The organism is Arthrobacter sp. FW306-1B-F12A, assembly GCF_058781865.1.
In genome coordinates this window covers 57,672-115,342 of the sequence record NZ_JBYSXD010000006.1, presented here as the reverse complement: position 1 = coordinate 115,342, position 57,671 = coordinate 57,672, and the positions used below count along the sequence as shown (strand labels likewise).

Annotated in this window: 48 protein-coding genes (2 of these 48 cut by a window edge); 37 read left to right on the top strand and 11 right to left on the bottom strand. The window is 64.3% G+C overall.

Annotated features, from left to right (window positions below):
* Both AC3WJU_RS05245 and AC3WJU_RS05240 read right to left on the bottom strand, forming a co-directional pair.
* Positions 1-871, bottom strand: the 5' portion of a protein-coding gene (locus AC3WJU_RS05245) for an aldehyde dehydrogenase family protein (protein ID WP_492259321.1). The gene continues 551 nt to the left of window position 1, outside the view; the window shows 871 of its 1,422 coding nt (coding positions 1-871); it begins with the start codon at positions 869-871; the stop codon falls past the left edge of the window.
* Entirely contained in the window at positions 864-1,916 is a 1,053-nt protein-coding gene (locus tag AC3WJU_RS05240; RefSeq protein ID WP_059388374.1) for a homoserine dehydrogenase, read from the bottom strand. Before AC3WJU_RS05240 ends, AC3WJU_RS05245 begins: the two co-directional genes overlap by 8 nt.
* Before the next feature lie 317 nt (positions 1,917-2,233).
* Between AC3WJU_RS05240 and AC3WJU_RS05235 the strand changes: the two genes are divergently transcribed.
* The 3 genes from AC3WJU_RS05235 (at position 2,234) to AC3WJU_RS05225 (ending at position 5,021) form a co-directional block, all read left to right on the top strand.
* Complete coding sequence (locus AC3WJU_RS05235) at positions 2,234-3,685, top strand: amino acid permease (RefSeq protein ID WP_492259320.1); 1,452 nt, start codon at positions 2,234-2,236, stop codon at positions 3,683-3,685.
* Between the two features lie 96 nt (positions 3,686-3,781).
* The gene (locus tag AC3WJU_RS05230) at positions 3,782-4,183 is read left to right on the top strand and encodes an alanine racemase C-terminal domain-containing protein (protein ID WP_492259319.1); all 402 of its coding nucleotides are present in this window, start codon (positions 3,782-3,784) and stop codon (positions 4,181-4,183) included.
* Positions 4,184-4,220: 37 nt separating this feature from the next.
* Complete coding sequence (locus tag AC3WJU_RS05225; protein WP_492259318.1) at positions 4,221-5,021, top strand: IclR family transcriptional regulator; 801 nt, start codon at positions 4,221-4,223, stop codon at positions 5,019-5,021.
* Here AC3WJU_RS05225 and AC3WJU_RS05220 read toward each other — a convergent pair.
* From AC3WJU_RS05220 to AC3WJU_RS05210, 3 genes are read right to left on the bottom strand one after another with little or no spacing between them, the layout of a single operon-like run.
* Positions 5,018-5,794, bottom strand: coding sequence for an IclR family transcriptional regulator (locus tag AC3WJU_RS05220; RefSeq protein WP_059388378.1), 777 nt, complete (start codon positions 5,792-5,794; stop codon positions 5,018-5,020). The two genes, AC3WJU_RS05225 and AC3WJU_RS05220, sit on opposite strands and share 4 nt — an antisense overlap.
* Positions 5,795-5,826: 32 nt before the next feature.
* Positions 5,827-6,579 carry a cyclase family protein gene (locus AC3WJU_RS05215; RefSeq protein ID WP_332602606.1) on the bottom strand — a complete coding sequence of 251 codons (753 nt, stop codon included), beginning with the start codon at positions 6,577-6,579 and terminating at the stop codon, positions 5,827-5,829.
* Positions 6,576-7,013 (bottom strand): YqfO family protein, encoded by a 438-nt coding sequence (locus AC3WJU_RS05210; RefSeq protein ID WP_306972647.1) that lies wholly within the window; start codon positions 7,011-7,013, stop codon positions 6,576-6,578. Before AC3WJU_RS05210 ends, AC3WJU_RS05215 begins: the two co-directional genes overlap by 4 nt.
* Before the next feature lie 192 nt (positions 7,014-7,205).
* Between AC3WJU_RS05210 and mmuM the strand changes: the two genes are divergently transcribed.
* Positions 7,206-8,156: a homocysteine S-methyltransferase gene (gene mmuM / locus AC3WJU_RS05205; RefSeq protein ID WP_492259317.1), complete on the top strand. Its 951-nt coding sequence runs from the start codon at positions 7,206-7,208 to the stop codon at positions 8,154-8,156.
* 138 nt (positions 8,157-8,294) lie between these two features.
* Here the strand turns inward: mmuM and AC3WJU_RS05200 are convergent, their stop codons facing one another.
* Positions 8,295-8,996, bottom strand: a complete 702-nt coding sequence (locus AC3WJU_RS05200; RefSeq protein WP_059388380.1) for a FadR/GntR family transcriptional regulator — start codon at positions 8,994-8,996, stop codon at positions 8,295-8,297.
* 28 nt (positions 8,997-9,024) lie between these two features.
* Positions 9,025-9,843: an alpha/beta fold hydrolase gene (locus AC3WJU_RS05195; RefSeq protein ID WP_492259316.1), complete on the bottom strand. Its 819-nt coding sequence runs from the start codon at positions 9,841-9,843 to the stop codon at positions 9,025-9,027.
* A 119-nt stretch (positions 9,844-9,962) separates the two neighbouring features.
* Between AC3WJU_RS05195 and AC3WJU_RS05190 the strand changes: the two genes are divergently transcribed.
* The 5 genes from AC3WJU_RS05190 to AC3WJU_RS05170 all read left to right on the top strand — a co-directional run bounded on the left by AC3WJU_RS05190 (position 9,963) and on the right by AC3WJU_RS05170 (position 15,306).
* Positions 9,963-11,450, top strand: coding sequence for a four-carbon acid sugar kinase family protein (locus tag AC3WJU_RS05190; RefSeq protein WP_492259315.1), 1,488 nt, complete (start codon positions 9,963-9,965; stop codon positions 11,448-11,450).
* 45 nt (positions 11,451-11,495) lie between these two features.
* Entirely contained in the window at positions 11,496-12,395 is a 900-nt protein-coding gene (locus AC3WJU_RS05185) for an NAD(P)-dependent oxidoreductase (RefSeq protein WP_492259314.1), read from the top strand.
* Positions 12,396-12,506: 111 nt separating this feature from the next.
* On the top strand, positions 12,507-13,973 hold the full coding sequence (locus AC3WJU_RS05180) for a GntP family transporter (protein WP_492259313.1): 1,467 nt from the start codon (positions 12,507-12,509) through the stop codon (positions 13,971-13,973).
* Entirely contained in the window at positions 13,973-14,848 is an 876-nt protein-coding gene (locus tag AC3WJU_RS05175) for a class II fructose-bisphosphate aldolase (RefSeq protein ID WP_492259312.1), read from the top strand. The genes AC3WJU_RS05180 and AC3WJU_RS05175 overlap by 1 nt, the downstream gene beginning before the upstream one ends.
* A gap of 65 nt (positions 14,849-14,913) precedes the next feature.
* The gene (locus AC3WJU_RS05170) at positions 14,914-15,306 is read left to right on the top strand and encodes a DUF1304 domain-containing protein (protein WP_492259311.1); all 393 of its coding nucleotides are present in this window, start codon (positions 14,914-14,916) and stop codon (positions 15,304-15,306) included.
* 136 nt (positions 15,307-15,442) lie between these two features.
* Here AC3WJU_RS05170 and AC3WJU_RS05165 read toward each other — a convergent pair whose 3' ends face one another.
* The gene (locus tag AC3WJU_RS05165; protein ID WP_492259310.1) at positions 15,443-18,325 is read right to left on the bottom strand and encodes an aminotransferase class I/II-fold pyridoxal phosphate-dependent enzyme; all 2,883 of its coding nucleotides are present in this window, start codon (positions 18,323-18,325) and stop codon (positions 15,443-15,445) included.
* A 205-nt stretch (positions 18,326-18,530) separates the two neighbouring features.
* Complete coding sequence (locus tag AC3WJU_RS05160) at positions 18,531-19,532, bottom strand: Lrp/AsnC family transcriptional regulator (protein WP_441433736.1); 1,002 nt, start codon at positions 19,530-19,532, stop codon at positions 18,531-18,533.
* 147 nt (positions 19,533-19,679) lie between these two features.
* Between AC3WJU_RS05160 and AC3WJU_RS05155 the strand changes: the two genes are divergently transcribed.
* The 14 genes from AC3WJU_RS05155 to AC3WJU_RS05090 all read left to right on the top strand — a co-directional run bounded on the left by AC3WJU_RS05155 (position 19,680) and on the right by AC3WJU_RS05090 (position 40,292).
* On the top strand, positions 19,680-21,110 hold the full coding sequence (locus AC3WJU_RS05155) for an MFS transporter (RefSeq protein WP_492259309.1): 1,431 nt from the start codon (positions 19,680-19,682) through the stop codon (positions 21,108-21,110).
* A complete protein-coding gene (locus AC3WJU_RS05150; RefSeq protein ID WP_492259308.1) occupies positions 21,107-22,321 on the top strand; it encodes an amidohydrolase in 1,215 nt (404 codons plus the stop codon). Before AC3WJU_RS05155 ends, AC3WJU_RS05150 begins: the two co-directional genes overlap by 4 nt.
* A 240-nt stretch (positions 22,322-22,561) precedes the next feature.
* Positions 22,562-23,908 carry an acyltransferase family protein gene (locus tag AC3WJU_RS05145; RefSeq protein WP_492259307.1) on the top strand — a complete coding sequence of 449 codons (1,347 nt, stop codon included), beginning with the start codon at positions 22,562-22,564 and terminating at the stop codon, positions 23,906-23,908.
* Complete coding sequence (locus AC3WJU_RS05140; RefSeq protein ID WP_059388386.1) at positions 23,905-24,261, top strand: GNAT family N-acetyltransferase; 357 nt, start codon at positions 23,905-23,907, stop codon at positions 24,259-24,261. The genes AC3WJU_RS05145 and AC3WJU_RS05140 overlap by 4 nt, the downstream gene beginning before the upstream one ends.
* A 100-nt stretch (positions 24,262-24,361) precedes the next feature.
* Positions 24,362-26,947, top strand: a complete 2,586-nt coding sequence (locus tag AC3WJU_RS05135) for a SpaH/EbpB family LPXTG-anchored major pilin (RefSeq protein WP_492259306.1) — start codon at positions 24,362-24,364, stop codon at positions 26,945-26,947.
* 232 nt (positions 26,948-27,179) lie between these two features.
* Positions 27,180-30,575, top strand: coding sequence for a DUF7927 domain-containing protein (locus AC3WJU_RS05130; protein ID WP_492259305.1), 3,396 nt, complete (start codon positions 27,180-27,182; stop codon positions 30,573-30,575).
* Positions 30,576-30,618: 43 nt separating this feature from the next.
* Positions 30,619-32,088, top strand: a complete 1,470-nt coding sequence (locus tag AC3WJU_RS05125) for a SpaH/EbpB family LPXTG-anchored major pilin (protein WP_492259304.1) — start codon at positions 30,619-30,621, stop codon at positions 32,086-32,088.
* Positions 32,089-32,320: 232 nt separating this feature from the next.
* Positions 32,321-33,142: a class C sortase gene (locus AC3WJU_RS05120; RefSeq protein WP_492259303.1), complete on the top strand. Its 822-nt coding sequence runs from the start codon at positions 32,321-32,323 to the stop codon at positions 33,140-33,142.
* A gap of 62 nt (positions 33,143-33,204) precedes the next feature.
* Positions 33,205-33,414, top strand: coding sequence for a YegP family protein (locus AC3WJU_RS05115; protein WP_492259302.1), 210 nt, complete (start codon positions 33,205-33,207; stop codon positions 33,412-33,414).
* A 677-nt stretch (positions 33,415-34,091) separates the two neighbouring features.
* On the top strand, positions 34,092-35,678 hold the full coding sequence (locus AC3WJU_RS05110) for a pyridoxal phosphate-dependent decarboxylase family protein (RefSeq protein WP_492259301.1): 1,587 nt from the start codon (positions 34,092-34,094) through the stop codon (positions 35,676-35,678).
* A complete protein-coding gene (locus tag AC3WJU_RS05105) occupies positions 35,675-37,015 on the top strand; it encodes a lysine N(6)-hydroxylase/L-ornithine N(5)-oxygenase family protein (RefSeq protein ID WP_492259300.1) in 1,341 nt (446 codons plus the stop codon). The genes AC3WJU_RS05110 and AC3WJU_RS05105 overlap by 4 nt, the downstream gene beginning before the upstream one ends.
* Positions 37,012-37,602 carry a GNAT family N-acetyltransferase gene (locus tag AC3WJU_RS05100; RefSeq protein ID WP_492259299.1) on the top strand — a complete coding sequence of 197 codons (591 nt, stop codon included), beginning with the start codon at positions 37,012-37,014 and terminating at the stop codon, positions 37,600-37,602. Before AC3WJU_RS05105 ends, AC3WJU_RS05100 begins: the two co-directional genes overlap by 4 nt.
* On the top strand, positions 37,599-39,455 hold the full coding sequence (locus AC3WJU_RS05095; protein ID WP_492259298.1) for an IucA/IucC family protein: 1,857 nt from the start codon (positions 37,599-37,601) through the stop codon (positions 39,453-39,455). The genes AC3WJU_RS05100 and AC3WJU_RS05095 overlap by 4 nt, the downstream gene beginning before the upstream one ends.
* 42 nt (positions 39,456-39,497) lie before the next feature.
* Positions 39,498-40,292 carry an SDR family NAD(P)-dependent oxidoreductase gene (locus AC3WJU_RS05090; RefSeq protein ID WP_492259297.1) on the top strand — a complete coding sequence of 265 codons (795 nt, stop codon included), beginning with the start codon at positions 39,498-39,500 and terminating at the stop codon, positions 40,290-40,292.
* On the opposite strand, the gene AC3WJU_RS05085 is transcribed toward AC3WJU_RS05090, so the two are convergent.
* Both AC3WJU_RS05085 and AC3WJU_RS05080 read right to left on the bottom strand, forming a co-directional pair.
* A complete protein-coding gene (locus AC3WJU_RS05085) occupies positions 40,240-41,334 on the bottom strand; it encodes an FUSC family protein (protein ID WP_492259296.1) in 1,095 nt (364 codons plus the stop codon). The genes AC3WJU_RS05090 and AC3WJU_RS05085 overlap by 53 nt on opposite strands.
* A gap of 181 nt (positions 41,335-41,515) precedes the next feature.
* Positions 41,516-42,373, bottom strand: coding sequence for a sugar phosphate isomerase/epimerase family protein (locus tag AC3WJU_RS05080; protein WP_492259295.1), 858 nt, complete (start codon positions 42,371-42,373; stop codon positions 41,516-41,518).
* Positions 42,374-42,632: 259 nt separating this feature from the next.
* Here AC3WJU_RS05080 and AC3WJU_RS05075 point away from each other — a divergent pair, with 259 nt between their 5' ends.
* From AC3WJU_RS05075 to AC3WJU_RS05010, 14 genes are all read left to right on the top strand, one after another.
* Complete coding sequence (locus tag AC3WJU_RS05075) at positions 42,633-43,628, top strand: substrate-binding domain-containing protein (RefSeq protein WP_284754399.1); 996 nt, start codon at positions 42,633-42,635, stop codon at positions 43,626-43,628.
* 70 nt (positions 43,629-43,698) lie between these two features.
* Complete coding sequence (locus AC3WJU_RS05070) at positions 43,699-44,748, top strand: ABC transporter permease (protein ID WP_306972641.1); 1,050 nt, start codon at positions 43,699-43,701, stop codon at positions 44,746-44,748.
* A 15-nt stretch (positions 44,749-44,763) separates the two neighbouring features.
* The gene (locus tag AC3WJU_RS05065; RefSeq protein WP_492259294.1) at positions 44,764-45,690 is read left to right on the top strand and encodes an ATP-binding cassette domain-containing protein; all 927 of its coding nucleotides are present in this window, start codon (positions 44,764-44,766) and stop codon (positions 45,688-45,690) included.
* 31 nt (positions 45,691-45,721) lie between these two features.
* Entirely contained in the window at positions 45,722-47,152 is a 1,431-nt protein-coding gene (locus AC3WJU_RS05060; RefSeq protein WP_307053848.1) for an aldehyde dehydrogenase family protein, read from the top strand.
* Between the two features lie 22 nt (positions 47,153-47,174).
* Complete coding sequence (gene iolD, locus AC3WJU_RS05055; protein ID WP_307053849.1) at positions 47,175-49,127, top strand: 3D-(3,5/4)-trihydroxycyclohexane-1,2-dione acylhydrolase (decyclizing); 1,953 nt, start codon at positions 47,175-47,177, stop codon at positions 49,125-49,127.
* Positions 49,124-49,921 carry an HpcH/HpaI aldolase family protein gene (locus AC3WJU_RS05050; RefSeq protein WP_476910762.1) on the top strand — a complete coding sequence of 266 codons (798 nt, stop codon included), beginning with the start codon at positions 49,124-49,126 and terminating at the stop codon, positions 49,919-49,921. The genes iolD and AC3WJU_RS05050 overlap by 4 nt, the downstream gene beginning before the upstream one ends.
* A gap of 29 nt (positions 49,922-49,950) precedes the next feature.
* On the top strand, positions 49,951-51,162 hold the full coding sequence (locus AC3WJU_RS05045; RefSeq protein ID WP_441437970.1) for a Gfo/Idh/MocA family protein: 1,212 nt from the start codon (positions 49,951-49,953) through the stop codon (positions 51,160-51,162).
* A gap of 2 nt (positions 51,163-51,164) precedes the next feature.
* Entirely contained in the window at positions 51,165-52,181 is a 1,017-nt protein-coding gene (locus AC3WJU_RS05040; RefSeq protein WP_306964426.1) for a LacI family DNA-binding transcriptional regulator, read from the top strand.
* Positions 52,182-52,256: 75 nt separating this feature from the next.
* A complete protein-coding gene (locus AC3WJU_RS05035; protein WP_492259293.1) occupies positions 52,257-53,189 on the top strand; it encodes a hydroxyacid dehydrogenase in 933 nt (310 codons plus the stop codon).
* 95 nt (positions 53,190-53,284) lie between these two features.
* The gene (iolG, locus tag AC3WJU_RS05030; protein ID WP_492259292.1) at positions 53,285-54,298 is read left to right on the top strand and encodes an inositol 2-dehydrogenase; all 1,014 of its coding nucleotides are present in this window, start codon (positions 53,285-53,287) and stop codon (positions 54,296-54,298) included.
* 2 nt (positions 54,299-54,300) lie between these two features.
* The gene (locus tag AC3WJU_RS05025; protein WP_345447990.1) at positions 54,301-55,080 is read left to right on the top strand and encodes an SDR family oxidoreductase; all 780 of its coding nucleotides are present in this window, start codon (positions 54,301-54,303) and stop codon (positions 55,078-55,080) included.
* Positions 55,077-55,964, top strand: coding sequence for a sugar phosphate isomerase/epimerase family protein (locus tag AC3WJU_RS05020; RefSeq protein ID WP_476910765.1), 888 nt, complete (start codon positions 55,077-55,079; stop codon positions 55,962-55,964). Before AC3WJU_RS05025 ends, AC3WJU_RS05020 begins: the two co-directional genes overlap by 4 nt.
* Positions 55,961-56,986, top strand: coding sequence for a Gfo/Idh/MocA family protein (locus AC3WJU_RS05015; RefSeq protein WP_306964437.1), 1,026 nt, complete (start codon positions 55,961-55,963; stop codon positions 56,984-56,986). Before AC3WJU_RS05020 ends, AC3WJU_RS05015 begins: the two co-directional genes overlap by 4 nt.
* Positions 56,986-57,671: the 5' portion of a CoA-acylating methylmalonate-semialdehyde dehydrogenase gene (locus AC3WJU_RS05010; protein ID WP_492259291.1), read on the top strand. The gene runs 808 nt beyond the window's last position; 686 of the gene's 1,494 nt are visible here — the first part of the coding sequence; it begins with the start codon at positions 56,986-56,988; the stop codon falls past the right edge of the window. Before AC3WJU_RS05015 ends, AC3WJU_RS05010 begins: the two co-directional genes overlap by 1 nt.

The window sequence follows — 57,671 nt, the reverse complement described above, 5'->3', positions numbered from 1 at the left end:
ACGGTGTGGCTACAAGGATTCGCTGCACCCCCACGCAGTTCTGGCCAGCGGCCCAGAACGCTCCGGAGACGCAAGATTCCACGGCGTCGTCAATGTCAGCATCGCTCAGGACGATGACAGGTGCGTTTCCGCCCAGGTCCATGGAAAGCTTCTTCAGGCCGGCGGCGCGGGCAATGCTTTCCCCAGTGGAGAACCCGCCGGTAAAGGACACCATTCTCACATCCCGGGACCGGATGATGGTTTCGGCTACCTCCCGATCCCCGTGAACAACAGTCAGGACTTCAGGCGAAAGCCCAGCATCCACGAGGGCGTCCGCGAGGAGTTGGGCCGACAGGGGAGTCAGGGCGGAGGGCTTGAGGACCACTGCGTTGCCTCCGGCAATGGCCGGACCGATCTTGTGCGCCACGAGATTGAGGGGGTCGTTGAAGGGCGTGATCGCTGCAATGATGCCAAGCGGTTCGCGCGAGTACCATCCGGTCCGGTCTTCCGAGCCCTCGTATGAGTCAAAGGGAATGACCTCTCCGGCGTTCCGGCGCGCTTCGGCCGCGGACAGGCGAAGGGTATTGACGGCTCGCAATACTTCCTTTCGGGCCTGGCGGATGGTCTTGCCTGACTCGGCAACAATGGTCCGGGCGAACTCTTCGCTTCGCCGTTCGATGTCGGTGGCAGCAGTGTCGAGGATTTTCCCCCGGGTGTTGCGGGACAGCGCCCGTGCTTTTCGCGCGCCGGCCCGGGCCACTTCGAGCACGGCGTCGGCGGCACAAGCGTCGGTCAGGGGGACCGTGCCGACGATCCTGCCATCGTAGGGGCTCGTCACTTCACGGAATCGTGGCAGCGCCATTTCCGTGGCGCAGAGTGTGGACTCAGACATGTGCGGCCGCCCCTGTCTTTGCTGAGTGGATGGCGATGATGTCTGAGAGCAAGGCGTAGGCGGTCTCCACGCGACCTGCTCCAGGTCCCGATACGGTAACCGGGCCAAGTAGATCGGTATCGAAGGAGACGGCGTTCGTAGCGCCCGAAACGCCGGCAAGTCCGTGGTCAAGGGGCACCGCGACCGGGGCTACACCTGCGGTGACGGTCCCGTCAGGATTCCGCCGTGCCGAACCGACGAGCTTCCAGCGGCGTCCGTTCCGGGATGCCGTTCGGACATCTTCCGCCGTGACCGTCGAGATCCCTTGCCGCCGGACGTCCTTGAGTTCGATGCCGGCGTCAAGCAGTTCGTTGGCGAGGATGAGGACCTTGAGCTGGACATCGTAGCCCTCGATGTCTGCTGCTGGGTTCGCCTCGGCGTAACCGAGTTCCTGTGCCTCGCTGACGGCAGCTTCGAAGTCCAGGCCGGCTTCCATCCGACCGAGCACGTAATTGCTGGTTCCGTTGAGAATGCCTTCGAAACCATTCAACCGGAGTCCTGAAAACATCTTCTTCGCCAAACGGATCACCGGCGTGCCACTCATGACGGCTCCTTCGTATTCGAAATAGACGCCATTTTGCGCGGCCAGGGAATTCAGTTCGGCCCCACGGAGGGCAACCGGTCCTTTGTTCGTGGTGCAGACGCTCTTGCCCGATTCGAGGGCCCACCGCACATGGGAGACCGCAGGTTCGCCGTCGTCGGGGTTTGTGAAGGTGGCTTCGCAGATGATGTCTGCTGTGCACGAGCGGATGACCGACTCATTGTTGGTGTCCGCGGATCCCCCGTGTTCGGCGAAGGTTTCGCTCCCGCCGCCAAGGCCCAGGGCCATGGAGAGGTCGATACCATCAGGCTGGACCAGGGATCCGAGGCGAAGGTCGGTGATTGCCACGACCCGGAGGCCAAAGCCCAGCCCGGAACGAAGTGCCTCATTGCGTGTTGCGATCAGTTCGGCCAGGGTCCTGTTGACGCCGCCAAAGCCGATCAGGGCAATGTCATAGGTGGTCATGCTGCTCCTTCAGTCAGTTACATCGGTCCTCCAATATTGACCGGATTCCATGTCAGCCAGGGCATGTGATTCCGGCCGAAGAATAGGGCGAATCGACCATCCGCATGGCGATTCGACATCAGCGCCCGCAAGTAACATGCGTGCAACATGTGCATGCCCAAATGTTTTTAATGACCAATTCGACTACGCTGTGTTATCTTCATCACCATCCCCTTGCGCAACTCCGGCAATCCGGATCACCCCTCGACCCCCGAGGTATCACGCGCATTCTTCGCACCGATTCGACCACCAACCTGACCACCGACCCCGGAGGCACCATGGAATCCTCATTACCCGTCGCGCTAGAACCACAGCTCTCATCCCCTCCGTCGTCTGAATCCGGGCTACGCCGGTCCATGGGGCCCAGGCACCTCGTCATGATCGCCATGGGCGGGGTGATCGGCTCCGGACTTTTCTTGAGTTCCGGCTACACGATCTCCCAGGCCGGACCGCTCGGCGCGGTCATCGCCTACCTGATTGGCTCCTTCGTGGTCTACCTGGTAATGGCATGCCTTGGCGAACTTGCCATCGCGTACCCAGTCTCGGGAGCCTTCCACATCTACGCATCGCGGTCGATCGGACCAGCCACGGGATTCACCACGGCGTGGCTCTACTGGCTTTGCTGGGCCGTGGCCATCGGCTCGGAATTCACAGCGGCCGGCCTCCTCATGCAGCGATGGTTTCCAAACATCGACGTGTGGGTCTGGTGTGTCATCTTTGCCGCCGTTCTTTTCGGCCTCAACGCCGTCTCTTCGCGGTTCTTCGGAGAGTCGGAGTTCTGGTTCGCGATCATCAAGGTCGGAGCCATCATCGTCCTGATCGTGCTCGGGGGTGCCGCACTATTTGGTTTCCACCCATTGAGCGAGACCGGCAACCATCCCTTCCTCCTCGAGAACTTCAACACCACCGGGGGTCTCTTCCCCAACGGATTCACTGGCGTTCTGGTCACCGCGCTTGCAGTGTTCTATGCCTTCTCCGGTTCCGAGCTCATCGGCGTAGCGGCAGGCGAAACCGCGGATCCTGCCAAGAGCATTCCGAAGGCCATGCGCAGTACCGTCGTCCGCTTGCTGATCTTCTTCGTCGGGGCCATCGCGGTCATCGCCGCCACCATCCCGTTTGATCAGGTCGGCCTGGACCAGAGCCCGTTCGTGACGGTCTTTTCCTCCATCGGCATCCCGTTTGCCGCCGACGCCATGAATTTCGTCATCATCACCGCGCTCCTTTCCGCCGGCAACAGCGGTCTCTTCTCGTGCGCCCGCATGCTGTACTCTCTCTCGGACGAAGGACATGCCCCTCGCGTGTTGCGAAAGCTGACCCGCCGCGGCATCCCTATGGTTGCGCTCTCCGTGAGCATGGTGGGTGGCCTGGCATCGCTCATCAGCAGCGTGGTTGCGCCCGAGACGGTGTACTTGGCCCTTGTGTCCGTCGCAGGGTTCGCCGTCGTCGGCGTGTGGATGTCCATCGCCGCATCGCATTTCTTCCACAGGCGGACTTTCGTCAAGAATGGCGGCGACGTCGCCGCCCTTCCCTATAAGGCCCCGCTGTTTCCCCTAGTTCCGATCCTGGCGTTCTCGCTCTGCTTTATTTCGTTGATCGGTATCGCGTTTGACCCGAACCAGGTAGCCGCCCTCTACTTCGGGGTCCCCTTCGTAGGAGCCTGCTACGCCTTGTTCTATCTCAAGTACGGACGCAAGGCGCGCACGGCCGCGCCGTCTTTGCTGGATCGCTGACCATCGTTCACCCAGCTCTCGGCCGGGGACTGCTGTCCCTGGCCGAGGGCTGTCCGACGGATCGTCAGCCATCCGAGGCTTCAGCTGGCCGGGATCATGACCCACTCCCCCAAAGATGACAACCGCCATATCGATAGCTATCCTGCCCGCACCAAAGTCGGGTATGGCCTCGCCCACACGCTGGACCGGGACTCAAAGTTGGCAGCGGTGACCGCAGGATACGGCGACGGCTACCGCCGCGCGCTGGCCCGTGGAGGCCATGTGCTCGTCCGTGGCCGGCGTGTCGCCATCGTCGACCTTGTTTCGATGAATTCCATGGTTGTTGACGCAACCGACATCGCTGACGCCTCTCCGGGCGACGAAGTTGTGCTGTTCGGAAAGCAAGGAGCCGAAGAAATCACCGTTGAGGAGATGGAGACGGCGAACTCGGCAATCCTCGCCGATCTCTACACCGCGTGGGCAAGAGGAAGCCGCGTTCCGGTCAACGGGGACGTGTGAGAATAGGGCCTGATGAAGCTCGGAAGGAGCATTGACAATGGATTCTTCCTCGGAAGCGTCGTCCATGGCACAAGGACTTCGTATTGTGCGCTTGGTCGCGGACCGGGAGAAGTGGGGCCGGCGGCTCCTCGGCGTCTCCCAGCTCGCCTCCGAGCTGGACATGGAGCAAAGCCGCGTATCCCGGCTGACCCAGGAATTGTGTGATCTGGGACTTCTCGAAAGGATCGAACGCGGTCCGTTCCGGACAGGCCCGCAATTTTTCGGCCTCGCGGCGTCGCTTAATACTGGCTGGGTTCGCCAATCAAGAACCGAGTTGGAGGCGCTGGTGGCCACGCTTGGCCTCCGATCCAGGGTTTCTGTCCGCGAGGGCTTCCGGGTAATTCTCCTGCGCGCATCTAGCAATGACGCGCTCCCTGGCAGCTTCGTCAAACCTGGAATGGTGACGCCGACATGGTGCACGGGATCAGGCCGGGCACTCTTGTGGGATCACGAGCAGGCCGCGATTCAGGATCTCCTCAAGGACGCCAACTTCATCGGTGTCGGCGGTCCGGGCGCGGCCCACTCGACCGAGGAGGTCTGCGAGCTGATGGACAGGGACCGGAACCGGGGCTTCATAGTGGCGGCCGAAGAATTCGAACATGGCGTCTACGAATTGGCCGTTCCTGTCCGTGACCCGGAAGGAGCGATTCTTGCTTCACTTAGTGTTCTGGGCAACCGGCCCCAGATCGAGCCCAGGGCCGGGAAAATCGCGAAGGTTCTCACGGAAGCCGCCGCGCGGCTCGGATCATGCGGTCGCAGTACTCGGGACAATACGGGAGGAAGGGGCCTTGCGAGCTAGGCCAGCGCCTGCGGCAGTCCCTGACCCATCGTCGATTCGAGCCACTTTCCCCACGACACGAGAGCCGAGGCGCAGAGTTCCCGCCGCGCTGCCAGCCGTGTCTTAGGACCCACGACCTGCAGGGCAGCCACCACTTCGCGTTTGAAATCCCGTACGGGAACGGCTAGGGAATACAAGCCTGGTTCTGCTTCCTCATCCACGATGGAATACCCCCGCCCCCTAGCCTCATGCAGCCGCGTCAGGAAGTCCTCGACATTGACCGGAGTATTGGGGCCGTGGCGAACAAATGCAGAGGACGCGAAAACGGTTCGGACCTCGGCGTCGGACGCCTCCCACAACAATGCCTGGCCGGCGTCGCTGCAGTAGGCCGGGTAAGGCCGGCCCAACCACGAACCGACCATGTTGCTGCTCGCCGGAATACGCTCACCGACCGTCACCGTGCTGTCACCGCTCAGCACTCCGAGAAAGCATCCTTCGTTCGTTTCGCCGGCAAGGCCCTCCAGGGCAGTGATCCCGTCCGTCTGCAGCCGTTGTTCGGTCAAAAGCTGGGCGTCGGTAAAGAGTGACCAGTTCAGGTTGTAGGACCGCCGCTCGGCGCGTTCCAGGAACCCTTCTTGTTCCGCGACTCGCAGGCTCCGCGAGACCTGGCTGCGATCCTTGCCTAAATCGGCTGCAATATCGGCGACCGTGCCGCCGGCGAGGCCTTCGGCGTTACGGGAGCCGACTGCAAGGACAGCCATGATTCCCCGTCCCATGCTGGATGTCTTAGGCATGGATCTGATTCTAGCCACCGGACGGGCGTGACTCAGTGGATAGCAAACACCCGGGCGGGAAAGCCGCTGCCCTCAAGGGGTTTTGGCCACGTCGCAACCAGGGCGGCACCCTTTTCCGGAAGACCATCCAGGTTCGCCAATAGCTCGATCTGCCAACGGTTCTGTCCCAGCACGTATGTCTCCAGGCTAAAGTCCTTGCGGGAAGTGGCCAGCCCCGGGTCCGTGTCTGTCTGTTCATGACCTACAGCCGCAATCGACCGTCGTTCAATCAGGAAGGTGAGGGCCTCCTGCGACCAGCCCGGACTGTGACTGATGCCTTCGTCGTCCCTGTTCGCCATGGCGTCGGCATCGGGCCAACGTCGGCTCCAGCCGGTCCGCAGTGCCACAAAGCTACCCGTCGGGACAGTGCCGTTTCGGGTTTCCCATGCGTGGATGTCCGCCACCGTGGGGGTGGCATCGGGATCAGCCTTGACCCGTTCTGAAATGTCCAGGATGACCAGCGGAAGGATCATGTCCCCTACCGGGATCTGATCCAAAGACCGGCCGCCGCGGATGAAATGTGAGGGGGGATCAACGTGTGTTCCCCATTGCCCGATGATCGAATAGCGGTGCGCGGTGAATCCGTCGCCATTCTCCAGATCGAACACGGCTTCCCTGATCTCGTCGGGGAAAGCGGGGAAGTGCGGTTGGCCTGGGTGGAATGCATGCGTCAAGTCGGCGAACGTCCTGCCCGCTATGAGGGGCTGGAGCCCGTCCCAAAAATCCGTCGTGGCGTTGTCGGTCATGATGCGACCCCGCTCTCGCGGGCCTCTGCCAGTGCGGTGGATGAGACGCTCACGACGCCGGATAGCTCTATGACAGGGACTTCCCAAGGGTGGATCTCCACAAGGTGACGCATGAACCGATCCACCCGCTCGTCGTCCAGGGCGGCGTCGAAGTACGTCGTGAAGACAAAGGTCGGCGAAATGGTCCGCTGGCCCACTTGCCCCAAGGTGGGGTTGGCGCCTTCAGCCACGGTGAATCCTTCGAATCCCACGCCGGACTCGAAAACGTGCCTGTAGTTTCCAAAGTCCCCCAACTCCGGGGAGTCCGCCAAGGCCTGAAGCAGTGCCGTAATGCCGTGGTCATTCCGGAACGCACCGGCCTCGCCCTCAGCGAGCCCAGCGAAAGTCTCGGACGCGATAGGCCAATGTACGCGCAGCTTGCGCACTGATTTCATTTCTATCTTCAAGGGGTCCTCTTCCCTGCGCTTGGCGCCGATTGCTTGACTGCCATGGTGGCATAATTGGCCTGATCATTACAAGCATTTTCAAATGCTCATAATGACCAATATAGTGAGAGGGTGGTCACGCTGGACCATCTCGTCCCCACATAGGCACGAATGAAGATCAACTGCTTGGAGCCCCGAACGATGCCCAGTAAGATCACGCTGTCCCGCATGCTCGACGCCGGCTCGAAGCTGACGCTGGACGGCGCACTCGCCACTGAGCTCGAGGCGCGGGGCTGCAATCTGGAGGACCCACTTTGGTCGGCCAAGGTGCTTCTGGAACAACCGCAGCTGATCAAGCAAGTGCACCGCGACTATTTCGATGCAGGAGCCACGGTAGCCATCACTGCGAGCTACCAGGCCACGCCGCGAGGCTTCAGACAGCGCGGCATCGGCGAAGCGGAAGCCTTGGGGCTGGTGGCATTGAGCGTACGCCTGGCCGACGACGCGAGGCGCGAATACTTGGCTGAAAACCCGGAAGCGGGACCCCTGCTGATTGCCGGATCAGTAGGCCCTTATGGCGCCTACCTCGCTGACGGTTCGGAATACCGCGGGGACTACACCCTCAGCCGGATCGAGTTCATGGAATTCCACAGGCCCCGGATCGCGGCGCTGGTGGAGGCGGGAGTGGACCTGCTGGCATGTGAGACGTTGCCTTCGGTTTCGGAGACGAAGGCACTGTTGGCACTCGTAGAAGAGTTCAACGTCGAAGCATGGTTCTCCTTCACGCTACGGGACGGGGAGCACATCAGCGACGGCACAACGCTGGCCAACGTCGCAAGGCTCTGTGCAACGCAGCCGCGCGTCGTCGCGATCGGCGTAAATTGCGTGCCTCTGGAACTGGTCTCTCCGTCGCTTCGAGCCCTCCGCAAAGTCACCTCAATCCCGTTGATCGCGTATCCGAATTCCGGCGAATGCTATGACGCTCTAACCAAGACCTGGACGCCCGGCCCGGCCGTGGGCGGTGCTGATGGCAAGCAACCTGCAAGCATTGCGGAAGGAACCGGCATCTGGCAAGAACTTGGCGCTCGGCTTATTGGAGGGTGCTGCAGGACGACACCGCAGGATATTGCTGGGATCGGTCGATATATGTGAGCGGGCGTTGGCTCACAACCGTTGATATGTGAGCGAGGGTCCGCCCGCGACCGTTCATATGTGAGCGAGGGTCCGCCCGCGACCGTTGATATGTGAGCGAGGGTCCTGGAAGTCGGGGGGCGGGGGAGCCGGGCCTGCCTAGGCCTCCAGGACGTATGTCCTGAGATCGTCGAGGGTCTGCTGCATGTGCGCGTCCATGGCCTCGCGGGCCCGGGGAGCGTCGCCGGCTTCGAGGGCTTTGAGGATGGCCCGGTGATGTCCGATCGCGTGCCGCTGGATATCGGGGATTTGCGAGGTCTGGGTGCGCCGGGTTTCCAGGACGCGGTGCAGGGGTTCGAAGAGCACAGCGACGAAGACGTTGCCGGAGGCGTGGAGGATGACATCGTGGAAGCCCAGGTCCGCCTCGACGAACGCGCTCACATCGTTGGAATCGTGGGCCTTCTGCATGGCGGACACGTGAACCTGCAGCTGGTCGATTTCTTCGGGAGAGACCCGTGAGGCGGCCAGTTCGCAGGCACCGGTCTCGAGCATGCGGCGCAGCTCGATGAGCTGGACGGCCGCTGCCGCGTCGTTCTTTCCTTCCGAAGCCGCACGCAGCACAGCTTCGAGGGAAGCCCAGCGGTTCAGTGGGTTGACGAAAGTCCCCCGGCCGCGCTCCACGCTCAGGATTCTCTGGGCCTCGAGGGTCTTCATGGCCTCGCGGACCGTCATGCGGCTGACTTCATGCTTGGCGCTCAGTTCGAGTTCGCCGGGAACCACTGTGCCCGGCGGAAATTCGCCCGCGACGATGCGGTCCAGCAGCTCGTCAGCGACGACGCCGACCAGCGACTTGCGTGCCATGGTGCTCCGTTCCTAGATGTCTGACATCTTACGCCGGCGGTTGCCGGCTTTCGTTCCAAAACGCGCCGAGCGCCACGGCGCAAGCATGCGGCTGCTCCCAATGGACGCTGTGCCCGGCGTCGGGTATTGCCACGAGCTTCCGCAGCGGGCTGGCCGCCACGAAGGCTTCCGCCTGGTCCAGCGAACGTAATCGGTCCCCGACGCCGGCAATCACCAGCGTCGGTGCGGTCACCTTTTCGGGGACATCGGCAGCCACTCCGGCCATCGCCGCGAGGCCGCTGGGGCCAAGGACCTCGAAAGGCAGCTCAAATCCTCGGCTCAGCGCGCGGTGGTCCTCGGGGGACAACACCCCGAACCAGGCCTTCATGCACTTGGCGCGCGTCGCGTCGTCAATGAGGCCTTGCCGCAGCTGGGATTCGAGCATCGATTTGAAGCCTTCGTTCGGCGGGGCCGGAACCATGCCGATCAAGGCCACGCTGGCCACGAGCCCCGGGTGCCGCGCGGCCAGGGTCAGCGCCACGCTTCCGCCCATCGAATGGCCCGCAATGTGGACCGGTGCCGCGTTCCTGGCAGCAACGGCAGCGACGGAATCGGCAGCTGATTCCAGAGTCCACTGGAAGCCCGGAGGCAACATGTCCCCGCGGTGATACCCAGGCAAATCGACGATCCAGACGGTTCGTCCGGCGTCGAGCAACTCGGTGGCGAGTGGCTCCCAATAGGCGGACGTCGACGCCCAGCCGTGCAGCAACAGAACGGGAGGTTGGGACGGAAAGTCCGCCTTAACGGCGGCCGCCGGGAGGCGCATGTCCACGTGTAATGCCGCGACGGCGGGAGGCTCTTGAAGCATGCGCCAAGCATAGTGACGACTGACACTTGCACGGCCGAAAGCGGGTGTGTCACACTAGCATTCAAATATTAGATGTCTGACATCTTACATTTACCTTCAAAACCACGATGGAGTGCACAGTGACCCTTGAAGCCGATGTCCTGGCTGCCTTCCCGGCTGAAGTCCAGATCCCCGCTCAGCTGGTTGCCGACGCCGTAGCAGCGTCTTCCGCAACCTCGCCCCGCATCCTGGTAGTCCTCGACGACGACCCCACCGGCACCCAGTCGGTCGCCAACCTGCCGGTCCTCACCCGCTGGGAGGTCGCCGATTTCACGTGGGCGTTCGCCCACATCGCGGAAAGCCATTCTCAGCCTGCCGTCTACGTGCTGACCAACACGCGCAGCCTGGACCCGGTTGAGGCCGCTGCCCGCAACGAGGAAATCGTGCGGAACGCGCTCGCCGCCGCCGGCTCCCAGCTGCGCTTGGGATTCGTCAGCCGCTCCGACTCCACCCTCCGTGGCCACTACCCGCTGGAACCGGACGTCATTGCCGCCACTGTCGCGGACGTGACCGGCGAGGCGACCAACGGCGTCGTGATCGTCCCGGCGTTTCCCGACGCCGGGCGGGTCACCGTTGGCGGCGTGCACTACATGCGTGGCACCGGGCACGACGCCGGCAAGCTCACCCCGGTTGCCGAGACCGAGTTCGCCAAGGATGCGAGCTTCGGCTTCGCCAACTCGGAGATGGCCAGGTATGTGGAGGAGAAGTCGCAGGGCCGGTTCCAGGCCGGCGATGTGATCGTCCTGGACCTGAACATCATCCGTGCAGGGGCCTCAGCCCAGGACCCTGCCATTTCCGCCAAGGCCATTGCAGACGCGATCGAACCCGCCACGAACTCCACGCCGATCGTCGCGGACATCGTCACCGAGAATGACTTCCGGGCACTGGCCCTCGGGCTTGAAGAAGCCGAACGCCGCGGCAAGAAGCTGCTCTACCGTGTGGGTCCGCCCTTCGTCCGCGGCCGCATCGGCCAGGAAATCCGTGAGGCGCTCAGCGGCGAGGAAGCCTACGAAGGCAACACTCCCTCCACAGCCGGTGGCCTCATCGTTGTTGGTTCGCACGTCGGCGTCACCACGCGCCAGCTCAATGCCCTGACGGCCCAGCATGGCGCCGCCCGGATCATCGAGATCGACGTCGAGAAACTGCTCGCTAGCGGCGCGGAGGCCTACTTGGACGAGACGGTCGCCGCCGTCGTCATTGCCCTCCGCAATGGAGACGTCATCGTCCACACGAGCCGCCTGCTCATCAAGACGGACGACGCCGCGGCGAGCCTGAAGATTGCCCGCACCGTCTCTGCCGCCGTCGTCGCGATCGTGAACCGGACGCTCAAGACCTTCCCGCCGCGCTTCGTCATCGCAAAGGGCGGCATCACGTCCTCGGACGTGGCCGCGCACGGCCTGGAAATCCGCCACGCGATAGTCCGCGGCCCCATGTTGCCCGGCATCGTCTCGCTGTGGGAGCCGGTGGACGGGCCCGCGAAGGGCATCCCGTACATCGTCTTCGCCGGCAACGTGGGCGACGACGAATCCCTGACTCAAGTCACGCGCAAGCTCAGCAACACCTTCTAGCCGACCCTCTTCCTAACGCAACCCCCGCATTCAATGGAGAACACCATGACCAGCAATTACACCGTCGCCGTCCTCGGCCTGGGCGCCATGGGCCTGCCGATGGCTACCCGCCTGGCGACCCAGCTCACCGTCCACGGCTTCGATATCGCCGAGCCGCGCCTGAAGCTCGCCGCCGACGCCGGGATCCGCACCTTCGCCTCGGCGCGCGAAGCCTCGGAAGGCGCCGACGCCCTGCTCCTTGCCGTGCGCAACGGCGAACAGCTCGACGCCGTCCTCTTCGGCGAGAACGGCGTTGCCTCGGTACTGAAGCCGGGCGCCGTCGTGATCCTCGGTAGCACAGTCGGTACCGAGGCTATTCCGGCCACCGTGGCCCGCCTGGCCGAATACGGCGTCGAACTCGTTGACGCGCCGCTCTCCGGCGGCCCGAAGCGTGCCGGCGAAGGCGACCTCCTGATCGTGGTTGGCGCAACCCCGGCCGCCCAGGAAAAGGCCCGCCCCGCCCTGGAACTGTTGGCCTCCACGCTCACCGTTGTTGGCGACAAGCCCGGCGACGGCCAGGCCCTCAAGACCGTCAATCAGCTCTTGTGCGGCGTGCACATCGCCGCTGCAGCCGAAGCCATGGCACTCGCGGACGCCCTCGGACTCGACCAGGCGAAGACCCTCGCGGCCTTGGAAGCAGGTGCCGCTGGCTCCTTCATGCTGTCCAACCGCGGCCCACGCATCCTCGAGGCATACACCGAGGATGGCGCCGAGGTCCTCAGCCGTCTGGACATCTTCGTGAAGGACATGGGCATCGTCGGCAAGGCGACGCGTGCCGCCGGCCTCGCCGCCCCGGTCGCCGCCGCTGCCGAACAGCTCTACCTCCTCGGCCAGGCCCAGGGCCTCGCCGCCGCCGACGACTCCGCAGTCATCAAAGTCGTCGCGCCCACCAGGCGCACTGTCTAGCAAAGCACCCCAAAGAAACGTGCGACGACGGCGGTCCCCCCTCCCCCCCCCCCCCCCCCCCCTCTCGCCGGCCTCGAGTCCAGGCCGGCTCTGTCAAAGGAGACACCCCTGATGATTCCCCTCATCAATTCCTTGGCGGTCCGGGCAGCTGATGCCCCCGCCATCAAACCGTCCGTAGCCCTTGGGACCCCGCTGCTGCTGACCATTGCAGTTGCGGGCGTCGCGCTGCTGTTGCTCATGATCATCCGCTTCAAGATCCAGGCCTTCGTGGCATTGCTGGCCGTGAGCATCCTGGTGGCCGTTGCCGCGCAGATCCCCTTGGCGGACGTATTCACCGTCGTGGCCAACGGCGTGGGCGGAACCATGGGCAAAGTCGCATTGCTGATTGCCCTCGGCGCCGTGTTGGGCCGCATGATCGAGGTGTCCGGCGGCGTGCAATCGCTGGCCAACCACTTCACCGAGAAGCTCGGTGCCAAGCGCGTCGCCGTGGCACTGACCGCCGTCGGCTTCCTCGTTGCCATTCCGGTGTTCTTCGAAGTAGGCATCATCGTCCTGGTGCCGATCGTCTACGCCTTCGCGAAGATCGCCAAGCTGCACCCCATCAAGTTCGGCCTTCCCATGGCCGGCATCATACTCTCGATCCACGTCGCCGTTCCTCCCCACCCGGGCATCGTTGCCGGGGCAGGCGTCATGGGTGCCGACATCGGACTCATCGCGATGATTTCGCTCATCATCTGCGTGCCGCTCGGTTTCCTGTCCTACTGGGTTGCCAGCATCATGAACCGCAAGGACTACGAACTGCTCCCGGGCGTCCGCGACCAGATCGAAGAATTCGGCTCCGATTCCTTGGTGCGCGTCGGCCACGACGGTCCCGGTGCCAGCGCAGTCGCTCCGCCGCGTCCGGGCCTGATCATGTTCCTCATCGCCGCCCCGATCGTCCAGATCCTGCTCGGCACAGCCGGTACCCTCCTGATCAACAAGAAGGACTACTGGTACGGCGTCGCGTCTTTCGTGGGCAACCCGTTCTTCGCCCTGCTGGTGGCCGTTGCGCTCGCGTTCTTCCTGCTGGCGGTCCGCCGCCAGTGGTCACTCAAGGAAACCGGCGAAATCTTCGAAGGCGCGCTGCCTCCCATCGCCTCGATCCTCATGGTGGTTGCTGCCGGCGGCGTGTTCGGCGGCGTCCTGCAGGTCTCCGGCATCGGCGCGGCCTTGTCCCAGACGCTGGACTCCCTGGGCGTGCCGATCATCCTCCTCGGCTTCATCATTTCCCTGGCACTGCGTGCCGCACAGGGATCGGCCACGGTCGCCATCGTCACCACCACCGGCCTCCTCTCGGCTGCCGTCGCCCAAGGCGGCTACACCCCCGCGCAGATCGCCGTCATCGTGATCGCGATCGGCTTCGGCGGACTGGGCCTGTCCCACGTGACCGACGCCGGTTTCTGGGTGGTGGTGCGCTACTACGGCCTCACGGTGTCCGACGGCCTCAAGACCTGGACCGTGCTCACCACCATCCTGGGCGTCGCGGGCTTCCTGCTCAGCTATGTCGCCTGGATCCTGGTGGGAGGCCTGGCCCACTGATGCGTGTACGCCTTGACGACCTTGTAGGCTCCGCGCTGGAGCGAGGAGCCGCGGTTCCGGCCTTCACCTGCTACGACTTCACCACCGCCCTCGCGGTGGTGGCCGCAGCAGAGGAGTCCGGCCGCGGAATCATTCTGCTGGTTGCTCCGAAGACCGCGGCCACCCCGTCCGGCTTGCGGCTCATTGGGGCATTGCGCGCCTTGGCCGACGACGCCCGCGTGCCGGTCTCGGTGCAGCTGGACCACGCCTCGGACCTCGAGGTCATCCGTGATTCGGTGGCAGCCGGTGCCGACGCCGTCCTGGCCGACGGTTCGTCCCTCCCATTCGAGGAAAACATCGCTTTGGTCCGCTCCGTACATGAGGTCGTGCTAGACGCCGGTGCTTCGGACATCGTCATCGAAGCGGAACTTGGCGGGCTGGCGGGCGACGAGGACAAGGCCTTCGGTGCTGACGTTCACGCTCATCCGGCCAGTGTCCATCCGGCGGGCCTGACCGACCCGGGCCAGGTACTGGAATTCGTATACCGCACTGGTGCCCAGCTCCTGGCCGTTGCCGTGGGGAATGCGCATGGCCGTTACGCCGGCGAGCCCAGGCTGCACTGGGATGTGCTGGAGGACATTGCATCGCGCACTGAGCTTCCGCTCGTGCTCCACGGCGCGTCGGGCATTCCCGCGGCAGACCTGGTCAAGGCCACGTCAATGCGCGTGGGCAAGGTGAACTTCAATACGGAGCTCCGCACCGGCATCCTCGCCACGCTCGAAGCCGAGACAACCCCGCACCGGGCCGACGGCGAGAACCTCCAGGGCCTGCTGGGGCGCTGGAGTTCCTCGGCAGGGGCCTTCGCCGGAGCAACACTGGACATGCTGAGTCGCTAGGCGCGGCTCGCGGGGCGGCCACGCCGCCGCGCCTCCGCGCAACGCAGGGAGGCTAGGATCAGCACATGATCGTAGCCTCCCTGATTTTTGCCCTCCTTGCCGGCTTGCTGCACGTCTACATCTTCAGCATGGAGTCCATCACCTGGACCCGTCCGGCCACGTGGAAGCGCTTTAGCGTCGCTTCCCAGTCCGAGGCGGAAACCACCAAGGGCCTCGCCTACAACCAGGGTTTCTACAACCTCTTCCTTGCCATCGGGGCGATCGCCGGGATCGTCATCGTCGCTCTTGGTCATCCGCAGGTCGGCTGGACCCTCGTCTTCAGCTCGTGCGGCTCCATGCTGCTGGCGGCAATCGTGCTCGCCTTGAGCGGCAAGAAGTACCTCCGCCCCGCGGTTCTTCAGGGCACGACTCCGCTGCTCGCCGTCGTGCTCGGCATCCTGGCCGTGGCGCTCGGCTAAAGATATGAGCGAGCGTTGGCGAAAATGGCGTGAGACGTGAGCGAGCGTTGGCGAAAATGGCGTGAGACGTGAGCGAGCGTCCTACGAGGCAAACGCTCGCTCACATGTGTGCCCTCCAGGCCAGTCGCACGCTCACTTATGCAGGCTTTTGGCGTGACGCTAGCTCACCCGTCAAAACCCTGAACCCCAATTCAGGGTTGAATCCGTGGATCTCCCGCGTGTCCAGTGCCGACATGAAAGCCAGGATCTCCTCCGTGATCACTTGCCCGGGAACCAAGACAGGGAATCCGGGCGGATAGGGGGTGACGAAGGAGGCAGACACCATTTCCTCTCCCGCGGCGACCCTTCGCATAAGTTCGGCCGCACTGAAGTATTCGCAGGATCCGGCTTTGTAGCTCTCGAAGTAGGCGTCCCGCATGTTGCCGTCCGGCGTCTGCGCATCTATCCGGAATCGTTCGGCGAAGCGGCTGAAGTCCGGCAACGGTGGCGGTGTGCTGGTCAGCGCAGCGACACGGGCAAGGCGCGCTCGCTGACCCAGACCGCTCAGGCCGGATTGCTCATCTTCAAAGGTTTCGGCCAGCTTGACCAGGACCTCAACGAGGTAGGCGACGGCACTCCGCGAGGTGCCGATGTTGGTCATGAAGAGAACGCTGTTCCTCGACGTCTTGTTGACCTGGATCCCGTACTTGTCCATCAGGAAGTCGTGCTTGAAGGTATCGCCGTCCACGCCGGTGAGGCCGATATGCAGGGTCAAACGGCTCGGATCAACAACGAATTCGTCGCGCTCCCAGGCTTCCGACATGGCCGCGAGCCCGTCGCGAAGCGGCATTTGCCGGCTCGTTTCGCGGTACTGAGGCGGTATGAGGTCCTTGGTGCCGAGGACGCGGAAGTACTTCTTCAACAAGGGATGCCTCGCCACGGCCTGGGCGATGCTGACCGCGAGATCTGCCTGCCGTTGCACCAGTTCGTATCCTTCGAACTCGACCTGCCGCCGTCCCATGTCCAAGGACGCCAGGATCTGGTAGTTGGGGGACGTGGAGGTGTGCGTCATGTACGCCTCCCGGAAGCTCTCCTCGTTCAACTGGCCGAAGTCCTGGTCATGGATATGGATCATGGACCCCTGCCGGAGCGACGTCAGGGTCTTGTGCGTCGACTGCGTTGAGTAGACCCTCACGCGGGCCTTCGCCGGATCGGGCAGCAGTCGTGTCTTCAGGAGCAGCTCATCGCTGACGTGCCCGACGCCGGAACCCGGCCCGCCGTCGTCGGGCTCGCCGCCGCCGTCGTAACCGCCGGCCGCCCCACCGCCCAGCGCGCGAAGCTGTTCGGCGTGCCGCCGGGCGTAGGCCGGATCCGCGAACTTTGCCTCGAGGGACCGGGCCGAAGCCATGGCCGTACGGCGGCGGTAGATGTGGTGGAAGCCCGCGAAGGCGAACCAGGCCTCGTCCCACAGGAACACCAGGTCCGGCTTGATGGCGAGGCACTCCTCCATCACTCGTTCGACGTCGTACACGATGCCGTCGAACGTGCAGTTGGTGAGGGCGAGCATCTTGACCTCGTGGAGCCGGCCTGCCCGGCGGTAATCCAGGAGCATCCGCTTGATGCTTTCCAAAGGAACGGCGCCGTAGAAGGAGAAATCGTCCAGAGGGTAGGCGTCCAAATACGAGACCTGCGCGCCGGCCAGCATGAGGGCGTAGTGGTGCGACTTGTGGCAGTTTCGGTCCACCAGAACCACGTCGCCGGGAGCCAGGATCGATTGGTGCACGATCTTGTTGGCTGTCGACGTTCCATTGGTGACAAAGAGCGATTTCTGGGCACCGAATGCCCGGGCCGCCAGCTTCTGGGCCTGCTTGAGGGAGCCGTGCGGATCCAGGAGCGAATCGAGCCCGCCGGACGTGGCCGAGGTTTCCGCGAGGAGGAGGTTCAGGCCATAGAACTCACCCAGATCGTTGATCCACTTGGAATGGATGACCGATCCGCCCCGGGACACCGGCAGGGCATGGAAAACGCCGGCAGGTTTGCGGCTGTATTGCTGGACCGCGTGGAAGAACGGTGCCTCATATCGTTCCGCGATGCCGGCCAGCAAGGACAAATGGAGCTCCAGCCCATCCTGGCGGCGGAAGATCCGGCGGAATTGGCGGGTCAAGGAACCGGCGAGTTCTTCGATCCCCACGCCCGCCACCAGGTAGAGATCAAGCTCGGGCCGGAGTTGTCCCAACTTCTCCGCCAAGCTCAGGATGCGGTCCAAGGGACGCTGGGGGAGCGGCTTCCCCAGGAACCTGTCCAGGAAGCTGCGCACATCCCGGCTCAAGCGCTGCCTGCTGTTGGGGACGAAGCCCGGCCGCAGTACGCACGCCTGGATGTCGGGGTTGAGCAGGACAGCGACGATGGCGTCCTCGAAGCTCGGCACGAACACGAGCTCGTAGTTGAAGGCGTCGGCAGGGCGGCGCTGGCTATGCAGTTCCGTTTGAAGTGCTTCACGGTCGGCGCTGGAGACGTCATCGATCACGAGGACCTCGAACCGCTTGCGTGATTCGGCGGGTTCTTCAGCCCGGTCTGTTTCGCGTTCCGGGTCCTGTGCGGGTTCCTGGGCGTGGTGGTTGTGGCCGGCAACGCGTCGCGCGACCGGTTCGATGAGGTTCAGCGCCTCAAGGTATTCTCCAGCCTCCAGGATTCGCCGCAATTCCGTGACATATTGCTGTCCCGGAGACGCCCAATACATTTCGAGGGATTCCAGCAGCGGCAACAACCTTCGGACGTCCCTTGGCAGTTCCCGCGGCGGCCGGCCGGCGCCCGTGAGAGACCGGGCGGCGGCCAGCTGTTTGACGGCGTAGCCAAGGAACTCCCAAGCGTCGGCGCGCACCCGCCACGCGCTGCTGGGGACCTCGCCGCCGGACCCGGAATCGTCGTCGGCGTTTGGCCTCGTCGCCGAACCGGGGCCAAGCGCTTGACCGCTGGCAAGGCCGGCTGGAGCGAAGGGAAATGGGGCTGACTGCACTGTCGCGAAATCGGCGCGTGCCACGATGACTCCTTTGTCATGGATTGATAGCACTCTCTACTAAACGCCGCGCGCCGTCGCGGTGTACGGCAAATGTTCGGGTTGCCGTCTGGGTTTCCAGATGGGAGCCGCACTTCCCGTCATACGTGAGCGAGCGTTGGGGGATTTGCCGTCATACGTGAGCGAGCGTCGGGGGATTTGGCGTCATACGTGAGCGAGGGTTGGGCGGCTAGCCTTCGCGCCACAGGGGCAACGGGACCACGCTGCGGCTGCGTCCGGACTCGTCCAACACGTGCCCGAGGCGTTTGTAGTTGCGGACCACGGCTTGCCGGGAGATGACGGCGCTTCCTGGCGCTCGCTCCGCCAGTTCGCGCTCGTGGCTTTGGACTTCGAGGTAGTCGCGCACCCACAGCGTCACGAGCAGATTCTGAGCGCCCAGAACCTGGGCGCTGAGCCTGCAATTCGGGAGGGCCGCGAAATAGCGCCCGACGGCGTCAACGTGGTGGGCGGGCACGTTGAGGATCAGGCTCACTTCCCTTAGTCCTTGTTGGGCTGAAGCGGACGTATCGCACCTCAGCGTCATGTAGCCGGACGCGAGGAAGCGCTCCACCCGCCGTCGTGCCGTTTGCGGAGCGACGCCGCAGGCGGCGCCCAGTTCCGCCCAACTGGCCCGCCCGTCCCGTGCTAGTTCCTCCAAGAGGGATGCGTCGAGCCGGTCGGGAGCGTAGGCGGTCGGGGCGGGCAGGGGTTCCGCCGACATGAGCCGGGCCCGCGCCGGTTCGAGGGTGCCGCTGCGCCAGTCGGAGGCCTGCCGGTACAGCTTGGTGACGAAAACGACCTCCCGGTGGGTCACTCCGGGGAGGCCTGCAAAAGAGCCGGTGACGATCTCCATGAGCTCTTCGTGGCTTGAGGCGAAGCAGTCGATGAAGAGATCGTGCGAGCCGGACACCAGCGAAACGGTGCCGAAGGCCGGCTCCGCGCACAGCTTGTGGACCAGGGCTTCGTTCTCGCTTGGCAGCGACGAAAGGCTGATGAACGCAGACCACCCCGCGCTCAGGTAGCGCGGACCCGGGGCCGGGGTGATCCATGCCAGTCCCTGCTCCGCAAGAGAGTTCCAGCGGCGCGCGACGGTTGGCCCGGACAAGCCCAGGACATCCCCCACGCGGCTCCAGTCGGCACGGGGATTGATCTGAAGGGCATTGACGATTTCAAGGTCAGTTTCGGAGATCATGGCTGATTCCTTCAAAATTCGCGGTTCTCAGATGATTTCAAACAAATTCCTAGCCAGTGTAGACGGCGGACCTAACGTTGTGACTCGCATCACCCGCTCGCATCCGAAGACCCAGGCAACGAAGCCCCCCAACACTCAAGGAAGCACATGGCAAGCAAGACAGCACCTCCGGCGACTGCGGCCGTCGCCCGCCGGACGATCACCGGCATGATCGTGGCGATGGCCCTGATCGAATCCCTCAGCGGAGTCACCCAGGGATACCTGAACCCCATCCTCCCCGCCTTGGGGCCGGCCTTTTCGATCGACGACCCCACCATCAACGGTATTTTCCTCATCTCGAACGTGAGTTTCGCGGTGCTCACGCCGATCATCTCGCGGCTCGGCGACAGCTACGGCTATAGGCTCGTCCTCCGCTGGTCGACGGCTGTAGTCGCGGCCGGCGTCGTCATGATGGCGATGTGGCCGTCGCTGTGGACGGTGACGATCGGCGTCGTCATGCTCACGTGCGTGGTTGGTTTCATCCCTCTGATGATGGGCATCCTGCGCGTGAGCAGCCCGGCGCAGACCCGCACCGGGGTCAGCGTGATGATCGGCATGCTCATGATCATGGTCGGCGCAGGCGGCCTGCTTGCCGGGATCATCGGCGTCGACGATCCCACCCTCGGTTTCTGGGTTGCGGTGCCGTTCGCGGTTGCCGGGCTGCTTTGCTCCTTCGTCCTGCCCGACGCCGGAACCCCCACGGGCGAGGGACTCGCCCTGGTGCCGCTCATGGCATGTTCCCTGGGACTCATCGGCTTCGTGGTGGCGCTTTCGATGGGCCCGGACTGGGGCTGGTTGGATGCCAAGACCCTGGGATCCGGAATCATCGGACTCGCGCTGTTGGCTTATTGGGTGGTCCTGGACGCTCGACGCGTCAACGGGAAGCGCTTCATGGACCTGCGGATGCTTGCCATCCCGCGGATCCGGACGGTCTCGCTGGCCACCTTCTTCTTCGGCTTTGCCTCCATCAGCTACTTCGGCACCAACGGGATCTTCCTGTACTCAAACCCGGACAAGACCGGCTACGGCTTCGCGCTGAGCCCCCTCATCATCGCAATCGTCCTGGCTGCCGCATCGGTGCTCTCGCTGTTCTCCTCGCTTCTGACCTCAAAGGCGCTCAGTCTGTTTGGCGAACGGGCCACCCTGGTGTTCGCCGGTCTCCTCCTGGCGGGCGGCTTCCTGGTCATGGCGGCTGCGCACGGCTCCCTGGCCGGCTACTGCACCGGATTCGCCATGTTCAACTTGAGCCTTGGCATGTATCAGGCAGGAACCCGGGCACTGTCTGTTGAGGGCGTTCCGCTGGAGGAAACTTCGACGGCGGCCGGCCTCAACGAACTGGCGCTGTCCGTTGGCATCGCGGTGGGCTCCGCCGTCGTGAAGCTCATCTCCTCGTCTTCAGTCCAGTCCGGGCACATCAGCGAGGGCGGGCTCCTGTCGATCTGGATTGCCCTGGCCATCGCGGCCTTGGTCGCCGCGGCAGCTGCCGCCCGCTACCCGAAGCGCAAAGCCGCGGCGACAACTGCAGGGGTCGCCGTATGAAAGCCGCGGCTCTGAAAGCCGCCTCCCTCGAAACCGCAACGCCCGTCACGACCCGTTCGGCCGCCGTCGGGCGCTCCATCTCCGCAGCGCTGGAACGCTGGGAGCCGGAAATCCTCGGCCTGAGCCACGCGATCCACGCCGATCCCGAGCTCAGCGGGCAGGAGTTCCGGGCCGCCAAGCGGGTTAGCCGGCTGCTCCGGAGCGCGGGCTTCAGCTTTGACGATCCGCAGCCTGTGCTCCCGGCTTCTTTCAGCGCGAGGTTCGGGACGGGTGAGCTGGTGGTCGCGCTGTGCGTCGAATACGACGCCTTGCCGACCATCGGGCATGCCTGCGGACACAATGTGAACGCCGCCTGCGCCGTGGGGGCGGCACTCGCGCTCGCTTCCGTCGCCGACGACCTCGGGATCACAGTCAAGGTCCTCGGCACTCCGGCAGAAGAGACGAGCGGCGGCAAGGTCGATCTCATTGGCGAGGGCTTCTTCGAGGACGTGTCCCTGGCGATGATGGCCCACGCCGGCGCCGAGGACGTCGTCGGCGGCTCGTCCTTGGCCATGGGAATGTGGGACGTGCTTTACGAAGGGCGGCCTGCGCACGCCGCCGCCGCTCCGTCAGAGGGTGTCAATGCCCTCGACGCCCTCGTGATCGCACAGACGGCGATTGCCTTGGCCCGGCAGCAACTTCCGCCCGGCTCGGTTGTTTCGCTGATCGTGACCGAAGGCGGGAGCGCCGTCAACGTCATACCCGAGCGGGCACGGGCGAGCGTCGAAATGCGCTCACCCAGCATCAAGAATCTGCGTGTCATCGAGGAACGCGTGCGGCGCTGCCTGGAAGCGGGTGCACTTGCCAGCGGAAGCACGCTCAAGGTCACCCCCACGGGCAATGCCTACGCTGAACTCAGGCAGGACCGGTACCTTTCCGAGGCGTACCGGACAGCAATGTCCACCCGGGGGAGGGCTGTTGAGTTCAACGAAGATCCAGTAGCTTCCACAGATATGGGCAACGTCTCGCAACTGGTCCCGAGCATCCATCCGCTGCTCGGCTACGACGTCGGCGGGGCCGCCCACCACACCGCCGAGTTCGCTGCCCACGGCTCGTCGGCCTCCGCGGACCGGGCGGTCTTGGACGGCGCGTTCGGCCTGGCCTTGGCTGCCTGCGCGGCGGCCAGCGATCCGCGGCAACGGGAACGGCTGCTAACCCGCCGAACCAACTGAACTCCCCTGCAGCGACGCTCGCTCACTTATGATGCCAAAATCGGGATCCCTCGCTCAGATCATCTGAGCGACGGTCCCGGGGCTTTCAGTCATAGGTGAGCGAGCGTTGGGGATATTCGGGTCATAGGTGAGCGAGCGTCGGGGAGGGCGGGCCGCACCCACGAATTCACCCCGTCGCCCGCTCTGGTTCCCGCCGTCAAGCGGGCGGACAATGATCTCAGCAGTTCGCAAAGGAGCGCAATGGGATTCTCGAGGCAACAAAAGATGGCGCCGGGCATGGCCGCATTTGGCCGCCCTCGTGATCCCGTGATCGATCTCGCTCGGTTCTTCTGCCTCGTTCTGGTTGTGCTCTCGCATTGCATGATGGTCAGCCCGGTCCTGCACCCGGACGGCACCGTCACCACCGAAAACACACTCATGGAACAGCACTGGTTTGAACCTGTCCTGTGGGTGTTCCAGGTGATGCCGCTGTTCTTCGTCCTTGGCGGGATCACGGGACTGGAATCGTGGCGTCGCATGCGTGCGCGCGGAGGATCCGGCATCGACTACGCGCAACTGCGGCTCCTGCGCCTCATCCGTCCGGCAACTGCGCTGCTGGCGTCGATGTTCGTGGGGCTCTGGGCCGCGAGCCTGCTTGGCGTCGACCCGGAAGTGGTCCAGCTCATCGCGACCGGCGCGGGCATGCCCTTGTGGTTCCTGGCCGCCTACCTCGCCACCCAACTGAGCGTTCCCGTGCTGGCCCGGCTGCACGGACATTCCCCGTGGTTGACCCTCGGCGGGCTCGTTGCCGCCGTGATCACCCTGGACTCCTTGCGCGGGGCGTTCCCGATGCTCGCCTTCGTCAACATGCTCTTCGTGTGGTGCGCGGTCCAGCAATTCGGCTTCTTCATCGCTGACGGCATCTTCGCTGGACGCAGCCGGGGCTGGTTCGCGGGGTTGATCGTGGGCAGCAACCTGCTCTTGGGGTTCGTGACTGGAATCGGGGTCTACTCAGGAAACATGATCGTGGACCTGAACCCGCCCAACTTCTGCATGCTGCTTCTGGGTTTGTCCCAGGCTGCAACCCTCCAATTGCTCCGCCCCGCTCTTGCCTGGGCGGCCGGCGTGCGCTGGATCCGTTGGATGGTGGCCGTGGCGGGCCGGCGGTCCATGACGGTCTACTTGTGGCATTTGCCGCTGCTCGCAGCCATGTCCGGGCTGCTTCTGCTTACGGACTTCCCCAAGCCAGCGGCAGGTACGGCCGAATGGTGGTGGGCCCGCCCGCTGGTGCTGCTGGGCGTCCTCCTGCTCTTGATTCCGGTCCTGCTGCTGTGCGGAAGGCTTGAAGAGCGCCCGACGGCGGCCAGCCACGCGCGCGGCAGGACGCACGTCGCGGTGGTGACTGCCGGCGTCGTGGTCTTCATTCCGGTGGTGGACGCCGCGTTCAACGGACTTACGCTGACCCTTCTGGGTGGGGGAGCGGCGTGCTTCGCGCTGGGAGTGTTGCTCCTGGGACGGATACCCGCCGGACTCCCGTCCGCGGCCGTTCCCGATGCCCCTGCGGGGCCATTGCCAGAGCCCGGTTTACGTGCGAATCTCGACTCATGACTGAGTTCACGGATTCAACCGCAGAGTCGTTCAGCCCGGACGTGACAACGGTCAGGAACGACAAATTCCACCGCTACGAGCTTCTTGTCGATGGTGAAGTAGCCGTGATCTCGCAGTTTATGGACAAACCCGGCCACATCGATTTCCTCCACACTGAGACGCGCCCGCAGTTCAAGGGCCGCGGGCTGGCGAAGGTCCTGGCCCATTTTGCCTTGGACGACGTCGTCGCCTCCGGCAAGCGGATCATCCCGCATTGCCCATTCATCGCCGCCTATCTGCGCAGGCATGAGGGATACGAGCTCGACGTCGATTGGCCGCCGGAACCGCCGGTAGGGGAACCGGACAACGATTAGTCAGACGCGGTTTTGCCCAAGATCTATTGCTTGAGTTGAATAACGGCCCCCTACGTAAAATTCAAGTCACATCCAATTTCGGCTGTCACACTGTATTGCTATGGGGCAGGTTTCGGAAGACGGTTCGATTGGCGGGGACGAGTCGTTGGCTGCCGGGCACAGCGACCCTCAAATCATGGCCATGGTGCGTGACGGCGATGTTTCCGCTTTCGATGAACTGTTCCGGCGGCATGTGGCAGCGGCCCAGTTTGTTGCCCGCGCCCAGACGGACAATGTCAGTGACGCCGACGACGTCGTGGCCGAGGCGTTCGCTTCGATTTTCCAAGCCCTCACTGAGGGCAAGGGTCCGGACCAGTTCTTCCGCTCCTATCTTCTGACTGCCGTTCGGCGAATCGCCTACGACCGGAACCGGAAGGCCAGGCGCACCCAGATCGTGAGCGACGTCGACATCTTGGATACCGTTGCCGTCGACGCGGACACCGTCCTCAACGCCTTCGAGTCGAGCACCATGGCCAAGGCGTTCAAATCGCTTCCCGAACGCTGGCAGGCGGCCCTTTGGCACGTGGACATCGAAGGGCTGAAACCCGCCGCGGCCGCACCCTTCATCGGCTTGAGCCCCAATGGCGTCTCCTCGCTCGTGATTCGAGCACGCGAGGGGCTCAGGCAGGCCTACTTGCAGAACCACATCAAGGTGGCCAGCGACGATTCATGCGCCGCATTTTCAAGCCAGTTGGGAAAGTACGCCCGTGGCGGCCTGAAACGAGCGTCGTACGAAAAGGTCACGGCCCACTTGGAGGGGTGTCCGAAGTGCACGGCCGTACTGGTGGAACTCAACGATGTCCAGTCGGGCATGAGGGCGCTTGTCTTCCCCTTGGTGGTCGGGGTGGTCTTTACACCGGAAGTGAGCACCGGATTCCTTCCCGGAACCATAATGCTCGAATCGCTGCTTCCCGAGCCGTTCCTTCCTGAGCCGTTCCTTCCGGGAGGGGCCAAACCGGCCGCCGCGGGACTGCGCTCGGTGGGTGGATTCTGGAAGGTCGCAGTGGCCGCGCTGATCCTGGGGGGACTCGCGATTGCAGGTATCCTCATCTGGCTTGGACAGCCCGGTCCGGCGACAGTTGCTGAAGCCGATGTTCCGAGCAGCGCGCCTTCAGCCCCACAGTCCGTACCCGAACGGGGCCCGCAGGCGCCCCCTTCAAGCCCGGCGCCGACGTCGGACGTGCCCGCCACAGCGGTGCCGCAACCCCCGGCGCCCGCGCCAGTCGTGCCCGAAGAGGTTCCAGCTCCGCAGGAGACGGCCAGGGTGGTTGATTCCGGAATCGGCATCACGAACCCCGTTGCGCGGATGGGTTCGTTGACGATCCACAAGTATGAGAAGCCGGCGACGGCGACCGGCCTGCCCAACGACGGAACGGCACTGACCGCGGCCCAGCTGCAGGGACTGACCCCGATTGCTGGGGTGACGTTCACGGTGCAGAAGGTCAACAACATTGACCTGACGACGAATGCGGGCTGGGCTGCGGCGGCTGCGATGACGCCGGCTCGGGCGGCGGCTCGGGCGGCCCCGGGGTCGTCGGTCACGACCAGTGCGGCCGGAACGGCGACCCTGGGGAACCTTCCCTTGGGCTTGTACCTGGTGACGGAGACCGGCTACCCGGCCGGTGTGACTCCTTCGGCCCCGTTCCTGGTGACCCTTCCCATGACGGACCCTTCCGGCGGGGGCAGCTGGTTGTACGACGTGAACGTCTACCCGAAGAACGCGGTGTCTGCGGCCACGAAGAGCGTCAACGATGCGTCCGTAGTCAAGCTCGGCGATCCCGTGAAGTGGACCATCACCTCCGACATCCCCAACGTCAACCCGCTCGACGGGTACAGGATTGTCGACCACCTCGATGCGAAGCTAAGGTACAGCAACTCGACGGTGGCACTTTCGAACAACGCGGCGTTGCTGCTGAACAATGACTACACCGTCGTGTTGGACACGGCGTCCAACACTCTCACTGTTGACTTCAGCGCGAGCGGCCGGACGATTCTGGCAGCCAATCCCACCGCCAAGGTCCTGGTCACGGTGAACACCGCCGTGAACGCGGTCGGTGAGATCACGAACACCGCCCTCGTGTATCCCAACGCGGCCAGCTTCACCATCACCCCGGGCCAGCCCGGGGGTCCGATGGTCACGCCCCCGGTAGCGGTGACCAAGTGGGGCAACATCGTGCTGCACAAGAAGGATTCCCAAAGTTCGGCAGCCCTGGCGGGCGCCGTGTTCTCGGTGTATCCGAGCCGGGCCGATGCACTGGCCGGTACGAATGCGATCAACGTCGGAGGTGCCAGTTCCTGGACCACCGACGCCAGCGGCAACCTAGTGATCTCGGGTCTCCGCTATTCAAACAGGGCGAACGGTAAAGCGGTCGGCCCCGGCCAGCCCGGTTACGAGTCGTACTGGCTCGTGGAGACCAAGGCCCCTTCCGGGTACGCGCTGCTCGCCGAGCCGGTCGAGACCACGGTCTCCAGCGACGACCCCTCCGCTGTCACGGTGACGATCGGCAATGCCCGGCAGAACGCCGGATTCCAGCTGCCGCTCACCGGCGTAGGAACCTGGGCCCTGCCTGCGGGCGGGATCCTCGTGCTGGCGGGCACAGTCCTGTTTATGGTCACCGGCCGCCGAAGGCCCATCGAAGCGAAATAGGCGCCCGCGGTCCGCCCGGAACGTGACTGGCCGAGGTCACGCTCCGAAAATGCCTTCCGTTTTTCGCGTCACGAATTGCGAATTGCTCCCACTGTCTCAGTGGGTGGCCGTTTCACCCTGTTTCATTCAAAAAGTTGAATCTGTTTTCTGCGACACGAATCGCGGGAGGCGCGCACTTGAAGGCTAGAGATCTCCTGCGTGTCCGTTCCCGAAAGTGAAGCAAGAAAAGCCTATGAAGCAGTCCCTTCCAGCCAAGCTGATGGCAATTCTCCTCACAGCAACGATTGTCAGCCTTGGCTTGGGTAGCACCCTGCCTTCACCCGCGTATGCGACGACGCCGGGTACACCAGGGGTACCCCAGGCCGGCACGCCCATCTATACCGAGAGCTTCTCCAATCAGAACGCGACGTCGTCCGCGATCAGCATTCTTAACTACACCGGTGGGGCTGCTGCCGCCAACATGACATACACGGCGGACCCGCAGTACACACCTGCCGGGAATCAATGCAACGGGTGGATCCTCAACTCATTTACGCCGCAGCCGTCATCGTCAGCCGACGGCGGATGTTCGAACAATGCGCCGTTAGCGTGGCAGCAACTTCAACAGATCGCCGTGCAGCTCGGCTTGGCGCAAGGCCAGACCGCGGCACAGGCCGCCAGCAACCAGGTCCTTTCGGCGTTCACCAACTCCTCGACCGGCCAAATCGCTGCAGGCACCGAATTCAAAACGGCCAGCGCGAACGCGATTCCGGCCATTCCAGGGCATTACTACGCGGTCTCCGCCTATTTCGCCGCTGTGAACTGTCCTGCGGCCGGCGGCGCAAATCAGCCCAAGGAGACGTTCTCCCTCATCGTGAACGGCACCCCGATTGTGCTGAGCTCCGGACTGAACCCGTGCACCGATCCTACGAACTGGGCAACTCAGGTGACGAAGCTGCAGTCCGCCGCTTATCAAATACCGACTGGGTCTACAGCATCGCTCGGCTTGTCACTGTATAACGCGACAGCAACCGGTAGCGGCAACGATGTGGCGTTCGACCTACCTGAGATCGTCGATGTCACCCCGCAGCTGGACAAGTCGTTCTCGCCCGCACTCATTGCCCCCGGTCAGACGTCCACGGTGACGCTCACCGTGACCAATACCAGCGACCTGAAGGCGAAGAACGACTGGAGCATCACCGATACCCTGCCTGCCGGCGTCGTGATCGCCTCTAATCCCGCGATCGGCGGGACGTGCGCCCAAGTAACGGGCGCCCCCTTCGTCCGCACCGCGACCGCCGGATCGAACACCTTCACTGCCACAGGCGGGGATCTCGCCTCGGGCCAGGCATCCTGCACCATCACCTTCAACGTGACTGCCGCCGCGGAGGGGACGTATGTCAACGGCCCCGGTAACATCGTGACGAACCTCAACCCGCCAGCGGACGCCAACCTTGTTGTCCGAGCGCCGCGGATCACGCTGACGAAGGCGCTCGGAGCGCCGCGCGAGGCGGCAACGGATCAGTTCACGATGCAGATCCGCACCGGCGGCGCGACAGGCACGGTGGTGAACAATCCTGCGAACTCGACCACGACCGGTACGGGCTCGTCAGTAACGGCGGGAACCGGCACCACCGGAGCCTATGTTGCGACGGCCGGAACAAGCTACACCCTGACTGAAGCGGCGGCCGGGACTGCGAACCTGGCGAACTATGCCAGCACCATCACCTGCACGGACTCGTTCGGGCTGCAGGCCGGGTTGCCGAACGGCGCCGCTTTCACCGGATCGCTGGCCATCACACCGGTGGCGGGGGCCAACATCGCGTGTACCTTGTCGAACACGGCCCAGCCCATCATCAACGTCGCCAAGCAAGCGGGCAGGGTGACCGGTCCGGATACGAACGGCAACTACCTCGCCAACTACACTGTCACTGTCGCGAACACCGGTTCGGTTGCCGGCACGTACGGCACCCTGATTGACACCCCGGCGTTCGCGTCGAACCTGGCCCCCACGGGTGCTGCCTGGACGACGTCCGGGGCCGGGGCCCCCGCCGGTGGCTCGTCGTCGACCGCCGGACCCTACACGCTCGCTCCTGCGGGTTTCGGCATCGGTGCGGGGGTCACTCAGACCTTCAACCTCGCGGTGACGTTCCACTTCACGAATGCCTTGCAGGCGACCGCCTGCGCCGGTCCCGGGACGGGCCTGTTCAACTCGGTTGCCTTGCCCGCGGGCCAGGAGCAGGGCCCGACGACGGACAACGCCGCCTGCGATACGCCGCCCGCTTCCAATTTGGTGGCCTCCAAGACCGTCGATCCGGGGGTCGGGACCATGGTCCAGCCCGGGCAGGTCCTGACGTACTCGCTGACTTTCGACAACACTGCCGGTTCTGTTCCGGCCGCCGTCGGTTACACCGACTGGCCCGGGAACGTCCTGGACGATACGACCTTCGTGGCCGCCTCCATCACGTCGACGACCACGGGCGGGATTGCGTTGGTTGTCACGAACAACTCGGGGGCAGCAACGAAGACCCTGGGCATCATCGGCACCGTGGCCGCTGGCGCGAAAAGCGTGGTGACGTATCAAGTGAAAGTCAACAGCACCGGCAGCCTCGGCAATGCCTCGATCGAGAACTACCTGACACCCTCGACCACCATCATCCCGCCAACAAGCTGCTCCGCCGGCAGCACTACCTGCACCGTCAACCCCGTGGGCTCGTGGACGCTGGCCAAGACCGCTTCACCGGCCTCGGGAACCTCAATCAACCCGGGCGACCCGGCTGCGAGCAGGGTGATCACCTACAGCGTGACCGCCACCAGCTCCACCGTGAATCCCATCGCCGGTGTCACCCTTAGCGATGACCTGGGCCAGGTCCTGAACAACGCCACATTCACGGCCGGGTCGGGGATACTGACCATCAACGGCGGCCCACCTTTAGCGGTTGCGGATCCTGGCGCCGGGAACAATCTGACCACTCCCTCCTTCACCCTCCCCGGCAACGGCACGGCAGTGTTGACCTACTCGGTGACGGTCAACACGAACGCTTGGCTCGCTACCCTGAAGAACGGGGCAACAGGCAACGGGGTCATCCCTCCGGCTCGATGCGTCACGGGAAGCCCGGCACCCCTTGACCCGGCATGTACCACGACGAACCCCGCCACCGGCCACCTGTTCGTGCAAAAGGCAGGACCCGGCCCAACCCAGGGGTCCACCGTCCCGCTGCCTGGATCGACCTTTGAGATCCACAACGACGCGGCCGGGCAAATGGGCCCCACCGTGATCGGAGTGAACAGCGCGGTGTCCGGGTCGCCCGGGCTGGTCGAGTTCAGGAACCTGCTTCCGGGGACATACTGGCTGCTCGAAACCAAGGCCCCGGGCGGCTACTCGCTTTTGGCGACTCCCGTGAAGTTCACCATTGCGGCGAACGGCAACATCGCCTTGGACACGGCCACCGCAGGAACCTCAATAACAGCAAACGGCTCGACCATCACCGTCCTGGACATGGCGGCCGTCAAGCTTCCAACCGCCGGCGGGCCAGGCACTGCCGGCCTCTTAGGGAGCGCCCTTCTGGGGGTGCTCCTGCTCATGACTTCCCTCGCCCTCATAGTTATCCGGCGAGCGGACAAGACCCCGCAAAACCAAACTCCGTAGTGCAGCTCCGCGCACATCAATGGGGGAACACGAAAGGAACACGATGAAATCATCGAAGGTGAGGCGCGGCCTCATAGCCTCTTTGGCCGCAATCGCCTCAGCCGGGATGCTGGCCCTCGGAGCCGGAGGGGCACACGCGGCGAACACCGCGAACATTGATCCGTCCCAGGCGGGCTCGCTGACCATCCACAAGTATCAGACCCCGGCCACGCCGACGAACCTGCCCAACAACGGAACAGCCCTGACTCCGGCCCAGACCGCGGCCCTGACCCCGATGGCCGGGGTGACGTTCACGGTGCAGAAGGTCAACAACATTGACCTGACGACCAACGCGGGCTGGACTGCCGCGGCAGCGCTGACCCCGGCCCAGGCCGCGGCTCAGGCAGCGACCCCGGGCTCGACGGTCACGACGGACGCGGCCGGAACAGGGACCCTGGGGAACCTTCCGCTGGGCCTGTACCTCGTGACGGAAACCGGCTACCCGGCCGGTGTCACTCCTTCAGCCCCGTTTCTGGTGACCCTCCCCATGACGGACCCGGTGAATGAGAACAACTGGATGTACAACGTCAACGTCTACCCGAAGAACGCCGTGACGACAGCCACGAAGACCGTCACCGATACCTTCGCCCTCAAGCTCGGCGACAACGTCAAGTGGACCATCACTGGCGACATCCCCAACGTCAACCCGATCGACGGGTACCGGATCACCGACCAGCTCGACCCTAAACTGACGTACACAAACTCGGCTGTGGCGCTCTCGAACGGCGCGACGCTGGCTTTGAACACGGACTACACCATCGTCTTCAACGCGGCTACGAACACCCTTACGGTCGACTTCACCGCCAGTGGCCGGGCCGTCCTGGCCGCGAACCCCACGGCCAAAGTCGTGGTGACCGTGAACACCGCCGTGAACACGGTCGGCCAGATCTCGAACGCGGCCAACGTCTACCCGAACGCGGCTAGCTTCACCATCACCCCGGGCCAGCCCGGCGGCCCCGTGGTCACACCCCCGGTGATCACCAAATGGGGCGACATTGTCCTGCACAAGAAGGATTCCCGGAGCTCCGCAGCCCTGGCCGGCGCAGTGTTTTCCGTGTATCCGAGCCAGGCCGATGCCCTGGCCGGCACCAACGCGATCAGCGTCGGGGGAGCCAGCTCCTGGACCACCGATGCGAATGGCAACCTGGTGATCTCCGGCCTGCGGTACTCCAACTGGGCCAACGGGATCGCGGTCAGCCCGGGCCAGCCGGGTTACCAGGCGTACTGGCTGGTAGAGACCAAGGCCCCTCCCGGTTACGAACTGCTCGCCCAGCCGGTTCAGACCACAGTCACCAGCACTGACCCGTCAGTCGTGACGGTGACGATCGACAACGTCCCGGCCAACGCCGGATTCCAGCTGCCGCTCACCGGTGGCGTGGGAACCTGGGCCCTGACCGCGGGCGGGATCCTCGTGCTGGCAGGCGCAGGCCTGTTCATGGTCACCGGCCGCCGGAAGCGCAACGAGGCAAAGTAACCATCCCTCGGTGACCTGCACACCGTGATGCAGGGCATGGGGCATCCACCAAGCGGTGGATGCCCCATACTGCTCCCGTCCATCAAAGCGAGAGGCCCCAATGACTCAAACCCTCAAGGAATTCATGGAGGGTTCCGGAACCGGAAAGAAGGATCGTCCTCGGCGCCCCCGCAATTCATTGCGTGGGCGCACAAGCATGCGGCGCGGCCCTGCGGATCGGAGATTTTTCACGATGATGGCCATCGCCGCGATCGGGCTGGGCCTGGTCCTTTACCCCCAGGCAGCGGACTGGTTCAGCTCGATATCCCACAACAGCCAACTTTCGGGCTACGCACAGGACGTCGAGCAGCTTGAACCTTCGGCCCGGACGAAAGTGCTGGACCGGGCACGCGAATACAACTCCCGCATTCCCACCGGGCAGTTGCGGGATCCGTACTCGGCCCAAGCCCCCGCGACCACCCCGGGAGGGCAGCTGAAGGACTACCAAACCCAGCTGAACGTCGCCAACGACGAGGTAATCGGCAGGCTCCGCTACCCTTCGCTGAATATCGACCTGCCGATCTTCCACGGAACCAGCGACGACGTCCTGGCCAAGGGCGTGGGACACCTCTACGGCTCCTCCCTTCCCGTCGGCGGTCCCGGCACGCACAGCGTCTTGACGTCGCACTCGGGGATTCCGAACGCGGAACTCTTTAACCCCCTCCACAGCGCGAAAACCGGTGACATCTTCTCGACTGAAGTCATGGACCACACGTTCCTCTACAAAGTGAATAAGATCGAAGTGGTTAAACCGGACGACATCTCCTCCCTCAAAGTCAGCGCGGGCGAGGATCAAATCACCCTGATCACGTGCACCCCCATCGGAGTGAACTCGCACCGGCTCCTCGTCCACGCCTCCCGGATCGCGGACATCCCCCAAGACGCCCCTGAACAAAAAACCCTGGCCGGACGCCAAACCACCATCGGATTCCCGTTCTGGGCCGCCTACTTCATCGGCGGCCTGCTCGCCTTCTATCTCGCCTCCGGCGCCTGGAACCGACGACGAAGCCGATGATCCAAACGCTTCGGGCACGCAGGCATGGAAGCGCACTTAAATCCAGACAAGGAAGCACCAGAATGGCCTCACAATTCAAACTCTTCGTTGACGCGGACGCCCGTCTGCGTTTCCAACTCGTCACCGGAAATGGAGATGTGCTGCTCACCTCCAAGGCTTTTGAGGACAAGGATGCGGCTATCTCAGCGATCTGGTCAATGCGCGAGTCCGCGGCCAAGGGGCACATCGTTGATCTCACGGGTTCGACACCGGAAAACCACCCCGCCGACTAAGTCACGGCTCCGGCATTGAGCCAGGCGATCTCTGATTCCTGAATACCTTGCGACGTTCGCGACACGATTGACGCCCCAGCGACACATAGTTAGTGCCTGGCATGCGAGGGAATGAGACTCCTGGCGGACCTGTTGGGGGCCGCACCGAGTCGTCGGACCTCGATGGGCCGCATGCCGGGCCGTGCCCCGGGTCGTGCGCCCCCATGCGATCCACGGCCCGGGGCACGTGCAAGGATCAACGGATCCCTGCACGGCGTGCGGCTGGTTCTGAGACCCCAGCCGCACGCCACTTCCGTCTTTGTCGGAAGCGGGCAGAAGTGCCGTCGCGGCAGTCCTCCGTCCCGAAAGCCGGCGCCTACCTTGAGGCCTTTCTTTTCTGCCATTGCCATGCGTGCCAGAACAGCAGCGTCGCCAGGATCAGGGCCGCAGCCTGGAGAAGCTGCGGGGTCATGGGTACCTCAACCGCGTGCAGGTGGTGCTAGTTCCCCCCTGGGTTTCGTGTGCCGGTGCCCTCCAGTGAGGCTCGAAAGGCGCACTTTCAGGCACTCTACCGCGAATCCCCCACCTCAGTGAATTAGGACACGAAAGTTTGACGAAAAGGTAAACCTAAGTAAGGCTTGCCTTGGTTTGCTAGCGAAGCAAGCCCAGTGTCTCAACCCCGACGGAAGGAAGTCGACGTGACGCCGCCCAGTGTCGAAGACCGGATTGAACCGGACCAGGATTTCGGCTCCCATGTGGAGCTGGCCCTTGCGGCCACCAGCCAGCTTTTCAACGCCCGAAATGCGCCGAGCTACGTGGCCCAGGTGCTGCAAGGTGTCAACGCGGTCGCCACGAAAGTGCAGCGCACCGCCCAACCGTTCACCGGCGTCGGGCATGCCGAAATGGCGGCGCGAGTGGCCGCCGTCGACCTCGCACGTCCGCTCCCGGACACTGCCGCCGCCCTCGAGGAACTCGACGACCTCTATCTCCGGGACGCCATCTACTTCCACGACGCCCGCTACGCCGCGCACTTGAACTGCCCAGTGGTGATCCCCGCGCTGCTCGGCGAAGCGGTGCTGTCCGCCGTTAACTCCTCGATGGACACCTGGGACCAGAGCGTTGGGGCGACGATGATCGAGCGCCGCCTGATCGACTGGACCGCCGAACGGCTTGGCTTCGGAACAGACGCGGACGGCGTGTTCACCTCGGGCGGCAGCCAGTCCAATTTCCAGGCCCTCCTGATCGCCCGGAACCAGGCCGTCGCCAAGCTCCGGGCCGAAAGCGGCGAGGTGCGGTTGCCCACGCTCCTCGAACGCCTGCGGATCTTCACCTCGGCGGACAGCCATTTCAGCATCCAGAAGTCGGCGTCCATGCTGGGCCTGGGCTTCGACGCCGTTATCGCCGTGCGGACCGGCCCGGATCACCGTATGGATCCCGCCGCTCTGGCGGCGGCCCTCGCGGAAGCGCACGACGCCGGGCTGGTGCCGATGGCGGTCGTGGCCACCGCCGGGACCACCGACTTCGGAGCGGTGGACCCGCTCGCAGAGCTCGCTGCCCTGGCCCGCGCCTATGATTCGTGGCTGCACGTCGATGCCGCGTACGGCGGTGGCCTGCTCGTCTCCAATCGCTACCGGCATCTCCTCGAGGGGACCTGCCTCGCTGACTCGGTGACCGTTGACTTCCACAAGACCTTCTTCCAGCCGGTGAGTTCCAGTGCCGTGCTGCTCCGCGATGGCCTGATGCTGCGGCATGTCACCTATTACGCCGATTACCTGAATCCCGAAAGCGCTGCCCTGGCCGAGATCCCCAACCAGGTGGACAAGAGCATTCAGACCACCCGACGTTTCGATGCCCTCAAGCTATGGCTGACGCTTCGCATCATGGGCGCCGACGCGATCGGCGCGTTGTTCGACGAAGCGATCGATCTTGCCGGGCGCGTCGGCGCCCTGCTCGCCGACGATCCGGACTTCGAACTCGCCTCGAAGCCGCATCTGAGCACCCTCGTTTTCCGCTACCGTCCGCTGGCTGGGGGAGTCAGGCTCGGCGAGGACGCAAGCGACGTCCTCAACCCCGCCATCCGCGCCGCGATCTTCGCCTCGGGGCGGGCCGTCGTCGCAGGAACCACGGTGGCCGGGCGTCACTATTTGAAGTTCACGCTCCTCAATGCCGAGGCCACCCTGGGCGATATCAGGGAAATCGTCGAGCTCATCAGGCGAACCGGCGAGGGTCTTCTCGCGGAACGAGTGCCCGAGCAGGCCGTCGGCCAGGCGGGGGCCGCAGCGTGAGTACCCACGAACCGGACAGCAAGATCTACGACGTCGCAGGCATCGGCGTCGGGCCCTTCAACCTGGGCCTCGCCGCCCTCAGTGAGCCGCTGGACGGGCTGGAGTGCTTGTTCCTGGAGCGTCGCGAATCCTTCGACTGGCACCCGGGCATGATGCTGGAGCCCGCACATCTGCAGGTCCCGTTCCTGGCAGACCTTGTGACCTTGGCTGATCCCACATCGAAGTACTCCTTCCTGAACTTCCTCAAACAGACTGGCCGTCTGTACCGCTTCTACATCCGGGAAAATTTCTACCCCCTGCGTGCCGAGTTCAACCAGTACTGCCAGTGGGCGGCCGGGCAGTTGCCATCGGTGCGTTTTAGCACTGATGTGCTAGACGTGGCGTACGACGACGGCGTGTACCGGCTTTCGGTCCAAGGACCGGTCGGCGCTGAGGTGCTTCGCGCCCGGCGGCTGGTTCTGGGCACAGGAACGTCGCCGCACATCCCGGACGCCTGTGCGGGAATTGTGGACAACGGCGGACTTGTCCTTCACAACGCCGAGTACCTGGTGAGGAAGAGCGAACTCCAGTCCAAGCGCAGCATCACCATCGTGGGCAGCGGGCAGAGCGCGGCTGAAATCTACGTCGAACTACTGCACGGGATCGACGTCCACGGTTACCGACTGAATTGGGTGACGCGCTCGGGCAGGTTCTTCCCGCTGGAATACACCAAGCTCACACTCGAAATGACCTCGCCGGAGTACGTGGACTACTTCCACTCCCTTCCGGCAGAACAGCGCGATTCGCTCATCGGCAGCCAGAAGAACCTGTACAAGGGCATCAACTCGGAGCTGATCGACAGCATCTACGATCTCCTCTACGCGAAGAGCCTCGGCGGGATGGTGGACACGCAACTGCACACCCACTCCAGCCTCGTAGCCGCGAAATGGGATCCGGCAACTGGTAGCCATACCCTGCAGTTCCGCCACGAAGAGCACGGCATCAACTACTCCTTGGAGTCCGAGGCCGTAGTCCTGGCCACCGGATACTCCTACAAAGAGCCCGGGTTTCTCGGGGGCATCGAGGACCGCATCCGCCGTGACGCGAAAGGCCGCTTCGACGTCGCGCGAAACTACGGCATCGGCGTCGAACCCGGCGAGATCTTCGTCCAGAACGCCGAGCTTCACACGCACGGCTTCGTCACTCCGGACTTGGGCATGGCGGCCTACCGAAACTCTTGCATCCTGCGCGAGATCACCGGCGAAGAGCCCTACCCCGTTGAGCGCAGAATCGCATTCCAGCAGTTCGGGGCCCCGGTTGATGCGTCGGCCGAGCTTGTCGCGGAGGTTGGCGCGTGAGGTTCAGCTTCCGGCCCGTTGATCCGGCTGCCGATGCACCTGTCCTCCACAGCTGGGTGAGCCAGGAATACGCGCGCTTCTGGGGCATGTTGTCCGCAGCAGTCGAGGACGTTGTGGAGGAGTACTCGCGCATCGCTGCCAGGGGTCACCACCAAGCGTTCCTAGGGCTCGACGACGGCGTCCCCGCCTTCCTGATGGAAAGGTACCTGCCCGCCGAATCACCTTTGGCCGGCGCCTACAACGTGTTGCCGGGCGACATCGGGATGCACCTTCTGGTGGGGCCTCCTCCCGGTCCTCCGACTTCGGGGTACACCACCGCCGTCATGCAGTCCGTCATGGCGTACCTCTTCGACGATCCCGGAACGAAGCGCATCGTGGTGGAGCCGGATGCCCGCAACCACAAGATCCATATCGTCAACGAGCGCGTGGGCTTCCGGCGCAGCGGCGTGGTGACGCTTCCCGCCGTCGAACCTTCCGAAGACCGCAAGCGGGCCCTGCTCAGCATTTGCACCCGCGCGGATTTCCACGCGACCCTGACCCCCATCCTGGCCGCGCCTGCCGCGGCGACCCTAGGAGAGACCCAGTGACCATTACAGCTGAAACCATCGCGAGCCAAGCCGGCTCAACCACGTCCCACCTGACCCCCGAACGCTGGGCAGTGGCCAATCGGCATCTGGTCCGCAAGGCGCTCGCAGAGTTCTCGCACGAACGCATCCTGGCGCCGGAACTCCTTGCTGAAGAGAGCTCCAGTCTGGGTCTCTACCGCGTGGTCAGCGACGACGCGACGGTCGAGTACCGCTTCCGTGCCAGGATGCTGGAACTGGATCATTGGTCCGTCCCCGCGGAATCCATCGTGCGGATCGAGCGCGGCACCCCCGAAGGTGCCCCTGGACTGCCCCTGGATGCGTTGTCCTTCATCACGGAATTCCGTCACACCCTTGGCATCCGCGAGGAAATGCTGCCCGTGTACCTCGAGGAAGTCAGCAGCACGTTGGCGAGCCACGCCTACAAACAGGGCGCCAGCCGGAGCTCGGCGGACCTGGTTGCCGGAATCTCCGGGGGGTCGGACCCTTCGGCCGGCTTCCAGGCGATCGAACGGAGCATGAGCGAGGGTCACCCGTGTTTCGTTGCAAATAACGGCAGGCTCGGCTTCGGCATCTCGGACTACCATTCCTTCGCCCCGGAGACGGGTGCCGCGGTGCTACTGCAATGGATCGCGGTCCTCCGGAGCAAGGCCGAGTTCACCTCCAGGGCCGGACTCGATTACCGCACCCACTTCGAGGCCGAACTCGGCGCGGCCACCCTGGCCGGTTTCGACGCGGAGTTGTCGGCCAACGGGCTGGATCCTGCCGATTATTTCATCATGCCGGTCCATCCCTGGCAGTGGGAAAACAAGCTCAGCGTGACGTTCGCGGCAGAAATCGCCCAGCGCCACCTTGTCCACCTGGGTACCGGGGAAGACGCCTACCAAGCGCAGCAATCCATTCGAACGTTCTTCAACACCACGTCGCCGGAGAAGTCGTACGTCAAGACGGCGATGTCCGTGCTGAACATGGGTTTCATGCGGGGTCTCTCGCCGGAATACATGAAAGCTACTCCGGCTATCAACGATTGGCTCGCGGAACTCATCGAAAATGACCAGGAGCTCCAGGACCGGGGCCTGGCCATGATCCGTGAAACCGCGGCCATTGGATACCACAACCGCTACTTCGAGGCCGCTTCGGCCAAGGGGTCCCCGTACCGGAAGATGCTATCGGTGTTGTGGAGGGAGAGTCCGCTTCCCTTGCTCAAGGACGGCCAACAACTGGCCACCATGGCTTCGCTGCTCCACATCGATCCCGACGGCGTTCCGATGGTCTCTGCGCTGATCGCGCGCTCGGGACTGGCCCCACGCGAGTGGCTGCGCCGCTATTTCGAGGCGTATCTCGTGCCCGTGGTCCACTTCCTTTGCGAGTACGAGCTCGCGCTCATGCCGCACGGCGAAAACGTCATCCTGGTTCTGGAAGACGGCGTGCCGGTCCGGGCCATCATGAAGGACATCGGCGAGGAAATCGTGGTGATGGGGGAGCGGCTGCGGCTTCCGGAGGAGGTCTCCCGCATCAAGGCGGAGATCCCGGAGAAGGAAATGGTGCTCGCGGTCTTCACGGACGTTTTCGACTGCATATTCCGTTACCTTGCCGCCCTTCTTGTGGAGGACGGCACGCTCGGCGAGCAAGAATTCTGGGCGACGGCCGCCGTCGTCGTTCGTGAATACCAGCAGCGGCACCCGGAACTGGCGGAGCAGTTCGCCATGCATGATCTTTTCGCGCCGGACTTCGAGCTTTCGTGCCTGAACCGCCTGCAACTACGCAACAACCAGCACATGCTGGACCTCACGGATCCGTCCGGCGGCCTCCAGATGGCCGGGCGTCTGACCAACCCGCTGGCGAAGTTCGCGTAGGCGGCCGGCCTACTCCGGGCCAGACGGGACTAGTCTGGGCGCATGACAACTCGTGCCAACGAACTCACCGCCCTGGTCACCGGTGCTACTGCCGGGCTCGGTGCGCAATTCGCCCGTCAGCTGGCCGAATCCGGCCACCACCTGGTCCTCGTGGCCCGCGACGAAACCCGGCTGAGGTCAAGCGCCGAGGTGCTTGAACGGGACTTCAGTATCTCTGTGGAGGTGCTGCCCGCCGACTTGACCTCCGACGTCGGGGTTGCGGCTGTCGTGGCCAGGCTGCGGGACGCTTCGCGGCCGGTGGACGTGCTGGTCAACAATGCCGGAATCGGTTTGCTGAATTCTTTCGAGAAGAACGATGTGGACGACGAAAAGCGGCATTTGCGGCTGCATGTCCAGACGCCCATGGAGCTGTGCCACGCGGCGTTGGGGGTGATGTTGGCACGCAAGTCGGGCCGGATCATCAACGTTGCGAGCGTTGCGGCATTCGCGAACCGGGGAAGCTACTCGGCGGCCAAGGCTTGGCAGGTCAGCTTCAGCCGTTGGGCGAACACCGCGTATGCCGGCAGCGGCGTGAAAGTCACCGCGGTGTGCCCGGGCTTCACCCACACGGAGTTCCACGATCGCATGGGCATGGACAAGTCGGTGGCTCCGCGCTTTTTGTGGCTTAACGCCGAGCGCGTTGTCCGGGAAGGGTTGGAAGACAACGCCAAGGGCAAAGGGATTTCCATTCCGTCGAAGCGCTACAAAGCGATCACCGCCGTCATGCGCTTCCTGCCGGCGAAGCTTACGTCGGGTCCGCCCCGCCTCGCCGCGAAGCCATCCGGGTCCGCGAAGTAAGCCGGGGCGCCTGGACCAGCACCGCCACCGCGATCCCGATCACGGCTCCCACGAACGTCTCCACCCCGCGTTCCAGGACGAGCACGCCGGGATCCGCGGGCGCAGCCAACTGAGTCATGAGCAAAATGACCGGAGTGAAGAACACCATGGCCCAGCCGTAATGCCGGGCCATGAACAACTCGGTGGGGAACTGGAACCCGATCACCAGCAGGGCAAGGATGAGGGTGGTTTGCCCGGGGAAATAGTGCAGCGGGGACAGCGGTCCTGGAAAGAGCACGACGGCGACAATCGCCAATCCGAGGAACGTCCCCACGATACGGTGAATGCCGCGGTGCAGGCGGCTCGGCACATCGGCTCCGGCCAGCGGAACGGCGGCCGCGGCCATCGCCCAGTGCGGATGCCCGCTGCCCGTGAGCACTCCGCAAGCACCGGCCGCGCCGACGGCGAGCACATACCTGGCCGCGTGGAGTCCGGCTGCTTGGCGCAGCCGCGCCGAGGATGCAGGAATGTCCCGGACGGCGCCACGTTCCCACACCCGGTACCGAAGCCAGCCGGCAAAACCCACCACCATAGAAAACGCTGCCGACGCCGCACAGATCAGGACCGCAGCAAGGAACGGGACGTGCGCGGGGACGGACGCGCATGCTCCAAGGGCCAGGATCCCGAAGAACGGGCCATTGGGTTTGAGCCGCACCTTGTCCGAGAACAGCGAGCCCACACCCGCCAGGAGCCCTTCGATCACCACCAATCCCCATGAGTGGATATGGGAGACGGACAAGAACGTGCCCACGGAAACGCCGGCCAGGAGCACGGCGGCGGCCTGGGCCTGGTGCTTGAGCCGCAGTTGATGCGATTCGGCACGACCGTACATGCCGGTCAGGGCGCCGAACACGGCGTAGATGATGAGGTCCGCCCGGCCAATCGCAAGAAGCACAAGGGCCGGCACGGCGACGCTCAGTGCGACGCGGACGGCAGCCAGGTGATCGTTGCTTGCCGGTGGAACGGTATGAAGCGCACGGGCATGGGCAATGATTGATCGCAACGGGACACCACCAATCAACTCAGCCGATCATTGGGAAGTTATCAGCACCCCACGATCCGCGCCATTAGCTGGGTCACAACGTTTCCTTGTGCGTCCCCACCCAACTAGCTCGCAGTTGTTGTCGTTTTGGGGCGCGGAAACGACAACTACTGCGAGTCAGTTGGGTGTGGCGGGAGGCGAGTCAGGCCGGGAAGCATCGCAACGCCGTCGAGCGGGCGGATTCCAGCGCTTCGCGAACGGGACGTTTGCGGTGTTGTTCGGAGAGGATTTCCACACCCCACGGCCCGTTGAAGCCGATGGCCTGGAGCGTTGTGATGAACCCCGCGACGTCTTGGTCGCCCTCGCCGCAAAGGCGGCGATTGTCGCGGGTGTCCTCGAAGAGCGTCCCCTTGATTTCCGCATCAGCGTCATTGAGCTCGACGCCGAAAATCTGCTCGGCGGTGAGGCTGCGGGACAGTTCATCCAAGCTTGTTCCCGCCCGGAAGACATGCCAATAATCAACCACCAAACCGCAGTCCGGCATATCGACAGATCGCATGAGCTCGGCCGCCGCCGGCATCGAACCGACCATCGAAAACGGCATTGGCTCGAGCGCAATGCGGGTCCCTCGTTGCGAGGCTTCCGTTGTCAGGTGCCGCAGCGGTTCCACCAGGAATTCGAGATCATCCAGGGGCTCACCGAACGCCGTTCCTATCTTGATGAAGCGCGCGCCCAGTGTTTCGGCCGCCTCGAGCAGCAGTTCGAATTGCGGCTTCCATTCGTGGGAGCGGGATTCGTCCCACCAATTGCTGAGAAGCTCGACTTCAACGTGGCGGAGGCCTGCTTGATCGATGAGTTTCCTGAGCCCGGAGAAGCCGATGGTGTCGCTTGCGGCCACCAGGTCGTCGTACGCCAATCCGAACCCTGCCCATCCGGTAGAGGCGATGGCTTCCAGTCGCTCGCCGAGGGGGACCGGGCTTGTCTCGGGAATGGTCAAAGGCGCAACGTCTCCTGCGCTGGTCCAGCAGGTCGCGATTAGTTCGGGTGTGCTTGAGTACATCATCGTTCTCCTCGCGACAGTGCGCGGCTAGTTACGGCAGGTGAGGGCGTGGACACCCAGTCATAATCTAATTGGAACGCTCCATTGACAATTGGTCAAGCCTTGATTTAGCGTTGGAGCGTTCCACAAAGCGATCTGAATCACATTGCGAAAAGTGGATCACATCCGTTCATAGCTAGATGGTTCCGGCGTCCCCTGCCTTCGACGGCACAGATACGGGGTCGACGGTCGAAGTACGCGACATCAAAGGAGATTTCACGTGGCAAAGCTCAATTGGCGGCGGGGCGCAGTGGCGCTGGCCGTAGTACCGCTTCTGGCCCTGGCAGCATGTTCCAGCGGAGGCGGGAAGCCGGCTGACACCGCCAACGCCGCCGGTGGCGGACAAGCCGCCAGCACTCCCCGGATCAAGGTAGCGCTCATCACCCACGCCGAGGCTGGGGACACGTTCTGGGACATCGTCCGCAAAGGCGCGGAGGCGGCGGCCGCGAAGGACAATGTCGAGGTTCTTTATACGAGCGACGCCGACGCGGGGCGCCAGTCCCAGTTGGTGCAGCAGGCCATCGACCAGAAGGTTGACGGCATCGCCGTCACCATCGCCAACCCGGGCGCAATGAAGGACGTGCTGAAGAAGGCCACCGACGCCGGCATCCCGGTGGTGAGCTTCAACGCTGGCGGTGACGTCTCCGCGCAGATGGGGGCGTTCACCCATTTCGGTTCCAATGAGACCCTGGCTGGCGAAGCGGTGGGCGCCAAGCTGGCTTCGCAGGGCTACAAGCACCCCATCTGCGTGATCATGTCACAGGGACAGGTGCAACTCGAACAGCGGTGCGCAGGCGTGAAGACGAAGGTGCCCGGGACCGAGATCCTCTATGTCAACGGGGCTGATATGACGGCAGTGCAGTCCACTGCGACGGCGAAACTGCAGGCCAGCAAGGATGCTGACGTGATCATCGGGTTGGGCGCTCCCTTCACCTTGACCATTCTCAAAGCCGTGGCAGATGCCAACAGCCCCATCAAGGTGGCCAGCTTCGACCTGAACCCCGCACTGGCGCAGGCGATCAACGATGGCAAGGTCCTGTTCACGGTGGACCAGCAGCCGTGGCTCCAGGGCTACTTGTCCATTGACTCGATCTGGCAGAACAAGCTTGGTGGTTTCAAGGTCGGTGGCGGGCAGCCTGTCCTCACGGGCCCGACGATCGTGGACAAGTCCAACATTTCCGACGTTCTGAAGTTCGTTCAGCAGGGCATCCGCTAATCCGATGACCGCTCGGCTCGCGCGGCACGATTTGCTTGCCGCGCGAGCTGATCGAGAAGAAAGGTATTTCATGGCTTTAGTTACTGCCCCGGCACCCAAAACTGCCGCGGATGAGCGGGTCGCGAAGCGGAGCCCGTTGAGCAAGTTGATGGCCCGTCCTGAAGTCGGCGCCCTGGTGGGGGCCGTTGTTCTCTTCATTTTCTTCGCTTCGGTGTCCGGGACATTCACCCAGCCGAATGCTTTGGCAACGATCCTGTATGGGTCTTCGACGATCGGGATCATGGCGGTGGGGGTGTCGCTGTTGATGATCGGCGGCGAGTTCGACCTCTCCACCGGTGTAGCCGTGATCTCCTCGGCGCTCACCGCTTCCCTGTTCAGCTGGTATTTCTCGATGAACGCATGGGTCGGAGTGGTGATTGCACTGCTGGTGTCCCTGACGATCGGTTTCATCAACGGCTGGATCCTGGTCAAGACGAAGCTGCCGTCCTTCATCGTGACGCTCGCGACGTTCCTCATGCTCACGGGCCTGAACCTGGCCCTGACCCGGCTGATCGGCGGGTCCGTGTCCTCCCCGTCGATTTCCAAGCTGGACGGGTTCGAGTCGGCGCATGCGGTGTTCGCGTCCTCGGTCAGCATCGGCGGGGTCGAGGTGAAGATCACGGTGTTCTTCTGGATCATCCTGGTCGCCATCGCGTCCTGGGTGCTGCTGCGCACGAAGGTGGGCAACTGGATCTTCGCCGCCGGCGGTGACGCGAACGCTGCCCGTGCGGTGGGTGTCCCGGTGACGAAGACGAAGATCGGCTTGTTCATGGCGGTGGGGTTCTGCGGCTGGGTCCTGGGCATGCACAACCTTTTCGCGTTCGACGCGGTGCAGTCCGGTGAGGGCGTGGGCAACGAGTTCCTGTACATCATTGCCGCGGTGATCGGCGGCTGCCTGCTCACCGGCGGTTACGGTTCGGCGGTGGGCGGGGCGATCGGTGCGTTCATCTTCGGGATGGCGAACAAGGGCATCGTGTACGCGCAGTGGAACCCGGACTGGTTCAAGTTCTTCCTGGGCCTGATGCTGCTGCTGGCCACCATCGTGAACCTCATCGTCAAACGCCGCGCAGAGCTCAAGTAGAAGGGGCGCAAGAGAATGAATGCCAAACAGATCGACCAGCAGACCCTGCTCAAGGATGAGAAGGACCCGCTGACCCACACCCCCGTGCACCTGCTCTCCCTGGACGCGGTGGGCAAGCACTACGGGAACATCATCGCCCTGCGGGACGTGACCATGGCCGTGGACAACGGCCGGGTCACCTGCGTGCTGGGGGACAACGGCGCGGGCAAGTCCACGCTGATCAAGATCATCGCCGGACTGCACCAGCACGACGCCGGGGTGCTGAAGATCATGGGGGAGGAGCGGAAGTTCAACTCCCCCCGCGACGCCCTGGACGCCGGCATCGCCACCGTGTACCAGGACCTGGCCGTGGTGCCGTTGATGCCGATCTGGCGGAACTTCTTCCTCGGCTCGGAACTGACCACCGGCTGGGGCCCGTTCAAGTCCATGGATGTCCAGAAGATGAAGGACATCACGCTCAAGGAACTGGCCGAGATGGGGATCGACCTGCGCGATGTGGAACAGCCCATCGGCCAGCTCTCCGGCGGGGAGCGCCAGTGCGTGGCGATCGCGAGGGCCGTGTACTTCGGGGCGAAGGTGCTGATCCTGGACGAACCCACCGCGGCGCTGGGCGTGAAGCAGTCCGGCGTCGTGCTCCGCTACATCCTGCAGGCCCGCGACCGGGGCCTGGGCGTCATTTTCATCACGCACAACCCGCACCACGCCTTCCCGGTAGGGGACCGGTTCCTGCTGCTCAAGCGCGGCAAGTCCATCGGCTACTACGACAAGAAGGACATCACCCTGGACGAACTCACCGCCCAGATGGCCGGCGGCGCGGAACTGGCCGAACTCGCCCACGAACTCGAACAACTCGGCGGACACACCCAGGCCCTCAAGGAAGTCCAAGCCGAAGTCGCCGAAGTCACCGACGCCGCATACGAAGGCAACACCAAGCGCCACTAAGCGCGAACGTTTACAACCTGATGGAGCAACCATGGAAATGCTAATAGCCGGAAACTGGCGCGGCGCCGCCGACGGAAGGACCGAGGAAGTCCGCTCGCCCTTCGACGGACGGACGATCGATACAGTCCCCGTAGCGACGGTCCAGGACGCCCAAGCCGCCCTTGACCGGGCCGAAATCGGCGCCCACCTGCAAAGGACAACACCGGCCCACGTGCGTGTCGATATCCTCCTGCGCGCGGCCGCCCTGGCGGATGAACGTGCCGAGGACATTGCCCAGACTATTAGCGCCGAATCCGGCAAGCCCATCACGGAAGCCCGGGGCGAGGCCAGCCGCTCGGGGAACATCATCCGCCTCGCCGCCTACGAAGGGAGCCAGCTGTACGGCTCCACGCTTCCTTTGGACGCAAACGCCGGGACGGGTTTGGACAAGATCGGCTTCACGTTGCGGCAGCCTGTGGGCATCGTCGTCGCCATCACGCCGTTCAACTACCCGGCCCTGCTGGTGTTGCACAAAATTGCACCCGCGCTGGCAGCCGGTAACGCCGTCGTCCTTAAACCGGCCCGCGCAACGCCGCTGACGGCGCTGAAGCTGGCGCAGTGCTTCGTCGACGCCGGCCTGCCGCCCGAGGCGCTGTCCGTGATCACCGGGCCTGGCAGCTCCCTGGGCGACGTGCTTGTGACGGACCCGCGGGTCCGCAAGGTGTCCTTCACAGGCTCCACCAGCATCGGAACGCGCATCAGCTCGATCGCGGGCGTGAAGAAGCTGTCCCTTGAGTTGGGCGCTTCGTGCCCGGTGATCATCCTGCCGGACGCCGACCTCGAACTCGCCTCCACTGCGGTGGCGGCTGGCGGCTACGTCAACGCAGGCCAGGTGTGCATTTCGGTGCAGCGGGTCATCGTTGACCGCCGCGTCGAGAAAGACTTCCTGGACGCGCTGGTCCCGAAGGTCGAAGCGATCGCCGTGGGCAACCCCAAGGAAGAGGATACGCGCCTTGGCTCGCTGATCTCCGAAGAGGAAGCCTCACGCGTCCACACCTCGATCCTCGAGGCCCGCCATTCCGGCGCCCGTGTCCTCACCGGCGGTGACCGTGACGGCGCCGTGGTGACTCCCGCCGTCGTTGCCGGCGTCGACCCCCGGTCGCCGCTGAGCCGGAACGAACTGTTCGGGCCCGCCGTCGCGGTCTCCTCCGCGCCGGACATGGAAAGCGCCATCGCGATGGCCAACGACAACGAGTACGGACTCGGCGCGGGAATCTTCACGAGCGACGTCGCCGGTGCGGTACAGGCCATGCGGCAGATCGACGCCGGCAACATCCACATCAACTGGTCGCCGCTGTGGCGGGCCGACCTCATGCCCTACGGCGGCTTGAAAGGCAGCGGAATCGGCAAGGAAGGCGTCCGCTCTGCTGTCCAGGAAATGACCGAAGAGAAGACGGTCGTCCTGCACGGGCGCCCCTGGTAACGACGACAACGGGAATAAGGCAATGACCACCACACCATCGCAGACCATCAGGCTCACCACGGCCCAAGCGGTCATCAAGTACCTCTCGGCACAGTATTCGCTCGCCGACGGCGTCCGCCGCCGCTTGGTCCCCGCCGCCCTAGGCATCTTCGGCCACGGCAACGTGGCAGGCCTCGGCCAGGCACTGGACGAACTGGCCGACGACATGCCCTTCATCCAAGGCCGGCACGAGCAGTACCTGGCGCATATCTCCACCGCATATGCCAAGGCGAGCCGCCGGCAGGCAGTCCTCGCCGTCACGGCGTCCATCGGCCCGGGCGCGCTCAACCTCGTGACCGCCGCCGGCCTGGCAACGGTCAACCGGGTCCCGCTCCTGCTCCTGCCCGGTGACACCTACGCCACGCGGCACCAGGGCCCTGTGCTGCAGCAACTGGAGCACCCCACCGAGGCAGATGCCACGGTCAACGATGCGTTCCGCCCCGTGTCGCGCTTCTTCGACAGGATCAACCGCCCGGAGCAGCTCCTGACCGCCCTTCCGCAGGCAATGCGCGTGCTCACGAGCCCCACGGATACGGGAGCCGTGGTTATTTCGCTGCCCCAGGACGTGCAGTCGCACGCCTACGACTTCCCGGCAGAATTCTTCGAGCCGCGCGATTGGAAGATCCGGCGTCCGCTTCCGGACCTGGAAGAGGTCGACGACGTCGCCCGGCTTATCCGTTCGGCCGAGCGTCCGGTGATTATTGCCGGTGGCGGCATCCACTACTCCGACGCCCACGCGGCGCTCGAGGCGCTGGCAGGCCAGGTCGGAATTCCCGTCGTCGAGACCTTCGGCGGCAAGGGCGCCGTGACCAAGGACGAATGGTGGCAAGTGGGCGGCGTCGGGCTCGAGGGCAACTTCGCGTCCAACACCCTGGTCAAGCAAGCCGACCTGGTCCTCAGCGTCGGCACGCGCCTCACCGATTTCGCTACCGGCTCCCAATCGATCTTCGAAAACCCGGACGTCCGATTCGCGTCCTTGAACATCGTGGACGCCGATACCCGCAAGCAAGGCGCCACCGGCATCCTCGCGGACGCCCGCTTGGGCCTGGAGGCACTTGCCCGGGCACTGGAGGGCCACAGCACCGCTGAAAGCTGGCAGGAAACAGTCCATTCCGAGAAGGCGAAGTGGGCGCCCATCCGGTCCCAATGGCTCGACGCCGACACTGCCTACCGCCCGGAAGACCACCCGGACGCGCCGGTCACCGGAGCCGTCCTGACCCAGCCGCAGCTGATCGGACTGATGCAGGAGCACGCCCGCTCCGGCGACACCATCATCGCCGCAGCAGGAGGACCTCCCGGTGACCTGCAAAAAGTCTGGGATGCCACGGGCAACCGCAATTGCCACCTGGAATTCGGTTTCTCCTGCATGGGTTACGAAATCGCAGCCGGCATGGGCGTCCGCCTGGCCGAGGGCAACAACGACAACCGGGTGGTCACCTTCATCGGTGATGGCACGTTCCTCATGGCACCTACGGAGATCCTCACCGCGGCCCAGGAAGGCCTCAACGTCACGGTTGTCGTCTCCGAGAACCACGGCTACCAGGTCATCCACCGCCTGCAAATGAACCGCATGGGACGCGAATTCGGCAACGAGTTCCGCTACCGCACCACCGGTGGCAGCGTTGCCGTCGACGACGCCCCCAAGGCGCGGCTGGACGGCGACTACCTCAAGGTGGACCTCCGGCAGATCGCGGAAGGCCTGGGTGCCCTCGCCATCCGGGCCACCACGGCGGCAGAGGTCCGGGAAGCGCTGGCCTCCACGCGCGATACCCAAGGACCCGTCGTGATCGTGGTGCCCACCGTTCCCCATGTCGACCTGCCTGGCGGCGACGTCTGGTGGGACGTAGCTCCCGCGGAAGTGTCCGGACAGGAATGGGTCCGTTCATTGCGCTCGGACTACGAGAAGGCAAAGAGCCGCCAGCGGTGGTTCGGATGAGCGCCTCGGGTGGCCGCAACTACGACGGCGGACCGCTCGACGGCGGCCGGCTGCGGCGCCGCTTGGCGGCCGGAGAGGTGACCCTGGGAACCTTTGTTGGCATGGCATCCGCAACCGCGGTGGAAGTGTGCGCCGCTGCCGGCGCGGACTGGGTCTTGGTCGATCTTGAGCACGGTTCCGGCGGTGAGGATGCGGTCCGCGACGGTGTCCTCGCGGCCGGAAGCTACGGCGTCCCCACCATTGTTCGCGTGGAGAGCGGAGAAAGGATACGCATCGGCCGGGTCCTGGACCAAGGCGCGGCAGGCATCATGGTGCCCCGCCTGAATTCCGTGGAGGAAGCCGGCCAAACCGTGAAGCACATGCTGTATCCGCCGTACGGCGACCGCGGCGTGGCAACGTACAACCGCGCGTGCCGCTGGGGCATGGACCGGGCTCCGTTGACCGCAGACCAGCAGTCAGCCGTGGGAATCGTCCAGATCGAGACTCTCGACGCGCTGGGGCACGTGGAGGAGATCGCGGCGCAGGGCGGCGTGGATGTCCTTTTCGTCGGACCGATGGACATGTCCTTCGCTTTGGGTGTCCCGATGCAACTGGACAGCAATGTCTTCCAGGAGGCCCTCCAACGGGTGGTCGCGGCCGCCCAACTGCACAACAAAGCTGCCGGCATCCTCGCGGTGGACGGTATGGCTGCGGCCAAGTACGTCCGCCAGGGCTTCCGTTTCGTGGCGATCGGATCAGACTCCACCATCATGGCGGCGGCGTTCCGGGACGCCTTCGACACCGCCCGCAACTGACAAGAATTTTCAACAAGAAAGGCATGAACGTGAGCCCAGAATCCCGCACAGTCGGTGTAGGCCTTATCAGCGTCGGATGGATGGGAAAGCTCCACTCGCGCGCTTACCAGACGGTCCCCTACGCCTACCCCGAGCTTGGCTTGACCACCAAGCTCGTCATCGCGGCGGACACAGCGCCGGACCGGGTGGACTACGCCCGCGATGTCCTCGGCTTCGCGGAAGGAACCACCGACTACCACGATGTCCTGAACCACCCGGACGTCGATGTCGTTTCCATCTGCGCCCCCAACTTCCTGCATGCCGAAATCGGCATCGCGGCGGCCAAAGCCGGCAAGCACTTCTGGATCGAAAAGCCTGTTGGACGCGGCTACGAAGAAACCGTAGCCGTGCAGGAAGCCGCCGTGGAGGCCGGCGTCGTGACCTCCATCGGCTACAACTACCGCCACGCCCCGGCCGTGGAGCACGCCAGGAAGCTCATCGCGGACGGGCGCCTTGGGCGCATCACGAACGTCCGCGCAGTGTTCTTCTCCGGATACGCTTCCGAGCCCAACGGCGCTTTGTCCTGGCGCTTTGACCGGAAACTCGCCGGCACCGGCGTGCTGGCGGACTTGTTCAGCCACGCAACCGACCTGTGCCAATATGTAGTTGGGCCCATCGCCGAGGTAACCGCGCTCACAAGCACGGTCTACACGCAGCGCCCCAAGCTGGCGATGGGGTCAGGGACGCACTTCGCGGTGATCGAAAACGGTGAAATGGGAGAGGTCGAGAATGAGGATTACGCTGCAGCGCTGGTCCGCTTCGGCCCGTCCGCCCGCGGGGCAGGCGCCGTCGGCACCATCGAATCCTCGCGCGTTGCCGTTGGACCCGAATGCGGTTACCAGATCGAAGTCTACGGGACCGAAGGCTCGCTCAAATGGGACTTCGAGCGCATGAACGAACTCAAGGTCTGCCTGGGCCGCAACAACGACGAGCAAGGCTACACCACGGTCAACGCCAGTCCCCGTCACGGCGATTACGCTCACTTCCAGCCCGGGCCCGGCAACAGCATGGGTTTTGACGACCTCAAGGTCATCGAAGCCAAGAAGTTCCTCGTCGCCGTCACTGGAGGAGCACAGGAAAACTCCAACATCCACGACGCCGCATCGGCCGCTGCCATTGTCAGCGCCGCCGAAGCGTCCTCGCTGTCAGGTCAATGGCAGAAGATCGAGGAAATCCACGGCACCACGGCAGCGCGGGCATAACCATGGCACCTCCATCCGCCCGGCGGCCGACGATCATGGACGTGGCAGAACGCGCCGGCGTTTCCAAGTCCTTGGTCTCCCTCGTGCTGCGCGACTCACCGCGCGTCAGCGACGAACGCCGCCAGCGGGTGCTCAAGGCTGTTGAAGAGATGGGCTTCGAGTTGAACCTCGCAGCCCGGTCCCTGGCAACACGGGACAGCGGAACCATCGGTGTGCTGGTCAGCGACATGCACAACCCGTGGGCCTTTGACGTCGCAGACGCCGCACGGACCGTACTTGAAGAGGCCGGGCACACCGTCCTCTTCAGTGCGGTCACCGCGGCGGGCAGGGGAGTGGACCAGTCCATCCTCCAGGCCTTCCGGGACTTGCGGGTCGCGGGCCTGCTCGTCGTCGGAACCGTGCCTGACAAAGCACCGTTCAGCCGTGCCGTTTCCGGCGGGGCTGTGGTCTTTGCAGGTGGCGGACCGGACTACATCGATACCGCCGATATCGTGCGGAGCGACGATGCCCTCGGCATGTCCATGGTTGTTGAGCACCTGATCGCCCAGGGACACGAGAACATCGTGCACCTTGGCGGCCTGGGTGGCTCGGTTGGCCGCGAACGCGTGGACGGGTATTCGGCGGCAATGGAAGAGCACGGTCTGGCCCGTTATATCCGCGTGGTCGACGCCGACTTCTTCCAGGAGTCCGGCTATGTTGCCGCCCAAAGGGCGCTTGGTTCCCGCTCCACGCACCAGCGCCCCACGGCGCTGGCCTGCATCAATGACCTCGCCGCTTTTGGTGCCATGACCGCTGCCGATGAACGCGGCGTCGAAATAGCCGTCACCGGTTATGACAACATCGCGCTCGGTGCAATGCCGCGCCTGGGACTGACCACCGTTGACCCGGACAGCTCCACCATTGGCGTCACAGGGGCCAAGACCCTCCTGGAACGCATCCATGGTGAAGGCAGCGGCTTCGTCCACCATTCCGTCACGCCCCACTTGGTCGTGCGGAAGTCCAGCCTCCTGGGCCTTTAAAACCGAGGCCTCTAACACCTCGTAACTACGCCGTTTTCGGCGCAGCCCCATACCTCCACATCTTCAAGGATGACGATGGCTTCCATAACCACACCCCAAATCTTCGTCGCTCTCGGCAGCGTTGAGCCCGACCTGGTGGAACCGCTCCTGTCCGAACACCAGCGACTCATCCAGGACCCCACCGACGAGGACCTGGCCAACGCCGACGCAGCAATTGTCAGGGCCGCCTACCGCGTGGACCGGGAACTGTTGGACCGCATGCCGGCCCTCAAAGTCATCGCCAGGACCGGCGTGGGAACCGAGCTCGTGGACGTCGCCGAGGCCAATCGACGGGGAATTCCGGTGGTCATCACGCCCGGGAGCAACACCGCCTCGGTGGCCGAAGGCGTGTTCGCCCACCTGCTCGCCCTGGTCAAGAAGCTCTCTCCGCTGACCGCCCTGGTCCGCGAGGGACGCTGGGAGCAGCGGGCCGCCGTCGGCGTCGGAGACCTCGAGGGATTCACGCTAGGCATCATCGGATACGGCCGCATTGGCCGCCGGGTGGCGCGGATCGCCGAAGCCTTCGAGCTCAAGGTCCTCGCCTATGATCCGTTCGCGGAGGTTCCCCCGGAAATCCGGTGCGACACCGTAGAGGAGCTCCTGAAGGGCAGTGACTTCACTACCCTCCACGTGCCCCTGACACGCGAAAACCAGAACCTCATCAACGCGGACCGCCTCAAAGCCATGAGGCCCGGAGCGGTCCTCATCAACTGCAGCCGTGGCGGCCTCATCGACCTCGACGCCGCCCACGAGGCGCTGCAGTCGGGACACCTGTCCGGTCTAGGCCTGGATGTGTACGATCCCGAGCCGCCCGCGCACCACCCGCTGTTCGACCACGAAAACGTGGTCCTGACTCCGCACTTGATGGGCTTCACACGTCAAGGCATGGCGCACACCGTCAGGGACGCCGCCCAGGGTGCGGTTGACGTCCTCGCAGGGCGCACGCCCGCGGCGGTGGCCGGGCCATGACAGGTCGCTCAGTTGATCATGTCCCCGTCAAACCGCCACACCCAAGCCAAGGCCCCGGTCTTCGCCGGGCAGCCCACTAGAAAGGACCACTGCACATGTCCACTGATCGACCCCTCAAAGTCGCGCTGTTCGGATCGGGCCGTATCGGGCAAGTCCACGCCCGGAACATCGCTGCCCACCCGGACCTGGAATTGGCCTGGATCGCCGACCCCTTCATCGAAGGGGCCCGCACGTTGGCGGCCGGGACCGGAGCCATCGCCGTCGAGACTGCCGACGAGGTCTTCGCGAACGCTGACCTTGACGCCGTCGTGATCGGCTCGCCCACCAGCACGCACGTCGAGCTGATCTCGCGTGCCATGGCGCAAGGCGTGGCGGCCCTCTGCGAGAAGCCAATCGACCTCGACATCGACCGTGCGCTCGCATGCCGCGACGTGATCAAGGGAAACAACACTCCCCTTATGCTCGGGTTCAACAGGCGCTTCGATCCCAACTTCGCGGCCATCCACCGCCGTGTTGTGGCGGGCGAGATCGGCCGCCTCGAACAGCTGACCATCATCAGCCGCGACCCCGCGCCGGCCCCGGCCGCCTACATCGCCACCTCGGGAGGGATCTTCCGGGACATGAGCATCCACGACCTGGACATGGCCAGGTTCTTCGTGCCGGACATCATCGAAGTTTCCGCTGCCGGTGCCAACGTGTTCTGCGACTACATCGAGGAAGCCGGTGACTTCGACTCCGTGGTCATCACCCTCCGGGGACGCGACGGCGAACTTGTCACCATCACCAACTCCCGCCACAGCGCCTACGGCTACGACCAGCGACTGGAGGCGTTCGGCAGCGAGGGGATGCTCAACGCGGGCAACGTCAGCCCGACGACGGTGCGCAAGTACGGTGCTACCGGCACCGAAGAGGCGGACGCCTACCTGCCGTTCTTCCTGGAGCGTTACGCCGAGGCCTACCGGAACGAGCTGGACAGTTTCGCCAAGGCCATCCGCTCGGGCACTGCCTGCAGCCCGGGATTCGACGACGGCCTGCAGGCACTTGCCCTGGCCAACGCTGCCGAAGAGTCCGCCCGCTCGGGCCGCGCAGTTAAGATCGGGCAGCCGTAGCCATGCCACTTCTCCAAGACAAAGTGATCCTCATCAGCGGGGGCACGCAGGGTTTGGGGGCCGGCGTCGCACGACGCGCAGCCGCCGAAGGTGCGGCCGGGATTGCGATCACCGGGCGGAACGCGGACTCAGGTGAACGGCTCGCCGCGGAGATCACAGCCTCCGGCGTCGAAACCCGGTTCATCAAGACGGACCTCGCCGACGTCGAACAGGCCCGGAACTCGGTGCTTGAGACGATCAACGTTTTCGGGCAACTCGACTGCGCGGTCAACGCGGCGGGCCTGACCACCCGCGGCACCATGCTGGACACCACACCCGAGCTTTTCGACGCGCACATCGCGGTGAACCTGAAATCGCCGTTCTTCATCATGGCCGAAACCATCAAGCATCTTTGTAGCAGGGGTGTGCCAGGAAGCATCGTGAACGTCATCTCGATCGCCGAACTGGGCGGGCAGCCGTACTTGGCGCCGTATGTGGCGGCCAAGGCCGGCCTGGCCGGGGCAACCCGCAATGCGGCGCATGCCCACCGTTGGGACAAGATCCGCATCAACGGGCTGGATATCGGCTGGACCGCCACGGACGGCGAAGCCGAAACCCAGAAGAAATTCCACGGCGCAGGCGACGACTGGCTCGAAAAGGCCAACGCATCCGTCCCCATGGGAAAGCTCGGACAAGTGGACGAGATCGCCGAATTCATCGTCTTTCTCCTCTCCGACAGGAGCGGTGTTGTCACAGGCTCGGTCATCGACTGGGACCAAAACGTATACGGAGGATCAGATTGAGCACCATCACCAAGCGCCTTGCCGCAGCACCCATTTCCTGGGGCGTCTGTGAAGTCCCCGGATGGGGCCACCAGCTTGAGGCCGACAGGGTCTTGTCCGAAATGACGGAGCTGGGAATCAGTGCCACCGAGTTCGGCCCCGCCGGCTTCCTGCCCGAGCAGGCCACCCAACGCGCGGAGGTGCTGAAGCGGCACAACCTCCAGGCCATCGGCGGATTCTTCCCAGTCATCCTGCACGATCCGTCCAAGAACCCCTTGGATGTCGTGTCGGCCGAGTTGGACGCGTACGAAGCAGCCGGGGCCAGCGTCATGGTCCTCGCCGCGGAGACCGGCGTCGCAGGCTACGACCAGCGCCACGAGCTCGACGCCGAAGGCTGGGAGCTGTTCGGCAGGAACCTCGACGCCGTGGTCAAAGCCGCCGCGGACAAGGGTATCCAGGCGGTGGTCCACCCGCATGTGGGAACCATGATCGAAAGCACCTCGGATGTTGACCGGGTTTTGAACGACACCGCGGCAAACCTGTGCCTCGACACGGGCCACCTGCTCATCGGCGGCACCGATCCGGCCTTGCTCGTCCGCGGCTACGCTGCCCGCATCGGCCACACCCACCTGAAGGACGTGCGAACCGCCGTCGCGCAGCGGGTCCAGGCCGGGGAGATTTCGTACACCGACGGCGTCAAGGCAGGGATGTACGTACCGCTGGGTCAAGGCGACGTCGGCATTGCCGGAATCGTCCGGGACCTGCTGGATGCCGGCTACGAAGGCTGGTTCACCATGGAGCAAGACACCATCCTCGAAACCGAACCCACCGACGACGGCCCGGTCCGGGATGTCCGGCAGTCCGTGGCCTTCCTGCGTCAACTCGAAACGGAAATCGAGCGATGAGCGCGGTCCGCTGGGGAGTGCTGACCACGGCACGGATCGCCCAGGGCAGGTTCCTGCCCGCCATGAGCCGCGCCCGGAACGCCGTGGCGTCGGCCATCAGCAGCCCGAACGGAAAGGCCGCCGAAGTCGCAGAGCGCTTCGGTATCCCCGCCGCCTATTCTTCCCACGAGGAATTGCTCGCCGATCCAAGCATCGAAGCCGTCTACCTGCCCTTCCCCAACTCGCTGCACGCCGACTGGATTGTTGCGGCCGCCGAGGCTGGAAAGGACATCCTTTGCGAGAAGCCGCTCGTCGCCAACACCCACGACTACCGCCGGGTGCTGGAAGCCTGCGAACGCAACGGGGTGAACCTGATGGAAGCGTTCATGTACCGCTTCCACCCCCAGCACCAGAAGGTCCGTGAGTTCATCGACTCGGGCAAGATCGGCGAGTTGGTGTCCATGCACGCCCGCTTCCATTTCGTCATGGACCGAAGCGAAGGCGAGGTCCGCCTCCAGCCGGGAATGGACGGAGGTGCGCTCAACGACGTCGGATGCTACGCCGTCGACATCATGAACATGGTCATGGGCCGCGCGCCGCAAACCGTCTACGGCAAAGGCACAAGCCGCACGGACCCGGTGGAAACGACCATGGCCGCGATCCTGGACTATGGGGACGTCCTGGGAACACTGGACTGCGGCTTCGAAGGCCCGCGCACCAACACGTTTCAGATCATCGGCACGAAAGGCCACATCACCCTGGACAAGGCCTTCGACCCAGATCCGGGCGAAATTGCCCGCGTTACCGTGTCCTTCCGCGATGGCCGGAGCGAGTCTGTCGACATCGGGGAAGACCCGTTCAAGACCGAAATCGAACGGTTCAGCGCGTGGGTCCGCAACTCCGGACCCGAACTCGTCCAGAGGGAATTGACCGAACAAAACCTGGCCGTCCGCCTGGCGCTCCAGGAATCACTCGCCACCGGCTTGCCGCGGGATGTCAACGACGTACATGCCGTGGAGCACCACCTACTACAGGAGCAGTAATGACCATCATCAACCACTTCATCAGCGGAGCCGAGACTGCGGGCAGCGGAACGGGCACCAAGCCCGTCTACAACCCCGCCACGGGTGCAGTGTCGGCCGAGCTTCGCCTCGCCGACCTGGCTGATCTGGACGCCACCGTAGCCGCCGCGAAGAAGGCCGCTGCAAGTTGGGGCGACATTTCGCTGGCCAAGCGCACAGCGGTGCTGTTCAAGTTCCGTGAGCTCGTCGCTTCCCACGTGGACGACCTCGCGGCCCTGATCACCGCCGAGCACGGCAAGGTCCTCAACGATGCCAAGGGCGAGATCGGCCGTGGCTTGGAGGTTATTGAGTTCGCTTGCGGCATCCCGCAGTTGCTCAAGGGTGAGTACTCGGACCAGGTCTCCACCGGGATTGATGTTTTCTCCTTCCGCGAGCCAGTCGGCGTCGTCGCGGGCATTACGCCCTTCAACTTCCCGGTCATGGTGCCGCTGTGGATGGCGCCGATGGCGATCGCGACAGGCAACGCGTTCATCCTCAAGCCTTCGCACCGCGTTCCGTCGGCCGCGATGCTGCTGGCCAAGCTGTTCCAGGAGGCAGGGCTGCCGGACGGCGTCTTCCAGGTCCTCCACGGAGATCGCGATGTCATCTCCGGGCTCCTGACGCACCCGGACGTGGACGCCATCTCCTTCGTGGGATCCACCCCTGT

Excerpts from the sequence above, each read along its gene's own strand:
- AC3WJU_RS05035 (WP_492259293.1), top strand. The coding sequence starts at position 52,257 with ATGGCTTCCATAACCACACCCCAAATCTTCGTCGCTCTCGGCAGCGTT.
- AC3WJU_RS05220 (WP_059388378.1), bottom strand. The coding sequence starts at position 5,794 with ATGCCTAAGACATCCAGCATGGGACGGGGAATCATGGCTGTCCTTGCA.
- AC3WJU_RS05120 (WP_492259303.1), top strand. The coding sequence starts at position 32,321 with ATGATGGCCATCGCCGCGATCGGGCTGGGCCTGGTCCTTTACCCCCAG.
- mmuM (WP_492259317.1), top strand. The coding sequence starts at position 7,206 with ATGCCCAGTAAGATCACGCTGTCCCGCATGCTCGACGCCGGCTCGAAG.
- AC3WJU_RS05140 (WP_059388386.1), top strand. The coding sequence starts at position 23,905 with ATGACTGAGTTCACGGATTCAACCGCAGAGTCGTTCAGCCCGGACGTG.
- AC3WJU_RS05180 (WP_492259313.1), top strand. The coding sequence starts at position 12,507 with ATGATTCCCCTCATCAATTCCTTGGCGGTCCGGGCAGCTGATGCCCCC.
- AC3WJU_RS05145 (WP_492259307.1), top strand. The coding sequence starts at position 22,562 with ATGGGATTCTCGAGGCAACAAAAGATGGCGCCGGGCATGGCCGCATTT.
- AC3WJU_RS05025 (WP_345447990.1), top strand. The coding sequence starts at position 54,301 with ATGCCACTTCTCCAAGACAAAGTGATCCTCATCAGCGGGGGCACGCAG.
- AC3WJU_RS05065 (WP_492259294.1), top strand. The coding sequence starts at position 44,764 with ATGAATGCCAAACAGATCGACCAGCAGACCCTGCTCAAGGATGAGAAG.
- AC3WJU_RS05235 (WP_492259320.1), top strand. The coding sequence starts at position 2,234 with ATGGAATCCTCATTACCCGTCGCGCTAGAACCACAGCTCTCATCCCCT.
- AC3WJU_RS05160 (WP_441433736.1), bottom strand. The coding sequence starts at position 19,532 with ATGATCTCCGAAACTGACCTTGAAATCGTCAATGCCCTTCAGATCAAT.
- AC3WJU_RS05155 (WP_492259309.1), top strand. The coding sequence starts at position 19,680 with ATGGCAAGCAAGACAGCACCTCCGGCGACTGCGGCCGTCGCCCGCCGG.
- iolG (WP_492259292.1), top strand. The coding sequence starts at position 53,285 with ATGTCCACTGATCGACCCCTCAAAGTCGCGCTGTTCGGATCGGGCCGT.
- AC3WJU_RS05070 (WP_306972641.1), top strand. The coding sequence starts at position 43,699 with ATGGCTTTAGTTACTGCCCCGGCACCCAAAACTGCCGCGGATGAGCGG.
- AC3WJU_RS05135 (WP_492259306.1), top strand. The coding sequence starts at position 24,362 with ATGGGGCAGGTTTCGGAAGACGGTTCGATTGGCGGGGACGAGTCGTTG.
- AC3WJU_RS05060 (WP_307053848.1), top strand. The coding sequence starts at position 45,722 with ATGGAAATGCTAATAGCCGGAAACTGGCGCGGCGCCGCCGACGGAAGG.
- iolD (WP_307053849.1), top strand. The coding sequence starts at position 47,175 with ATGACCACCACACCATCGCAGACCATCAGGCTCACCACGGCCCAAGCG.
- AC3WJU_RS05195 (WP_492259316.1), bottom strand. The coding sequence starts at position 9,843 with ATGCTTCAAGAGCCTCCCGCCGTCGCGGCATTACACGTGGACATGCGC.
- AC3WJU_RS05200 (WP_059388380.1), bottom strand. The coding sequence starts at position 8,996 with ATGGCACGCAAGTCGCTGGTCGGCGTCGTCGCTGACGAGCTGCTGGAC.
- AC3WJU_RS05130 (WP_492259305.1), top strand. The coding sequence starts at position 27,180 with ATGAAGCAGTCCCTTCCAGCCAAGCTGATGGCAATTCTCCTCACAGCA.
- AC3WJU_RS05015 (WP_306964437.1), top strand. The coding sequence starts at position 55,961 with ATGAGCGCGGTCCGCTGGGGAGTGCTGACCACGGCACGGATCGCCCAG.
- AC3WJU_RS05125 (WP_492259304.1), top strand. The coding sequence starts at position 30,619 with ATGAAATCATCGAAGGTGAGGCGCGGCCTCATAGCCTCTTTGGCCGCA.
- AC3WJU_RS05080 (WP_492259295.1), bottom strand. The coding sequence starts at position 42,373 with ATGTACTCAAGCACACCCGAACTAATCGCGACCTGCTGGACCAGCGCA.
- AC3WJU_RS05230 (WP_492259319.1), top strand. The coding sequence starts at position 3,782 with ATGACCCACTCCCCCAAAGATGACAACCGCCATATCGATAGCTATCCT.
- AC3WJU_RS05150 (WP_492259308.1), top strand. The coding sequence starts at position 21,107 with ATGAAAGCCGCGGCTCTGAAAGCCGCCTCCCTCGAAACCGCAACGCCC.
- AC3WJU_RS05175 (WP_492259312.1), top strand. The coding sequence starts at position 13,973 with ATGCGTGTACGCCTTGACGACCTTGTAGGCTCCGCGCTGGAGCGAGGA.
- AC3WJU_RS05090 (WP_492259297.1), top strand. The coding sequence starts at position 39,498 with ATGACAACTCGTGCCAACGAACTCACCGCCCTGGTCACCGGTGCTACT.
- AC3WJU_RS05215 (WP_332602606.1), bottom strand. The coding sequence starts at position 6,579 with ATGACCGACAACGCCACGACGGATTTTTGGGACGGGCTCCAGCCCCTC.
- AC3WJU_RS05115 (WP_492259302.1), top strand. The coding sequence starts at position 33,205 with ATGGCCTCACAATTCAAACTCTTCGTTGACGCGGACGCCCGTCTGCGT.
- AC3WJU_RS05040 (WP_306964426.1), top strand. The coding sequence starts at position 51,165 with ATGGCACCTCCATCCGCCCGGCGGCCGACGATCATGGACGTGGCAGAA.
- AC3WJU_RS05210 (WP_306972647.1), bottom strand. The coding sequence starts at position 7,013 with ATGAAATCAGTGCGCAAGCTGCGCGTACATTGGCCTATCGCGTCCGAG.
- AC3WJU_RS05050 (WP_476910762.1), top strand. The coding sequence starts at position 49,124 with ATGAGCGCCTCGGGTGGCCGCAACTACGACGGCGGACCGCTCGACGGC.
- AC3WJU_RS05185 (WP_492259314.1), top strand. The coding sequence starts at position 11,496 with ATGACCAGCAATTACACCGTCGCCGTCCTCGGCCTGGGCGCCATGGGC.
- AC3WJU_RS05240 (WP_059388374.1), bottom strand. The coding sequence starts at position 1,916 with ATGACCACCTATGACATTGCCCTGATCGGCTTTGGCGGCGTCAACAGG.
- AC3WJU_RS05170 (WP_492259311.1), top strand. The coding sequence starts at position 14,914 with ATGATCGTAGCCTCCCTGATTTTTGCCCTCCTTGCCGGCTTGCTGCAC.
- AC3WJU_RS05225 (WP_492259318.1), top strand. The coding sequence starts at position 4,221 with ATGGATTCTTCCTCGGAAGCGTCGTCCATGGCACAAGGACTTCGTATT.